The 57,671-nt window shown below is 68.5% G+C and carries 27 protein-coding genes (1 of these 27 running past the window's edge); 23 read left to right on the top strand and 4 right to left on the bottom strand.

Annotated elements, in window-relative coordinates; translation table 11 throughout:
* Positions 1 to 672, top strand: the 3' portion of a protein-coding gene (locus ACFQS9_RS03655) for a chymotrypsin family serine protease (RefSeq protein WP_378401689.1). Its footprint begins 87 nt before the window's first position; only the last 672 of its 759 coding nucleotides appear in the window; its start codon lies off the left edge, out of view; it ends in the stop codon at positions 670 to 672.
* Positions 673 to 885: 213 nt separating this feature from the next.
* Positions 886 to 10,068: a non-ribosomal peptide synthetase gene (locus ACFQS9_RS03650; RefSeq protein ID WP_378401687.1), complete on the top strand. Its 9,183-nt coding sequence runs from the start codon at positions 886 to 888 to the stop codon at positions 10,066 to 10,068.
* Here the strand turns inward: ACFQS9_RS03650 and ACFQS9_RS03645 are convergent.
* The 3 genes from ACFQS9_RS03645 to ACFQS9_RS03635 all read right to left on the bottom strand — a co-directional run bounded on the left by ACFQS9_RS03645 (position 10,065) and on the right by ACFQS9_RS03635 (position 13,758).
* On the bottom strand, positions 10,065 to 11,804 hold the full coding sequence (locus ACFQS9_RS03645) for an HNH endonuclease signature motif containing protein (protein WP_378401685.1): 1,740 nt from the start codon (positions 11,802 to 11,804) through the stop codon (positions 10,065 to 10,067). The two genes, ACFQS9_RS03650 and ACFQS9_RS03645, sit on opposite strands and share 4 nt — an antisense overlap.
* A gap of 80 nt (positions 11,805 to 11,884) precedes the next feature.
* Entirely contained in the window at positions 11,885 to 12,574 is a 690-nt protein-coding gene (locus ACFQS9_RS03640; RefSeq protein ID WP_378401683.1) for a GntR family transcriptional regulator, read from the bottom strand.
* A gap of 38 nt (positions 12,575 to 12,612) precedes the next feature.
* A complete protein-coding gene (locus tag ACFQS9_RS03635) occupies positions 12,613 to 13,758 on the bottom strand; it encodes an acyl-CoA dehydrogenase family protein (RefSeq protein ID WP_378401681.1) in 1,146 nt (381 codons plus the stop codon).
* Positions 13,759 to 13,934: 176 nt separating this feature from the next.
* Between ACFQS9_RS03635 and ACFQS9_RS03630 the strand changes: the two genes are divergently transcribed.
* The 4 genes from ACFQS9_RS03630 to ACFQS9_RS03615 all read left to right on the top strand — a co-directional run bounded on the left by ACFQS9_RS03630 (position 13,935) and on the right by ACFQS9_RS03615 (position 19,388).
* Entirely contained in the window at positions 13,935 to 15,458 is a 1,524-nt protein-coding gene (locus ACFQS9_RS03630; protein ID WP_378401679.1) for an aldehyde dehydrogenase family protein, read from the top strand.
* Between the two features lie 9 nt (positions 15,459 to 15,467).
* Positions 15,468 to 16,364, top strand: coding sequence for an oxygenase MpaB family protein (locus tag ACFQS9_RS03625; RefSeq protein WP_378401677.1), 897 nt, complete (start codon positions 15,468 to 15,470; stop codon positions 16,362 to 16,364).
* 98 nt (positions 16,365 to 16,462) lie between these two features.
* Complete coding sequence (locus ACFQS9_RS03620; protein WP_378401675.1) at positions 16,463 to 17,941, top strand: wax ester/triacylglycerol synthase domain-containing protein; 1,479 nt, start codon at positions 16,463 to 16,465, stop codon at positions 17,939 to 17,941.
* Positions 17,871 to 19,388: a wax ester/triacylglycerol synthase domain-containing protein gene (locus ACFQS9_RS03615; RefSeq protein ID WP_378401673.1), complete on the top strand. Its 1,518-nt coding sequence runs from the start codon at positions 17,871 to 17,873 to the stop codon at positions 19,386 to 19,388. Before ACFQS9_RS03620 ends, ACFQS9_RS03615 begins: the two co-directional genes overlap by 71 nt.
* Before the next feature lie 23 nt (positions 19,389 to 19,411).
* Here the strand turns inward: ACFQS9_RS03615 and ACFQS9_RS03610 are convergent, their stop codons facing one another.
* On the bottom strand, positions 19,412 to 20,650 hold the full coding sequence (locus ACFQS9_RS03610; RefSeq protein ID WP_378401671.1) for a TetR/AcrR family transcriptional regulator: 1,239 nt from the start codon (positions 20,648 to 20,650) through the stop codon (positions 19,412 to 19,414).
* 273 nt (positions 20,651 to 20,923) lie between these two features.
* Here ACFQS9_RS03610 and ACFQS9_RS03605 point away from each other — a divergent pair, with 273 nt between their 5' ends.
* The 17 genes from ACFQS9_RS03605 to ACFQS9_RS03525 all read left to right on the top strand — a co-directional run.
* On the top strand, positions 20,924 to 22,153 hold the full coding sequence (locus tag ACFQS9_RS03605; protein ID WP_378401696.1) for an acetyl-CoA C-acetyltransferase: 1,230 nt from the start codon (positions 20,924 to 20,926) through the stop codon (positions 22,151 to 22,153).
* 202 nt (positions 22,154 to 22,355) lie between these two features.
* Positions 22,356 to 24,524, top strand: coding sequence for a 3-hydroxyacyl-CoA dehydrogenase NAD-binding domain-containing protein (locus ACFQS9_RS03600; RefSeq protein WP_378401669.1), 2,169 nt, complete (start codon positions 22,356 to 22,358; stop codon positions 24,522 to 24,524).
* Position 24,525: 1 nt separating this feature from the next.
* Positions 24,526 to 25,527 (top strand): NAD(P)H-dependent flavin oxidoreductase, encoded by a 1,002-nt coding sequence (locus ACFQS9_RS03595; RefSeq protein WP_378401667.1) that lies wholly within the window; start codon positions 24,526 to 24,528, stop codon positions 25,525 to 25,527.
* Complete coding sequence (locus ACFQS9_RS03590; protein ID WP_378401665.1) at positions 25,524 to 26,321, top strand: enoyl-CoA hydratase; 798 nt, start codon at positions 25,524 to 25,526, stop codon at positions 26,319 to 26,321. The genes ACFQS9_RS03595 and ACFQS9_RS03590 overlap by 4 nt, the downstream gene beginning before the upstream one ends.
* Before the next feature lie 192 nt (positions 26,322 to 26,513).
* Positions 26,514 to 28,100, top strand: coding sequence for a fatty-acid--CoA ligase FadD5 (fadD5, locus tag ACFQS9_RS03585; RefSeq protein ID WP_378401662.1), 1,587 nt, complete (start codon positions 26,514 to 26,516; stop codon positions 28,098 to 28,100).
* A 321-nt stretch (positions 28,101 to 28,421) separates the two neighbouring features.
* Entirely contained in the window at positions 28,422 to 29,231 is an 810-nt protein-coding gene (locus ACFQS9_RS03580; RefSeq protein ID WP_378401660.1) for an MlaE family ABC transporter permease, read from the top strand.
* Complete coding sequence (locus ACFQS9_RS03575) at positions 29,231 to 30,091, top strand: MlaE family ABC transporter permease (RefSeq protein ID WP_378401658.1); 861 nt, start codon at positions 29,231 to 29,233, stop codon at positions 30,089 to 30,091. The genes ACFQS9_RS03580 and ACFQS9_RS03575 overlap by 1 nt, the downstream gene beginning before the upstream one ends.
* A gap of 1 nt (position 30,092) precedes the next feature.
* Positions 30,093 to 31,325 carry an MCE family protein gene (locus ACFQS9_RS03570; RefSeq protein WP_378401657.1) on the top strand — a complete coding sequence of 411 codons (1,233 nt, stop codon included), beginning with the start codon at positions 30,093 to 30,095 and terminating at the stop codon, positions 31,323 to 31,325.
* Entirely contained in the window at positions 31,322 to 32,386 is a 1,065-nt protein-coding gene (locus ACFQS9_RS03565; RefSeq protein ID WP_378401655.1) for an MCE family protein, read from the top strand. Before ACFQS9_RS03570 ends, ACFQS9_RS03565 begins: the two co-directional genes overlap by 4 nt.
* Entirely contained in the window at positions 32,386 to 33,432 is a 1,047-nt protein-coding gene (locus ACFQS9_RS03560; RefSeq protein WP_378401694.1) for an MCE family protein, read from the top strand. Before ACFQS9_RS03565 ends, ACFQS9_RS03560 begins: the two co-directional genes overlap by 1 nt.
* The gene (locus ACFQS9_RS03555) at positions 33,429 to 34,562 is read left to right on the top strand and encodes an MCE family protein (protein WP_378401653.1); all 1,134 of its coding nucleotides are present in this window, start codon (positions 33,429 to 33,431) and stop codon (positions 34,560 to 34,562) included. Before ACFQS9_RS03560 ends, ACFQS9_RS03555 begins: the two co-directional genes overlap by 4 nt.
* Entirely contained in the window at positions 34,562 to 35,644 is a 1,083-nt protein-coding gene (locus ACFQS9_RS03550) for an MlaD family protein (RefSeq protein WP_378401651.1), read from the top strand. The genes ACFQS9_RS03555 and ACFQS9_RS03550 overlap by 1 nt, the downstream gene beginning before the upstream one ends.
* On the top strand, positions 35,641 to 36,852 hold the full coding sequence (locus tag ACFQS9_RS03545; protein WP_378401649.1) for an MlaD family protein: 1,212 nt from the start codon (positions 35,641 to 35,643) through the stop codon (positions 36,850 to 36,852). Before ACFQS9_RS03550 ends, ACFQS9_RS03545 begins: the two co-directional genes overlap by 4 nt.
* The gene (locus ACFQS9_RS03540; RefSeq protein ID WP_378401647.1) at positions 36,849 to 37,418 is read left to right on the top strand and encodes a mce associated protein mas1a; all 570 of its coding nucleotides are present in this window, start codon (positions 36,849 to 36,851) and stop codon (positions 37,416 to 37,418) included. The genes ACFQS9_RS03545 and ACFQS9_RS03540 overlap by 4 nt, the downstream gene beginning before the upstream one ends.
* A 25-nt stretch (positions 37,419 to 37,443) precedes the next feature.
* Entirely contained in the window at positions 37,444 to 38,349 is a 906-nt protein-coding gene (locus tag ACFQS9_RS03535) for an oxygenase MpaB family protein (protein ID WP_378401645.1), read from the top strand.
* Positions 38,350 to 38,811: 462 nt separating this feature from the next.
* Complete coding sequence (locus ACFQS9_RS03530) at positions 38,812 to 48,339, top strand: amino acid adenylation domain-containing protein (protein WP_378401643.1); 9,528 nt, start codon at positions 38,812 to 38,814, stop codon at positions 48,337 to 48,339.
* 191 nt (positions 48,340 to 48,530) lie between these two features.
* On the top strand, positions 48,531 to 57,671 hold a 9,141-nt coding region (locus ACFQS9_RS03525), incomplete at its 3' end, for an amino acid adenylation domain-containing protein (protein ID WP_378401641.1).

Raw genomic sequence — 57,671 nt, 5'->3', positions numbered from 1 at the left:
CCTGTCGCGACCAAGGACGTGACGAATGGCATGGCCCTCAGCTTCGATGGGGAGGGGATCTATAACTGCACACTCGGGCCGGTCGGCTTCGACTCCGCCGGGCGGAAGGTCGGCATCACGGCCGGACACTGCAACCTGGACCCAAACAACAATCCGATGGCCCCGGTAGGCGAGGAGGTCCCGAACGGGGTCTACCCCGTCTGGGACGCGAACGACTATGCCTTCGGGCCGATCGGGTACACCCGTTTTGTCTCCGAGGATCTGCCTCACAACGACTACATGGTGATCGAGTTCGTCCCGAACACGTCGCTCAAGAGCCAGGGCCCGAATCTGCGGGTCGATTCCATCTACAAGAATTCGAGCGGCAACCCCTCGATGCCGCCCTCCCTCTTCAACAGCATCTGCAAGGACGGCAGGACGACGGGCTTGACCTGTGGGCTCATCACGGCGCATGAGGGCGGCCTGCTCGCGACCGTGGCCCTTCAGAAGCCAGGCGACTCGGGCGGAGCGGCGGTGCTGTCTCCCAAAACCGGCACCAAGTGGGTCGGGATCGTCACGAGGACGGGTTACATTCCCTTCGCGAACCACATCTACACATCTTCCGCGGTCATCCTCAACGACCTGAACCCGCGCGGCATCGCCGGCAGCGGCTTCACCCCGGTCAACAACTAGCGCGGGGCGCGTCCCCGGTTCGACTTCGACCCCAGTCGCCCGCCCTCAACCGGTGCGGGCGGCTGGGGTTTCGTGCATTCCCCGATACGTGACCCGAACACGGAGCGGCCAGGTCACGTATCTTGTCACTCTGAATCGCACTATTGCGATGGTCAGGTCGAATGGTGCCGGGGGGATCGGCGTGGCTTTGGCTCGATAGCTTCGGAGTACGTTGTGTCGGATTTCCCCCGGTCGATCGCCGCCCTGGCGAAGGCGCGCCCGGACGCTGTCGTCGTGCGTGTCGACGGCATATCGGTGACGTATCGGGAACTCGACGAACGCCTGCAGTTGCTGGCAGGGGCGTTGGCGGATCGAGGCATGGACGCCGATGCCATCGTCGCCGTGGTGCTCACGGGCCTGGTACCGACGATCGTGGGAGCCGAGGGCGGGATCGGCGCGGTTCTCGACCGGATCAGGGCCGACGCGCCTGCCGTCCGGTCCGAGCCCGGCGACCCCCTTGCCCAGACCGACCGGACGTTGGTCGAGGTGTTCGACGCGCAGGTCGCGCGGACACCCGACGCGGCCGCTCTCGAGTTCGACGGCGTCGCGTGGACGTACGCGGAGTTCGACGGCCGGGTGAACCGGCTCGCTCGAGCCCTCATCGCGCGTGGTGTGGGACCGGAGACAACGGTTGGCCTGGGGATTCGCCGGTCCCTGGAGATGATGGTGGCGATGTACGCCATCGTCAAGGCCGGTGGCGCCTACGTTCCGATCGACCCCGATCATCCGGACGAACGGGTCGCGGATGTGCTCGCGACCGCGGCCCCGGTCTGCGTGCTGACCCGGTCCGGGGAGGAGATGACGTGGCCGGCCGGCACCGTCGTGATCGACCTGGACTCGACCGACACCGCCGAGTATCCCGCGGAGCCGATCACGGACACCGACCGGGTTCGGCCGCTGCGGCCGGCGAATCCCGCGTATGTGATCTTCACCTCGGGCTCCACCGGGCGGCCAAAGGGCGTGACCGTTCCCCATTCCGCGGTGGTCGGGCTGATCGATCGCAGGCAGGCGCTGTATGAGCTCGGGGGAGACGACCGGGTGCTGCAGAAGACCCCCGTCACCTTCGACGCCTCGGTGCGTGAGCTGTGGTGGACGCTGGCGTCGGGAGCCAAGCTCGTCCTGGCGGATCACGATGGACACCGGGATCCGCGCTATCTGGCCGAGGCCATCGACCGGCACAGCATCACCGTGATGCACTTCGTCCCCTCGATGCTCCAGGTGTTCGTGTCCTCGCTCAAGCCCGGTGAAGCCACCTCCCTGCGCGAGGTGTTCAGCGGTGGTGAGGAGATGTCGCCGAGGCTGCTGGCGGAGGTACGCCGCGCCCTGACGGCCCGGGTGAACAACGAGTACGGACCGACCGAGTTCACGGTGTCCGGCACCAGGCACGAGACCACCGCTGCGGACGAGGACGCCGGCCGGGTGCCCGTCGGTCGGGCCTACGACGGGCTGCAGGCGTACGTCCTGGACCGCCGCCTCCGGGACGTACCGGCCGGAATCGCGGGCGAGCTGTACCTTGCTGGTCCCCAGCTCGCTCGCGGCTATCTCGGGCGCACCGACCTCACCGCGGCGCGATTCGTGGCGAACCCCCGTGGTCTACCCGGCGAGCTGATGTACCGCACGGGGGACGAGATGCGCCTGCGGGCGGATGGCAGCCTGGAGTACCTGGGGCGCACGGACTTCCAGGTGAAGATTCGTGGTTTCCGCATCGAACTCGGTGAGATCGAGTCGGCGATGCTCGCGCACCCGTCGGTCGCGCAGGCGGTCGCGGTGGTCAGGGAAGACGTACCCGGAAATCAGCAGTTGGTCGGCTACGTGGTCACCCCGGCGGATGGCACCGTCGACGGCGACGAGGTCCGCGCCTTCCTCGGCCGTTCGTTGCCCGAGTACATGGTGCCGATCACGGTGCTGACGCTGACCGAGCTGCCGATCACGATGCACGGCAAGCTCGATCGGAAGCAGCTGCCGCGGCCGGACTTCGAGGCCCCCGCCGGCACCTCCGGTCAGCCGTCGACACCGGCCGAGGTGGTGGTCGCGCAGATCTTCGGAGAGATCCTCGGCGTCGAACGGGTGGCGATCGGGGACTCCTTCTTCGATCACGGTGGCAACTCCCTGTCCGCCGCGCGCGTGGTGGCACGGGTCAACGCCGCACTCGGCAGCGACGTGAGCCTGCGGGAGGTGTTCGACGTGCCGACCGTCGCGGGACTCGCCGCGCTCGCGTCGACCCGCGTCGACGGCGCGCGCCGACGGCCGGAACTGATGGCCGGACCACGCCCGGACCGGATCCCGTTGTCCCTGACCCAGGCTCGGATGTGGTTCATCAACCAGTTCGACACCTCCTCGCCGGCATACAACCTGCCCCTCGGGATCCGGCTGGTGGGTGAGCTGAACCACGAGGCGATGAGGGCCTCGGTCGCGAGCGTGCTGGGCAGGCACGAGTCACTGCGCACGGTCTTTCCGGACGACGGTGAGGGGCCCCGGCAGGTGGTGATCCCGGTCGAGGGGGTCGATGCCGACCTGCGCCCGATTCGCGTCGTGGACGAGGTGGGTCTGGGTGCTGAACTCGCCGTGGAGGCGGCCAGGGGGTTCGACGTGACGGTCGAGGCACCGGTCCGGGTGCGACTGTTCGAACTGGCCGGAGTGGAGCCCGCGGAGCGGCCCGGGTCCCGGGCGGCCGAGCACGTGCTCCTGTTCCTGCTGCACCACATCGCGGCCGACGGCGCCTCGATGGCGCCGCTCGCACGCGAGGTGGTCGCCGCCTACACGGGTGCGGCGGGGGACGGCCCACACACCCCGGATCCGCTCCCGGTCCAGTACGCCGACTATTCGCTCTGGCAACGCGAGTTGCTCGGCAGCGAAGATGACCCGGAATCCCTTCTCTCCCGCCAGGTTCGGTACTGGGTCGACGAGCTGTCCGGCATCCCCGACCTGCTGCCGTTGCCCACCGATCGCCCGCGTCCCGCCGCCGCTTCCCTCGACGGCGGGCGGGTCGGGTTCGAGATCGGGCCGGACCTGCACCGGCGACTGTTGTCGCTGTCGCGTGAACACGAGGCGACCCTGTTCACCACCGTGCACGCGGCCTTCGCCTTGCTGCTGTCCAAGGTGTCGGGTACCGACGACATCGTCGTCGGTACCCCCACGGCCGGCCGCGGCGAGCACGCGCTCGACGACCTGGTGGGGATGTTCGTCAACACGCTCGCCCTCCGGACCGTGCTCGACCAGTCGGTGTCGTTCGCCGAGTTGCTCCGCAGGACAAGGGAATCGGACATCGGTGCGCTCGCACACGCGGAGGTTCCGTTCGAACGGCTGGTGGAGATCCTCGCGCCCGAACGGTCGACCGCGCACTCACCGATCTTCCAGGTCGTGCTCGCGTTGGAGAACACCGAGCAGGCGGTCCTGGAGTTGCCCGGGTTGGTGGTGTCCGGGGTCGACCCGGGCCTCACCCACGCGAAATTCGATCTGCAACTGTCGTTGGGGGAGCGGGCAGGCCAGTCGGGGATCGCGGGCATGTTCGTCTATGCCACGGACCTGTTCGACGCGTCGAGCGTGCGCACCCTCGCCGCACGGTTCGTCCGGCTGCTGGAGGCGGTGGCGCAGGATCCCTCGGTCCCGATCGGTGACGTCGAGATCATGGAAGCGCGCGAGCGCGAGGCGCTGTGCCCGGTGATGGGCCGCGATCCGGAGCCCCCGGTCACTCTCGCCGAGCTGTTGGCTCGGGCGGTCGTGGCACCGACGGCGCCCGCCCTCGAGTTCGGCGCACGCACCGTGACCTACGGTGAGCTCGAAACCCGGTCGAACGCCCTGGCGCGGTTGCTGATCGCGCGCGGTGCGGGGCCCGAGTCGTTCGTCGCCACCGCGCTGCCGCGCTCGATCGAGTCGATGCTGGCGCTGTGGGCGGTGGCGAAGACCGGCGCCGCCGTCGTACCGATGGATCCGGCCTATCCGTCGGATCGCCTCGGGCACATGCTCGCCGATTCGGGCACCGTCGTCGGCCTCACCGTTGCTGCGCACGTGGCAGACCTGCCGGAGGCGGACTGGGTGGTGCTCGACGACGACGCCGTCAGGTCGGAATGGGCGCGGTACGGGACGGCACCGGTCACCGATCGGGACAGACTGGCGGCGACGCACACCGCCCAACCGGCGTACATGATCTACACCTCCGGCTCCACCGGTACCCCGAAGGGTGTGGTGGTCATGCATCAGGGCATCGCGAGCTTCGCCGTCGAACAGCGGCAGCGCTATTCGGTGACGGCCTCGTCACGGGTGCTGCACTCCTCGTCGCCCAGTTTCGACGCCTCCCTGCTCGAGATCTTGATGGCGACGGCCGCGGGCGCGGCGCTGGTGATCGTGCCACCCGGTGTGTACGGAGGCGGTGAGCTCGCGGACATCATCGACCGTCAGCGGGTCAGTCACGCCTTCATCACCCCGTCCGCCGCGGCCGCGCTCGCCCCCGAAGGGCTCGAGTCGCTGCGTGTGGTTGTGATGGGCGGTGAGGCGCTGACCGCGGACCTGGTGACCCGCTGGGGTGCGCACGTCGACCTGCACAACGCGTACGGTCCGACCGAGATGACAGTGATGGTGTCGGCCAGCGCCGCGCTCGAGCCCGGCGGGCGGGTGACGATAGGCGGACCGACCCGGGGTGTGCGCGCCATGGTGCTCGATCGGCGGCTTCGTCCGGTGCCGGTCGGGGTGGTCGGCGAGCTGTATGTCGCGGGTGCGGCGATGGCGCGGGGCTATCACGGCCGATCGGGGTTGACGGCGGATCGTTTTGTGGCGAACCACTTCTCGTCATTGGGTGAGCGGATGTACCGGACGGGCGACATGGTGCGGTGGGTCGACCGCGCGGCGCCCGGCCACGACAGCGATCTGGTCCTCGAGTACGTGGGCCGGGGTGACTTCCAGGTGAAGATCCGTGGCTTCCGGATCGAGCTCGGTGAGATCGACGCGGCGTTGACCGCGCATCCGTCGGTGGAGTTCGCGGTGACGGTCGGCCGGTCGGCCCCGTCGGGCGCGACCGTGCTGGCCTCGTACGTGGTGGCCGCGGCGGGGGAGTCGGTGGACGTCGCCGCGCTGACCGCATGTGCCGCGAGGTCGCTGCCCGCGCACATGGTGCCGTCGGCGGTGACGGTGCTGGACGCGGTTCCGTTGACGGTGAACGGGAAGCTCGACCGCGGCGCGCTGCCGACGCCGGAGTTCGGGTCGACCGTGTTCCGCGCGCCGTCGACGCCGGTCGAGGAGATCGTCGCCGCGACGATCTCCGAGGTGCTGGGCGTTCCGCGGGTCGGGGCGGATGACAACTTCTTCGACCTCGGCGGCAACTCGCTGATCGCGACCCGGGTGGCGGCGCGCATCGGCGCCGCGCTGGGTGTCGCGGTTCCGGTTCGGCTGATGTTCGAGTCCCCGACGGTGGCCGCGCTCGCGGTGCAGGTGGAGCGCGACTCGGGAGCGGCGCGCACGGTGTTGGCGGCACGCGAGCGGCCCCATCGACTCCCGTTGTCCGCCGCCCAGCAGCGGATGTGGTTCCTGAACCGGTTCGATCCCGGGTCGGCGGTGAACAACATCCCGATCTTCGTGCGTCTGTCGGGTGCGCTCGATGTCTCGGCGCTGCGCGCCGCGGTGCGCGACGTGTTCGAGCGGCACGAGTCGTTGCGCACGATGTATCCGGAGTCGGACGAGGGTGCGTCGCAGGTGATCGTCCCCGCGGGGAGGGTGCTGCCGGACCTGATCCCGGTCGAGGTGTCGACGGACGAACTGCCTGGCCGGGTGGCCGAGTTCGCCTCGGCGGGATTCGACGTGGCGGCGGAGGTGCCGGTGCGGGTGGCGCTGTTCGAGGTGCAGCCGGCCGAGCACGTGTTGGCGTTGGTGGTCCACCACATCAGTGCGGACGGCTACTCGATGGGGCCGTTGACCCGGGATGTGATGGCGGCCTATGCGGCTCGAGCCAGGGGCGAGGTGCCGATGTGGTCACCGCTCGCGGTGCAATACGCCGACTTCGCGTTGTGGCAGCGCGAGGTTCTCGGGGACGAGTCGGACGAGTCCGCGTTGGTCGCCCGGCAGATCCGCTACTGGCGCGCAACGCTGTCGGGGCTGCCCGCGCAACTGGAGCTGCCGTCGGATCGGGTGCGACCCGCGCACCTGTCCTACGCGGGGGCCCGCGTGGACGTCCCCGTCGGTGCGCACACCGGTGAGACGCTCTCCGACTGGGCCGCCGAGCACAACGCGTCGCTGTTCATGGCGGTGCATGCGGGACTCGCGGTGTTGTTGAGCAGGCTGAGCGGCAGTTCGGACATCGCCGTCGGCACGCCGGTCGCCGGTCGCGGGGAGGCGGAGCTGGACGATCTGATCGGCATGTTCGTCAACACCCTGGTGTTGCGGACCGCCGTCGACGGGGCGGAATCGTCGACGGAGCTGCTGGCACGAGTGCGCGAAGCGGATCTCGGCGCGTTCGGTCACGCGGAGGTGCCGTTCGAGCGCGTGGTCGAGGTGCTCAACCCGGAACGCTCGATGTCACGGCATCCCCTCTTCCAGGTGATGCTGTCCTATCAGAATCTCGAGCAGCCGGAACTCGATCTCCCGGGACTGCACGTCTCGGGGATGGACGCGCCGTTCCTTGCCGCGAAATTCGATCTGCACGTGACGGTGTCCGAACGGCCGGACGGGGGTGGGCTCTCGGTCTCCTTCGTGTACGCAACGGACCTGTTCGACCGTTCGACGGTGGAGGGTTTCGCACACCGGTACTCCCGGATTCTCGATGCGATGGCGGCCGACCCGGGGCGCGCGGTCGGCGATATCGACCTCGTCGACGAGGCGGGCCTCGAGATGATCCTGGGCCGGTGGAATGCCACCGCGCACCCGGTGCCGCCGCGGACGTTGGTCGATCTGTTCGACGCGCAGGTGGCGCGGACGCCGAACGCTGTCGCGCTGGTTCACGGCACTCGGTCGCTCACCTACGCGGATTTCGACGCTCGGGTGAACCGGCTTGCGCGGTACCTGATCTCGGTGGGAGTCGGACCGGAGTCGCTGGTGGCACTGGCGATGCGCCGATCGATCGACCTGCTGATCGGTGTGTATGCGGTGATCAAGTCCGGCGCGGGGTACGTGCCGGTCGATCCGGACCAACCGCAGGCGCGGGTGGCTCACATACTGCGGTCCGCGGCTCCGGTGTGTGTGCTGAGCACCTCCCGTGACGGGTTCACGGCGGCAGGGATCGAGGGCGTCGACATCGACACGATCGAGTTGGCGCAGTTCTCGGACGCCCCGGTGACGGATGCCGAACGGGTGGCCCCGATCGCCTCGTCGAGCACGGCATACGTGATCTTCACGTCGGGTTCGACGGGTGTGCCGAAGGGGGTGGTGGTCAGCCATGCGGCGATCGTGAATCGGTTGTTGTGGATGCAGGCCGAGTACGACCTGACAGCAGACGATGTGGTGTTGCAGAAGACGCCGGTGACGTTCGACGTGTCGGTGTGGGAGTTGTTCTGGCCCTTGCAGGTCGGTGCGCGCCTGGTGATCGCCGAGCCCGATGGGCATCGTGATCCGGCATATCTGGTGCGGGTGATCGCCGAGGAATCCGTGACGACGGCGCATTTCGTGCCGTCGATGTTGGCGGTGTTCGTGGCGGAGCGGGAGGTGGCCTCGGCGACCTCGCTGCGGCGGGTGTTCGCGTCGGGTGAGGCGTTGCCCGCGCAGACCGGGTCATCGTTGCGGGCGATGCTGCCGCAGGTTCGCCTGCACAATCTGTACGGCCCGACGGAGGCCGCGGTGGACGTGACGTTCCACGAGGTGACCGCGGCGGACGCGGCGTCGGTGCCGATCGGTGTCCCGGTGTGGAACACCCAGGTGTTCGTGCTTGATGCCCGGTTGCGTCCGGTGCCGGTGGGTGTCCCGGGTGAGCTGTACCTCGCAGGCGCGCAGCTTGCCCGCGGGTATGTCGGTCGGGGTGGGTTGTCGGCGGAGCGGTTCGTGGCGAATCCGTTCGGGGTCGAGGGTCAGCGGATGTACCGGACGGGCGACCGGGTCATGTGGCGGCCGGATGGTGAGCTGGATTACCTGGGCCGTAACGATTTTCAGGTGAAGCTGCGCGGGATCCGGATCGAGCTCGGCGACGTGGAGTGCGCGCTGCTCGAGCTCGACGCGGTCGCGCAGGCGGTCGCGGTGGTCCGGGAGGACCCGGCGCAGCAGCTGGTGGCGTATGTGGTGGCAGATCCCGGGTTCGATGCACGCAAGGCTCGGACGTCGCTGGGCCTGGTGTTGCCGCAGTACATGATCCCCACCGCGTTCGTGATGCTGGATGCGCTGCCGCTGAACGCGTCGGGCAAGCTCGACCGCTCGGCGTTGCCTGCGCCGGGGCCGGCGACGCGGGTGCACCGCGAACCGGTGTCCGCGACGGAGATCGTCGTCGCCGACGTGCTGTGCGGAGCGCTCGGTCTCGACCGGGTCGGGTGCGACGACAGCTTCTTCGAGCTCGGCGGCAACTCCCTGATCGCGACCGGTGTGGTCGCGCGGCTGTCCGAGCGGCTGGGTACCGAGGTTCCGGTGCAGTGGATGTTCTCCGACCCGACACCGGCGGGTCTCGCCGCCCGGATCGACGCCGGCACGAGCGTGGGCGCCGACGTCGATGGGGCGTTCGACGTGCTCCTGCCGATCCGGGCCGGGGGACTGGAGCCAGCCCTGTTCTGTGTGCACCCGATCGGCGGACTGTCGTGGGCGTTCGCCGGGTTGTCCCGGCATCTGGATTCGGATCGCGGCATCTACGGGTTGCAGTCGCCCGCCCTCGGGCAGTCCGGGTGGTCGCCGGGATCGATTGCCGAATGGGCCGACAGGTACGTGCGGGAGATCCGTTCGGTTCAGCCGGAGGGTCCCTACCACCTGCTCGGGTGGTCGCTCGGCGGCGTGATCGCGCAGGCGATGGCCGTCCAGTTGCAGGCCGAGGGTGACAGCGTTGCGCTGCTGGCGATGATGGACAGCTTCGCCGACCAGGGGGCCGCGCCGGCACGGGCGGTCCGCGAGGAGCCGACCCCGGACGAACTGCTCACCGGGCTGTTCCCGGACGGGATGAGGGTGGACGAGCGCGTGCAGGCAGTCGAGTCCGCGTTGGAGTCCCTGGCGCTGCTCGCCGCGCACCGGCCGAAGTCCTTCGCGGGAGACATCGTGTACTTCACCGCGGTGCAGGAGGACAGGAGCGGAACGCTGGGGGCCGCGACCTGGCGGTCCGTGGTGGACGGCGCGATCCACAATCACCCGGTGGAATCGACGCACTGGGGGATGGCCTCGCCCGAGGCGTTGGCCGTGATCGCCCAGGTCCTCGACGACTGGTGGGCAGGGGCCGGAGCAGTTCCGGAAAGTTTGGAATGTCGCTAGTGAAATGTCGCCCGCGTGAGTGTCGCACTCGAGCCGGTGGACCACATTCGGTCGCTGCCTCGTCGGCGGGTGGGCAGCGTGAGGGCGTGTTGTCCGATCGTGTTGTAGATGTGCATGATTGCGCCGGCGAGCATGTCGTGATGCCAGAGTCCTGCGGTCTTGAGTTGGTGGTGGAGCAGGCAGAGGCACTGCAGGTTCGTGAGGATGGTCCAGCCGCCGAGGGCGGGGTTGGCTTTGAGGAAGGCGACGATGTGGTCGATCTGGCAGTCGGCTGCGGGCACATTGCACCCAGGGTGGCGGCAGGTGCCATCGCGCAGCCGAACGGCGGCGGCGAGTAGTTCGCTGGGTCGGTAGGTCAGGGCGCCCGGTGGCGGCTGCGTGAATCCGCCGTGACCGTCCGGGAATGCGGCAACGAGGCCTGCAGGGTCGTTCAGGATGGTGCAGGACAGGCCGTCGATGGCGTCGGCCGGCGAGACGGTCCCGGGTTGTGGGAGTTTGCGGACCGGTAGGGCAATTGCGCCCGCGGGCAGGATTGGGCTCTTGAATGCGAGCAGGCCGGATTCAGGGGTCGGCTCGGGTGGCGTGTCGGGCTTGGTTTGGGCGGCACGGCGCGGATCTGGCGGGTCGGTTGGATCTGGCGGATCAGGTTCGCGCACTTCGGGTTCCGACCTGTTGCGGTTCTGCCAGTGGTCCGATTCTGCATCGACAGATTCCGACTCGGACGCCGCGCCCGATTCCTCGGCGGATTCGGTTGCGCCGTCGGTGCCGCCCGTACGATCGGTATCGTCGCCGTACTCGTGTTGCAGGCGTTCGAGTGTCTGTGTGGCGCAGTCGATGATCGCCTGCCAGGTGGCGTTCCCGGCGATGGTGCGGACCTGCCCGGCATCGAGGTATCCGTAGCCCTCTAGATAGCCGGGATTGTCGGCCAGACCGAGCAGCGTCTCCAGCCCGCACATGATGTTCAGATGCATCTGTGCGTCTGCAGGTTTGGGATTGCGGGTGGACACACAGGCCTGTTCGCCGCACTCACAAGCCAGGTTCCGCTGGCCCGCGATCAGGGCCGCGAACGCATCGGCGCACCGCACGTCGAGGCTCCGCGGATCAGCCAGACATACTGTCTTGGCGACCTTCACGATGAGGCCGGTGACCGCCGTCAACTGTGTCGCAGTTAACGTCACCGACAGCACTCCCATCCCGTGAGGCAGTCGGCGTGAGCGAACCTTGCGTTTGGCTTCCGCCTGCTCCCGGGCGCGCTCAGCCCAGGCGGCGTCATCCTCGATCAGCAACCGGTCGATCTCGATTCCGAGTGGGGTTGGTGCGAGTCGGCGCGCGGCGGCGAGGATGCCGGCATCCAGGCGCAGCACTGCGCCGGCGGTGGCCTTGCGGGTGTGGTCGTCGATCACCCGAATCTTCGACAGCGTCACTTCCCCGGCGGCGAAGGCATCCCGGATCTCCGGCATCCGTTCGAGGGTGAACCCGAGCCGCATCAGCGACGCGACCGATCTGAAGGTGCTCGACAACGCCAACGCGACCTCCGCGATCGCGGATCGCTCCGCCTGTTCGGTGTCGAACCCGGCGTCGGGAGCACGATGGTCGAAGGTGTCGCGGGAGTTGGTGTAGTCCATGATCTGCCCGATCAACCGGGCGGCCGCCGCATTCTCGACGCGCGAGGTCTCGATGATCGCGTCGAGCAGGGAACGTTCGCGATCGATCACCGCCGATACCGCTGCCGTCATCATCCCCACCCCACGAATTCGCTCGTATGTTCGAGTCTACTCGGGAACGCGACGCGCGCAAGGGTTTCTGGCTCCGGCGTTCAGTCCCAGATCCCCACCTCCTCGAGGTGTTTGATCAGCCGCTGCGCCCCGTCGATGAAGTGAGCTCGGGATTCTCGGCCCGCCTCGTCCGCCTTCCCCGCGGCCATTGCGGCAATGAGCCGCTCGTGGCTCTCGACGGCGGCGTCGCCCCACCCGTGGTCGGCGGAGTAGAAGTGCACCGGTGTGTACCGGGTGGCATTGAGGAGGAACCAGGAGAGTTTTGCGGCACCTGCCAACCTGTTCAGGATCCGATGGAAACCGAACTCCAGGTCCTCGATCCGTGCTGCATCCGAATCCTCTACCGCACGTGCGAGTTTCGTGTTGATCGTGCGGAGTTCGTCGAGCGCCTCCGGGCCGATGGCGGCGGTGGCCCTGCGCGTCAGCTCCTCGGCGATCTGTCCCTGCAGCCAGAACAGGTCGTTGATGTCGCCGCGAGTGAGGGCGGCGACAACGTACCCGCGGTGCGGAACCAGTTCCACGAGGCCCTCGCTGCGCAGCGTCAGCAGGGCCTCGCGGACGGGGGTGACGCTGACCCCGAGTTCCGCTGCGGTCTCGTCCAGGCGGATGAACTCGCCCGGCCGCGCCCCTCCCGACATGATGAGGTTGCGCACGTGCACTGCGACATCGTCGGAGAGCTGCGGTCTGCGGCGTAGTGCGCGACCTGCCTGGGCGCGGGCGGACGAGGTCATGGATTCTCCTTAGGACGGCACTGAAGCATAAACGCCGATCAGAGGCCGTATGTCTTGCCGATGATGTCGCGCTGGATCTCGCTGGTCCCGCCGAAGATGGTCGACACCAGCGCCCCGCGGACGTGCTTCTCCATGTCGAACTCGGTGGCGTAGCCGTACCCGCCCATCATCTGCATGCCCTCGAGCGCAACCCGCTTGGCGGTCTCGGTGGCCTTGAGCTTGGCCATCGACGCCTCCCGGGCGAGCATCTTGTCGGGGTTGGCGTCCGCCTCGCGGGCCACGCTGTAGACCAGCAGCTTGGTGCACTCGATCTCGGTCGCCAGGTCGGCCATCCGGTGCCGCAGCGACTGGAAGCTGCCGATCGGCCGGCCGAACTGCTTGCGCTGGGTGATGAACGCGAGGGTGTCGTCGAAGGCCCGCTCCGCGGTGCCCAGGATCATCGCCGCGAGGATCAGGCGTTCGAAATTGAGTCCGGTCATCAGCTGGCGCCAGCCGTTGCCGACCTCGCCGATCACCGCGTCCTCCGGCAGCACACAATCGGTGAAGTAGAGGTCGTTGGTCTCCTTCTGGCCACCCATCAGCTCGATCGGGCTGATCTTCAGGCCGTCCGTGCGAGCCGGCACGTGGAACATGGTCAGGCCCTCGTGCTTGTTCTCGCCGCGGCTCGTGCGCGCGACGAGCAGGATGTTCTCCGAGATGTGGGCATTGGAGCACCACGTCTTCTGGCCGTTGACCAGCCAGCCGTCCGAGGTCTTCTCGGCCTTCGTGCTCAGATTGCCGACATCGGAGCCGGCCTCGGGCTCGGACATCGAGATCGACTGGGACGCACCGCGGACGATGCCGCGCAGCACGTCGTCCTTCTGCTCCGGGGTGCCGAACTTGGCGTACGCACCGCCGGTGATGAGCGTCGGCCCGATCGCACCGATCGGCAGCATCCCGCGGTGGGTCTGCTCGAGCAGGATGCACATGTCGACCATGGTCGCGTCGGAGCCGCCGTATTCCTCGGGGATGGTCAGTCCGAGCCAGCCCAGCTCGGCCATCTTCTCGTACACGCCCTGGTTGTGGTTGTGCGCGCCGTGATCGGTCAACTGGTCGCGCTTCTCGCGGGTACCGGCCTCGCGCTTGCAGAAGTCGGTGACGGCCTTGGCGAACGCCTGCTGTTCGGTGGTGAATTCAACGCTCATCTTCGTGGGCTCCCGCTGGTCGTTGTGTGGCGCACGGATGGCACCGGGGATCGGTGTCGATGTGGTCTTGTCGGCGAGCCTGACGCCGCCTAATGTGATGTCCACGACACTACATCACATCAAATATATTTGATGTGACGCGTTTTCGAAACGATCGGCGACGAAGGGATCTGTCCATGCCACAGCAGACGGCCAAGAAGCGCGAGCTCACCGAGGAGGAAAGGTCTCCCGCGCGGTCGTTGGAGTCGCTCGATCCGCGCACCGACGAGGTCATCGCCGAGTACCCGGTCGCGGACGCGGACGAGGTCGCCGAGGTCGTCGAGCGGGCGGGTGCCGCCGCGCGATGGTGGGAATCGCTGGGCTTCGACGGGCGCAAGAGGTGGTTGCTGGACTGGAAGAAGGCGATCGCCTCGGACGCGGAGGCACTGGCCGCCGTGATCTCCCGCGAGACCGGGAAGCCGCCGGGCGACGCCCTGCTCGAGGTGATGCTCACCGTCGAGCACCTGGACTGGGCCGCTCGTCATGCCGCCAAGGTGCTCGGCAAGAAGAAGGTGCCCGCCGGCCTGGTGAGCGCCAATCAGGAGGCGACCGTCCGCTACCAGCCGCTCGGTGTGGTGGGGGTGATCGGCCCGTGGAACTACCCGCTGTACACGCCGATGGGCTCGATCTCGTACGCGCTGGCCGCGGGCAACGCGGTGGTCTTCAAGCCGAGCGAGCTGACGCCGGGCGTCGCGGTGTGGATCGCCGACAAGTGGCAGGCGCTGGTCCCCAACCAGCCTGTGCTGCAGGTGATCACGGGTGACGGCGGCACCGGGGCCGCGCTCTGCCGAGCCGGTGTCGACAAGGTTGCGTTCACCGGTTCCACGCCGACCGCGAAGAAGGTGATGGCCCTGTGCGCGGAGACCCTGACGCCGATGGTCGCGGAGTGTGGCGGTAAGGACGCGATGCTGGTGGATGCGGATGCGGACCTGGAGGAGGCGTCGAACTTCGCCGTGTTCGGTGCGATGGGCAACGCGGGCCAGACCTGCGTCGGTGTGGAGCGGATCTATGTGGCGGACAAGGTGTTCGACACCTTCGTGCAGAAAGTCACCGAGAAGGCGAAGCGCCTGCGCCCCGGTGGCGCGCCGGACTCCTCGTACGGGCCGATGACGATGGCGCGGCAGTCGGACGTGGTGCGCGGGCAGATAGACGACGCTCTCGCCAGGGGCGGGCGGGCGGTGCTCGGCGGTCCCGAGTCCGTTCGCGGGCCGTTCGTCGAACCGGTCGTCCTCGTCGAGGTTCCGGAGGACAGCATCGCCGTCCGCGAGGAGACGTTCGGGCCCACGGTCGTGATCAACAGGGTCGCGGACCTCGACGAGGGGATCGCCGCGGCCAACGCCTCGACGTACGGCCTCGGCGCGTCGATCTTCACCCGTGACCGGAAGCGGGCGGTGGCCGCGGCAGAGCGACTGCGTGCCGGCGTCGTGACGATCAACTCGGTGCTGGGTTTCGCGGGTGTGGCCGCGCTCCCGTTCGGCGGGGTGGGGGAATCGGGCTTCGGCCGGATCCACGGCGCCGACGGGCTGCGCGAGTTCAGTCGGGCGAAATCGGTGGCCAGGCAGAAGTACAAGGCGCCGTTGAACCTGTTGTCGATGGAACGCAAGCCCAGGGACATGAAGATCGCCGCATGGCTGCTCAAGACGCGGCACGGCCGGGGCTGAGGGGGCACCATGTTCCTGATGAACGAGACCCCGTCCGCACCTCGCGGCAGGTACGGCTGGCTCCGCCGGATCGAGCACCTCGATCCGGTATCGGACAACCACGAGATCCACCGGATCACCGCAGGCTACGAGTTCCCGTGGGACTACCAGCGGGCGCTCGAGTTCGCGCTGTTCCGCACCTACTGCGTGCCCACCATCTCGGCGCTGCTGAGCAAGACCGGGGAGTTCGAGAAGCGGCCGCAGAAGCGCTACGACGACACGGCACTGCTGATGGCCGAACTCGTCGAGCACGGCTACGACTCGCCCCGGGGCACGGAGTCGCTGCGGATGGTCAACCGGATGCACGCCAAGTACGAGATCGACAACTCGGACATGCTGTACGTCCTGAGCACCTTCGCCTTCGATCCGCTGGACTGGATCGACCGCTACGGCTGGCGCCCACTGCACCCGAAGGAGCGCCTCGCCTCCTTCCACTTCTACCGCGAGGTCGGGCTGCGGATGGGTATCAAGGACATCCCCGAGGACTTCCAGGAGTTCTACCGATTCAAGATCGAGTACGAGGCCGAGCGGTTCCGGTACAGCGAGGACAACCACCGGATCGGCGTGTACACCCGGGACCTGTTCTGCTCGTGGTTCCCCCGCCCGGTTCGGCCCGCCGTTCGGCAGGGCGTGTACGCGATGCTGGATCAGCAGATGCGCTCCGCCTTCGGGTTCCCGGCGGCACCGGCCTGGATGACCGCCGTCGCGCAGCGCGCCCTGGTGGCCCGGTCCAGGGTGGTCCGTCTGCTGCCGCCGCGCAGACGGTCGAAGGCCGCCAGGGACCCCCGCAACCGGACATATCCCGGATATCCGATGGGCTATCGGCCGAGTGACCTGGGGGTGGACCAGGACCACGGCAGGCACTGACCGCGCTCGCGGCTGTCCCACGCCGTGGGAGTCCCGTTGCGCACGCTTTACCGTCTAACGGTACCGTCTCGCCGGCAGGGGTCGACGAAACGGAGAGTGTGTTGCTGCAGGTCGATCCGCGGGACGCCGTGTTCCTCTACGTCGAGCGCCCCGAGGCCTGGCAGACATTTCTGTCCGCGTGCGCGTTCGTCCCCGACGGTGCGCAGGCCGGACCCGCTGGTCGAGCGGAGATCATCCGGTGGATAGCCGACCGTGCCCGTGGCATCGAGGTGCTGCGGCAGCGGCTGGTCCGTGTCCCGTTCGACCTCGATCATCCGTACTGGGTCGAGGATCCGGACCACCGTGTGGAGGACCACCTCTACTTCCACGAGGGTTCGGGCTGGGACGAACTGCGGGAGTGGATGGCGGTGCTCGTGCAGCGGCCGATGGACCGGTCCAGGCCGCTGTGGGAACTGCATGTCGTGGGCGGGGTCCGCGGCATCCCGGGGGTCGAGCAACCGGCCACGGTCGTGGTGATCAAACTCCATCACTCGATGGCGGACGGCGAACTGAGCACCATCATCTCCCGGGCGCTGTTCGGCGCGGGCGAGCTCCCGGACGTTCGTCACGACGTCCCCGCCGTGCCGCGGCCGATGCCGACCCCGGTCGGTCTGTTCTTGACCGGTGTCCGGGCCTGCCCACGCAAGGTCGGCGAACTCGTCGGCGGCCTTCGCGAGTTCCGGGCCACGCGTCGCCGACTCCTGGCGGAACGCGACCAGGGCACGCACACGCTGCCCGTCGCCACCCGGCCGCGGACCGTCCTCAACGGGCCGCTGGGCCCCGACCGCGTGTTCGATGCTGCGTTTCTCCCGCTCGATGACGTGCTTGCCGTGAAGGCCGCGCTCGGCGACATCACGGTCAACGACATCGTGCTGGCGGTGGTCGCGGGTGCGCAGCGGGCATACCTCGGCGCCCTGCCGGAGGGTTCGTTGGCGGCCGCGGTTCCGATGTCCATCCGCCGCACTTGCCCGTCCGAGTCGAGGAATCAGTTCCTGACGATGGCGGTGGACCTGCACACCGGAACGAAAGATCCGATCGAGCGGGTGCGCGCCATCCGCCGCTCGGCCCTCGAGGAGCGGGACCGGTTGAGCAATCCGGCCGAGGCCGACGCGGCCCACTGCGATGTCGTCGGTGTCATCCCCGGATGGGCGATTCGGGCCGCGTTGCGGTTGGGCTATGGCAGGCCCAAGCGGGGCTCGGAGACGGTGCACCTCGTCAACACCTTGGTCACCAGCGTGCGCTACGGCGCCGTGGACCTGCGCCTGTGTGATGCGACCGCGGTGGCGGGATTCGGTCTCGCGCCACTCGTGGGCTGGGGTGGGGTGGCCCACGCCGTCGGTTCGGTCGGGGGCTCGCTCACGATCAACGTCACGGCAGATCCGCTGCAGTTGAACGATATCCACCGGTACACACAGCTCCTGGGGGAATCCTTCGAGGAGCTCAAGGCAGCTGTCCATTTCGTATTCGATGCAGTGGATGCCGGAGCCGTATGCTCGGGTGGGGGTGTGGCGCGGGCGGAGGGTCTGGCGCTCATGTGAGCGAGCTGCACCGACTACCGGGGGGAGTCGCATGCAGCAGCTGGATCCGAGGGACTCGGTGTTCCTCTATGTCGAGAACGAGGTGTCCAAACAGATCATCGTGAGCGCGTACGTCTTTGCGCCCGATGGGAATACCGGCAGCCGGTCGGATAGGAACGAGATCGGTCGGTGGATCGCGGACCGGGTTGCCGGGATCGACCTCCTTCGACAGCGACTGGTCCATGTTCCCTTTGGCCTCGATCATCCGTACTGGGTGGATGATCCGGATTTCTCCCTGGAGAATCACCTCGTCTTCCATGAGGGTTCCGAGTGGGATGAGGTGTGTACCGTCCTGGCGGCCACCTTGGTGCAGCCGATGGATGGGGCGAGGCCGCTGTGGGAATTGCACGTGTTCACCGATGTTCGTGGAATCGAGGGTGTGGAGGGCGCAGCCACGGTTGCTGCGCTCAAGACACACCACGCGATTGCCGACGGGATGTTGAGTGCTCAACTGGGCAGACACCTTTTCGGTTCGTCTCCGGCCACCCCAGACGATCCGCATCCCGTGGCGCCCCGGGAACCGCTCCCGTCCGGATTCGAACTGCTGGTTCGGGCAGTGCGGTCCGCTCCGGGGGCCCTCAATCGACTCGTCAGTGGCCTTCCAGGCGTTCGTTCGGCGCAGAGGGAACTCGCACTGCGGTGTGAACAGGGGCAATACACGTCACCGGTGGCCGAGCGGCCGCGAACGGTGTTCAATCGACCACTTGGGCCGGACCGGGTATTCGGCCTTGCGGTTTTCCCGCTCGCAGAGTTGCGCGCGATGAAGGCCGAGTTGGGCGATGTGACCATCAACGACCTCGCGCTCGCCGTGATCGGTGGGGCGATGCGGAAATACCTAGATGAGGCGGGCGAAAGTCCAGACGGTTCGTTGGCGGCGGGAGTGCCGATGTCAACGCGCGCGGCACGGCACCAGGTGTCCAGGAACCAGTTCGTGACAATGGCAGTAGACCTGCACACCGACATCGTGAACCCGGTCGAACGGGCACGGGCGATTCATCGTTCGGCCTTGGACGAAAGAGCGCGCAAGAGCAGCCCCGAGTCGATCCGGTCCGACGAATTCGTCCAGGTCATACCCGGGTTCGCGATCCGAGCCGGACTGTGGATGCTCGGGAGGCTCCCGGCGCGGGAGAGGGCTACGGTCGGTTGGGGTAATACTCTGATCACCAATGTGCCCAAGGGTGCCGCGGACCTCAAGCTGTGTGATTCCAGCGTGGCGGTCACCTTCAGTCTGTGTGCACTCGTCGGCCCCAGCGGTCTCGGCCATTGGGTGGACAGCGTCGGCGACATCCTCACGATCAATGTCACCGCGGATCCCCGGCAGCTGCGTGACGACGACCGCTACGTCGAGCTGTTGCGCGGGGCATACGCCGAGCTCGAATCGGCAATCATGAACGGCGCCAAGGCATAGCGTCCGACAGCGAATCGGAATGGTCAGCCGTGCAGGACCGTCAGCATCAAGGTCTGCATCCGGCCGCGTGCCTTCGCGCCGGTGTCGAAATGCATCAGCCGGCCCACGTCGAGCGTCTGGCCCAGGGCCGCGTGTACCAGGAACCTGGCCTCGACGGCGGACAGCTCGGGTCGTACCGCGGTGAGCAGGTGCACCCACTCCTCGACGTGCAGGCGCTGCACGTTACGGAGGTTCGTGCGCTCCTGTTTGGGCAGGTTCCCGATCTCGGCGAAGTACACCGAGAGCACCTCGGGATGGGCGAAGGCCAGGTCGATGTAGGTGGCCGAGAGTCGACTCAGTGCCTCCTCCGGGTCGGCGGAGGCACCGAGCGCGGCCGCCGTTCCCATGGCCAGACGGTCGGCGGCCCGATGGAACGCGGCCGCGAGGAGGTCCGCCTTGCTCGGGAAATGCCGGTAGACGCTCGAGGCGTTGATCCCGGCCGCGGCGCCGATCTCCTCGATGCTCGATTCGTGGTAACCGCGATCGTTGAAGATCTTCACCGCCTCGGAGAGGAGGAGTTCACGCTTGGACGTCACCGCGAGACCGCGCTGCGTGGACGGATCGTCGATCGTGGTCGTCGCGGGCGGGGCCGCCGCCAGATCACACCGCAACATCCCCCATGCGGTGTCGAGCAGTAGCTTCTCGATCCGGCGGTTGGCCAGGGCTGCGCGGTGGGCGGTGATACTGCCGATCACGCTGAGCGCGGCGGTCGAGAGGATCACCGAATCGCGTTCTGTGACATCGGGACGCAACTCGAGCAGGGGCCGCGCGATGTTCTGGGTCACCGCGCCGAACTCGGCGCGCATCAGATCGCGATCGGACGGCCGGAGATACCGTCCCTCCCAGCGGTAGAGGCCCCCCGTCTTCCGATTCTCGACCGTGGTGCTGATCAGTGCCCGCAACACACGATCCAGCCGCGCCTCCGGTGTGGGATCCGGGTCGTCGGCGTCGCCCTCGGAGGCGCCGTCGGAAGCCGACCGCAGAGCCCCCACCGTGCCCATCGCCGCATGCACCAGCAGTGCGTACTTGTTGGGAAAGTGGCGGTACAGGGCCGGGCCGGAGATGCCGAGCGTTGCGGCGATGTCGTCGACACCGACAGCGTGATAGCCCTGCTCGCTGAAGGCCTGAGCTGCCACCAGGGCGATCTGCGCTTTGCGGTCTTTCGGCCGTCGTCGAACGGGCGCGGCGGCCGAAACCGACCGGCCGGTGGTCGTCTGGGGCATCGACGTCTCCTGACTTCGGTAGCAGCAATCTTAACCGAGAGTCCGGCGTCTCCGACCCGAAAGCGAAGGCGGGATTCCGGCACCGACGTCGATGCTTCCCCTGGACTATCGGCGCAAAGTCCGGACTAGCAACGATATTCGCTATTGACAACCGCGAATCCGTGCATGAAAGTTAACCGCAATTCTCACTGTGTGAGCGTGCTCACTGGCGCAGGCGTGACCGCGAGCCCCGATCTCGCCCGCCTGCTCGTACGCCGAACCGAAAGGGGAACCATGACCGTGTCCCGACCTACCGGAGCGCCGCTGATCTTCGACGCCGTGCGCACACCACGCGGCCGCGGCAAGGCAACCGGCTCGCTGCACTCGGTCAAGCCGATCGACCTCGTCGTCGGCCTGATCGACGAGATCCGGCGCCGCAATCCGGGGCTCGATCCCAGCGCGATCGACGACGTCGTGCTCGGCATCGTCTCGCCCCTCGGCGAACAGGGCGCGGTCCTGCCGAGAGTGGCGGCCCTGGCCGCGGGCCTGCCCGAGACCGTGGCGGGCGTGCAGGTGAACCGGTTCTGCGCGTCGGGACTCGAGTCGGTCAACCTGGCGGCCCAGAAGGTGGCTTCGGGCTGGGAGGACCTCGTCCTCGCCGGCGGGGTCGAGTCGATGTCGCGGGTGCCGATGGGGTCGGACGGCGGCGCCTGGGGAATGGACCCCGCCACCAACTATGCGACGTACATGGTCCCGCAGGGGATCGGCGCCGACCTCATCGCGACGATGGAGGGCTTCAGTCGAACCCGGGTCGACGAGTTCGCGGTCCGGTCGCAGGAACTGGCGGCGAAGGCGTGGGCGGACGGGCGGTTCGATCGCTCGGTCGTCCCGGTCAAGGATCGGAACGGACTCGTGGTGCTCGACCGCGACGAGCACATGCGCCCCGGCGCAACGGTCGAGGGCCTGGGGGCACTCAAACCCTCCTTCGCCTCGATGGGCGAGCAGGGTGGGTTCAATGCGGTGGCGCTCCAGAAGTACCACTGGGTCGAGCGGATCGAACACGTGCATCACGCGGGCAACTCGTCGGGCATCGTCGACGGCGCAACCCTGATGCTGATCGGCTCCGCGCAGGCGGGGGCCAGGGCGGGGCTGACGCCCCGCGCGCGCATCGTGGGGACCGCGGTGGTCGGATCCGAGCCGACGATCATGCTCACCGGTCCGGCGCCGGCGGCCGAGAAGGCGCTGGCCAGGGCGGGTCTCACCGCGGACGACATCGACCTGTACGAGATCAACGAGGCCTTCGCCTCCGTAGCGCTCAAGTTCGTCAAGGACATGGACATCCCGATGGACAAGGTCAACGTCAATGGTGGCGCCATCGCCATGGGTCACCCGCTCGGCGCGACCGGGGCCATCATCCTGGGCACCCTGCTCGACGAGCTCGAGCGTCGCGACAAGCGGTATGGGCTGGCGACTCTCTGCGTCGGCGCCGGAATGGGCATCGCCACCGTCATCGAACGCATCTAGTGCCCCGCGCCCGAAGTCTTCGCGCGGTTGCCGGGGCCCACGCGGCGCCTCGCTGCGTTGTCGAAGTCCCAGGTAGAACCCCGCTACCCGGGACTCCTCCGCCTTCCGATGCATCCACGTGGATCCCCGGCAACCATCAATGGACTTCGAGCACGAGGCACTAGCGCCACAGAACATCACCGATCTAGGAGTGCGAGAAGCTATGACCGACAGCACCATCCGGTACGACATCGACGGCGACGGCATCGTCACGCTGACCCTGGACGACCCGGCCCAGTCCGCGAACACGATGAACGAGGGGTTCATCGTGTCGCTCGGCGCAGTGGTCGATCGTCTGGAGGCCGAGCGTGAGTCCGTCACCGGCGTCATCCTGACCTCCGCGAAGAAGACCTTTTTCGCCGGCGGCGACCTGAACGACATCCTGAAGTCCGAGCCCGGCCAGGCCGAGGGCGTGATCGCCAACGTCAACCGGATCAAGGAGCCGATGCGGCGACTCGAGACGTTGGGCAGGCCGGTGGTCGCCGCGATCAACGGTGCGGCACTGGGTGGGGGCCTGGAGCTGGCACTGGCCTGCCATCACCGGATCGCGCTGAACGACCGCGGCGCCGCGATCGGTCTCCCGGAGGCGACGCTCGGACTGCTGCCGGGAGGCGGCGGCATCGTGCGCACCGTGCGACTGCTCGGCGTGGTGACCGCGCTGACGCAGGTCCTGCTGCAGGGGCAGCGGCACGCGCCGGAGAAGGCGCGTGCGCTCGGACTGCTGGACGAGCTCGTGGCGTCGCCCGATGAACTGCTGCCCGCCGCGAAGAAGTGGATCGCCGCCAACGCGGAGGCACATCAGCCCTGGGATGCCAAGGGGTACAAGATCCCCGGCGGAACCCCGGCGACACCCGCGCTGGCCGCGAATCTGCCCGCCTTCCCGGCGAACCTGCGCAAGCAGCTCAAGGGCGCGCCGTACCCGGCGCAGATCGCGATCATGAGCGCCGCCGTCGAGGGCGCGCAGGTGGACTTCGACACCGCGCAGACGATCGAGAACCGGTATTTCGCGGAGCTCGCGACGGGGCAGATCTCGAAGAACATGATCCGTGCGTTCTTCTTCGACATGCAGAAGGCCAACTCGCTGTTCAAGCAGTACGGCGGCGCGGAGCGCGAGCCGGTGCGCAAGGCCGTGGTCCTCGGCGCAGGGATGATGGGCGCCGCGATCGCCTACGTGTGTGCCAAGGCGGGCATGGACGTGGTGCTCAAGGACGTCACGCTCGAGGCCGCGGAGCGTGGCAAGGGTTACTCGAAGAACATCCTGGAGAAGGCGGTCTCCCGTGGGCGCAGCACCGAGGAGAAGGCGGCCGCGATCCTGAGCCGCATCCACCCATCCGACAAGCCCGAGGACGCCGAGGGCGCCGAGCTGGTCATCGAGGCGGTCTTCGAGGACCCGAACATCAAGAACAAGGTCTTCGCCGAGATCGACCAGTACGTCACGCCCGACGCGCTGCTCTGCTCGAACACCTCGACGCTGCCGATCACACTGCTCGGATCCGGTGTCTCGCGCCCCGAGGACTTCATCGGCCTGCACTTCTTCTCCCCGGTGGACAAGATGCCGCTGGTCGAGATCATCAGGGGCGAGAAGACCGGTGCCGAGGCCCTCGGCCGCGCGCTGGCCGTCGTCAAGCAGATCGGGAAGACGCCGATCGTGGTCAACGACTCCCGCGGGTTCTTCACCAGCCGCGTGATCGGGACCTTCACCAACGAGGGCATCGCCATGCTGGGCGAGGGTATCTCGCCTGCGTCGATCGAGCAGGCGACCCTGCAGGCCGGCTACCCGGCGGCGGTGCTGGCGCTGATGGATGAGCTGACCCTGACCCTGCCGCGCAAGATCCGCGAGGAGACCAAGGCGGCGACTCTCGATGCCGGCCAGCCCTGGGCACCGCACCCGGCAGACGTCGTGGTCGACCGGATGATCGACGAGTTCGGCCGCAAGGGTCGCTCGACGGGCGCCGGCTTCTACGAGTACGTCGACGGCAAGCGCGTCGGCCTGTGGCCCGGGCTGGCGGAGGCGTTCGGCGGGGACAAACAGATCCCCTTCGAGGACATGAAAGAGCGAATGCTGTTCGTCGAGGCGATCGAGACCGTCCGCTGTATCGAGGAGGGCGTCCTCGACACCGCCACCGACGCGAATGTCGGCTCGATCCTCGGTATCGGGTACCCGGGCTGGACCGGCGGCGTCGTCCGCTACATCGACCAGTATGACGGCGGTGCGGCCGGATTCGTCCGCCGCGCAGAAGAACTCGCGGATCGCTACGGACAGCGATTCGCGCCCCCGCAACTGCTGCTCGACAAGGCCGCCGCCGGCGGCACCTTCGAAGAGGTGAACTGACATGCTGACCACTCGATTCACCGAGGCGTTCGGTATCGACCACCCCATCGTGCAGGGCGGGATGATGTGGGTCGGCCGCGCCGAACTCGTTGCGGCCGTGGCCAATTCTGGTGCCCTCGGGTTCATCACGGCCCTGACCCAGCCGACCCCCGAGGACCTGACGAAGGAGATCGCACGCTGTCGGGACCTGACCGACAGGCCGTTCGGCGTCAACCTGACGATCCTGCCGTCGATCAACCCGCCGCCCTACGCGGAGTACCGCCAGGCCATCGTGGAGTCGGGCGTCACCATCGTCGAGACCGCCGGCTCCAACCCGATCGACCACCTGCCGCACTTCAAGGACGCCGGGATCAAGGTCATCCACAAGTGCACCAGCGTCCGCCACGCGCTCAAGGCGGAACAGGTCGGCGTGGATGCGGTGAGCATCGACGGATTCGAATGCGCAGGCCATCCGGGCGAGGACGACGTGCCCGGCCTGGTCCTCATCCCGGCCGCGACCCAGCGGGTGCGCATCCCGGTCCTCGCGTCGGGTGGGATCGCGGACGCGCGCGGGCTGGTCGCCGCACTCGCGCTCGGCGCGGACGGGGTGAACATGGGCACCCGGTTCATGTGCACGCAGGAGTCGCCGGTCGCGGAGGAGGTCAAGCGGCAGATCGTGGCGAACAGCGAGCTCGACACCGCGCTGATCTTCCGCACGCTCCGAAACACCGCGCGGGTGGCGGCCAACGCCGTGAGCGGCGAGGTCGTCGACATCGAATCACGTGGCGGGGCAACCTTCGACGACATCCGGGACCTGGTGGCCGGCGCCCGGGGACGCAAGGTGTTCGAGGACGGCGACCTCGACGCGGGTATCTGGACGGCGGGGCAGTGCCAGGGGCTGATCCACGACGTCCCGAGCGTCGAGGACCTGGTATCGCGGATGGTGACGGAGGCCGAACAGATCATCGCCGGCCGCCTGGCCGGGTTCGTCGACGCGAGCGAGCCGGTGGGGGCCCTCCGATGACGGCGACCCCCGAGCGCGAGGTGATCGGCGGGCTGAGGGTCGAATTCGGGGAGGGGATCCTGCGGATCACCATCGACCGGCAGGAGCGGATGAACGCGATAGACCTGGCGACGATGGATGCGCTGGGCGACCTGCTGACCGGGCGGGCGGACGATCCCTCGGTCCGGGTCGTGGTGATCTCGGGAGCGGGCGCGGCCTTCTCGACCGGCGCCGACCTCGCCGCAGCGGCGAACGGTCCTGAGGCGGACCCCCGGGTGGTGATGGAATCCGCGAACCGGGTGATCCGGGCGATCCTCACGCTTCCGATCCCCGTGATCGCCGAGGTGAACGGGGCGGCGGCCGGAGTCGGCGCGTCCATCGCCTTCGCGGCGGACTTGGCCTTCGCGACGCCGAGTGCGTACTTCCTGTTGGCCTTCGTCAACGTCGGGCTGATGCCCGACGGTGGATCGAGTCTGCTCGTCCCCGCAGCGATCGGGCGGGCCAGGGCGACCGAGATGGCGTTGCTCGGCAGGAAACTCGGAGCCACGGACGCCGCCGCCGCCGGACTGATCGCCCGGGTGCTCGCCGAGGACGACCTGTCGTCCCATGTGCGAGCGGTCGCGGCCAAGCTGGCCCGCGGTCCCCGGCGCGCGATCGAGCTGACCAAACGCTCGCTGACCGCCACCACCCTCGCCCGCATCGAGGAGGCGATCGAACGGGAAACCGAAGGCCAGATCGAACTCCTGGCGGCACCCGACTTCCGGGAAGGCGTCGCGGCGATGCTCGGTGGGCGGGTGCCCGAATTCGGAGGGTGAGCAACGGCGCGGCCGACCCGCCGTGCCTCCCGGACCGGCCGGCCCTGATTGGACAAACGTCCAGTCAGGGCCTGGTTCAGGATGCGAATCCGTGTTAACAAAAACGCCGCGCGCCGGAACGCGTATTGCCATACTGGGCGCATCCGTGAGGGTACGTCAGCCAGCCACACCGTGACAGGGAAGGAACATCAGATGTCACTCAGCGATGATCTGCTCTCGCAGCCGCTGCAGGCCCGGAGGAACCACTGGAACAATCAGGTCGCCACACACGCGGCCATGCGGCCGGATGCGGTGGCGCTCCGCTTCCAGGGAGCCACCACGACGTGGTCCGAGCTGCACCTGCGCTCGGAGTCGTTCGCGGACGCGCTCGCTCGGCGAGGTGTCGGATTCGGCGACCGGGTTCTGCTGGTGATGCTCAACCGCCCCGAATTCCTGGAGGCGGTCCTCGCCGTCAATTCACTCGGCGCCATCGCGGTTCCGGTCAACTTCCGCCTGACGCCGCCCGAGATCGCCTTCATCGCGACCGACAGCGGCGCAACCGTGGTCGTCACCGACGTACCGCTGGCGCCCCTGGTCGCCGCGGTGCGGGGTCAGGTTCCGGCCCTGTCGATCTGCGTCGTCGTGGGGCAACCGGGCGCGGGCGGGGTGCTCGGCTACGAAGAACTGCTCGACGAGGCCGGCTCGGTCCATCCGTCGATCGACCTGGTCGAGGACACCCCCGCGCTGATCATGTACACCTCCGGCACGACGGGCAGCCCCAAGGGGGCGGTCCTCTCGCATGCGAACATGCAGGCGCAGGCCCTGACCTGTATCCGGGCCCTGCGGATGTCCGGCGGCGACGACATCGGGTTCTGCGCCTCGCCGATGTTCCACATCGCCGCGCTCGGGAGCATGGCCCCGTCCCTCGTGCTCGGTGTGCCGACGGTGATCCATCCGCTGGGCGCCTTCAACCCCACGGAGCTGCTCGAGGTATGGGAAGCGGAGAGGGTCACCACGGCCTTCCTCGTGCCGGTGCAGTGGCAGGCAGTGTGCGCGGAACCCACTGTCCGTCAGCGTGATCTGGCGCTACGGGTCATCAGCTGGGGTGCCGCGCCGGCGTCCGATGTGGTGCTGCGGGCGATGGCGGACACCTTCCCCGACGCGTTCAACGTCGCCGTGTTCGGGCAGACCGAGATGTCACCGATCACGTGTGTCCTGGACGGCGAGGACGCCGCGCGCAAGCTGGGATCGGTCGGAAAGGTCATCCCGACAATCCAGGCCCGCATCGTGGACGACGAGATGAACGACGTGCCCGTCGGGGAGGTCGGCGAGATCGTCTACCGGGGTCCGACGATGATGCGCGAGTACTGGCGCAACCCGCAGGGCACGGCCGATGCGTTCGCAGGCGGATGGTTCCACTCGGGCGACCTCGTCCGTCAGGATGAGGAGGGGTTCGTCTTCGTCGTCGACCGGAAGAAGGACATGATCATCTCCGGCGGTGAGAACATCTACTGCGCCGAGGTGGAGAACGCGCTGTTCGCTCATCCGAAGGTGTTGGAGGCGGCCGTGATCGGGCGCCCCGACGGGAGGTGGGGAGAGGTCCCCGTCGCAGTCGTGGCCTTGCAGGGCGATGACCTCACCCTCGGCGAGTTGTCCGAGTTCCTCGATGATCGGCTGGCCAGGTACAAGCACCCGAAGGAACTGGTGATCGTGGACGCGCTGCCGCGCAACGCCAGCGGCAAGGTGGTCAAGGGCGAGCTGCGTAAGGACCACGGATCGGTGTCGCTGACTGCCGGCTGACACCGGCTCGGGGGCATGGGCGACGGGGAGGGTCGTCCATGCCCCCGCATGGGGGCGCCGCCGGCTCTCCTGCTCGGGCCGATAGCGGAAGAACCGCCACTCACTCGCCGTCCGATCGATGAGAACCCAGATCGCACGAAATCTGTTGACATAGCTGGATAGTACGAATCGCACACGAGGACCCTTCCCGTCGGAAGGGCTCGAATCAGCGAGAATCATCGTTCACTTAATCCTTGCGGCGGAGTGTCCGCCGTGAGAGGCTTCACACAGTCGAGGTCCGCGGACCTTCGAGCGCGAACCGGTCGAGAGGGGGCTTTGGCGATGACATATGAACTACCGGTCGCCAAGGGGCCGGTTCGTGACGTCGCAAACCAGGGCGGATACCTGATCGGGTTCGCCGTCCTCTCGATCGTCGCGCTGGCTCGTGCCGTGTTCCGGCGCCGGTTGTCGTTGCACGAGACCGTCACCCAGACGCTGTTCATCGGCCGGGTCAGCACGGGTCCCTCGCTGCTGCTCATGATCCCGATCGGTGTGTTCATCGCGGTCTCGGTCGGAGAGCTCGCGGGCCGGATCGGCGCGGGCGGGTACTCGGGTGCCGTGGTGGCGTTCATCATCGTCGGCCAGGCCGCCGCGCTCGTGTGCGCGCTGATGATGGCGGGTGTCGCGGGCTCGGCGATCTGCACCGACCTGGGTTCGCGCAAGATCCGAGAGGAGATCGATGCCATGGAGGTCATGGGCATCGATGTCGTCGAGCGGCTGGTGGCGCCCAGGCTGGTGGCCGCGGTCGTGGTCTCGCTCGCCTTGTGTTCGATGGTGACCTTCGGCGGTGTGATGGCCTGCTACCTCTATCACATCTACGTTCAACATCTTCCGGCCGGAACGTTCATGTCGACCTTCAGCCAGTACGGACGGATGTCCGACTTCGTGATGGCGCTGGTGAAGGCGGCGGTCTTCGGCCTCACCTCGACCCTGGTCGCGACCTTCAAGGGTTTGCACACCAAGGGCGGGCCGCGCGGAGTCGCGGACGCGGTCAACGAGGCGGTGGTGATCGCCTTCGCGCTGGTGTTCATCGTCAACACGGCGCTGTCCGCGCTGTACACCGTGATCGTCCCGGCTGTGGGGGCCTACTGATGGTGGGCTTTGACACGATGGTCCGTGCGCGCCGTCAGTCGACCGCGCCGGCGAGGGCCGCCTACGGCGCGCTGGTCGACATCGGCAAGCACGTGACCTTCTATTCGAGGACCGTCGCGTCGATCCCGTTCGCGCTGACGAGATACCGCAAACATGTCCTGGGCCAGATCAGCGAGGTCAGCTTCGGCACCAATTCGCTGCTCTCCGGTGGCGGCACCATCGGGATCGTGTTCGCGATGTCCCTGGCCGCCGCGATGATGCTCGGTGTCGAGACGCAACGCGGTCTCGAGCTGGTCGGGATGACGACCATGTCGGGCATGCTGTCCGCCATCGCGAACACCCGTGAGCTCGCCCCGGTCGTGGTCGCGATCGCGTTGGCGGCCAAGGTCGGAACCGGGTTCACCGCGCAGATCGGCGCGATGCGGATCTCCGACGAGATCGACGCATTGGACGCGATGGCGATTCGCTCGATCCCGTTTCTCGCCGGCACCCGGGTGCTGGCGGCCATGGTCTGTGTCCTCCCGATCTACATGGTCGGATTGCTCGCGAGCTACCTCTCGACGCGGCTGGTGATCGTGTTCTTCAATGGTGCCTCCGCGGGAACCTACGACTACTTCTTCCACCTCGCGCTGTCCCCGCAGGATCTCGTCTATTCCGCGCTCAAGGCGATCGTCTTCGCCGCGGTGGTCTCGCTTGTGCACTGCGCCTACGGCTACTACGCCTCGGGCGGTCCCGCGGGTGTCGGTCAGGCGGCAGGCCGCGCGCTGCGCACGGCGATCCTGGCGATCGGCATCCTCGACGTGCTGCTGACCTTCGCGCTGTGGGGCCTGGTCCCCGAGATCCCGGGGATGGGGGTCTGAGGTGGACCAGTTCACGGGACGCTCGCGTGCACGCCTGGCACTTCGCGGTGCGATCGCGGTCCTGGTCGGTGCCTTGGTCGCAGTGGCGATGGTGATGCGGGGGTCGGGGAATCTGCAACGCGATCCCGTCGTGGTCGTCGCCGTTCCCGCGTCGGCGGGCCTGATCACCGGCGAGGCGCCGGTGCGCTACGCCGGCGTGAACATCGGCAGGATCGCCGGAATCGACTCGGGCACGGAGTCGTCGGTGGTACGACTGCAGATCGATGCCGACGCGATCGGTCAGGTGCCGTCCTCCGTCCTGGCGCGGGTAGTGCCCCGGACCTTCTTCGGGGACATCTACATCCAGTTGCTCGACGCCCCGGACCATCCGCTGGGGTCATCCGCGCTCGAGGATGGCGACTCGATAGGGGTGGACACCGGTCCGGATGCGGTGGCGCTCTACGGGGTCTATCAGAAGATGGTCGAGGTCCTCGACCGCATGCAGCCGCAGAGGATGCAGACGGCGCTGACCGCGCTGGGCAAGGCGCTCGACGGTCGGGGGGAGACGGTCGGTCGAATCGTCGACCAGCTCGGCTCGGCGTCCCGAACGCTGACCCCCGCCGCGGAGCAGTTTCTCGCGGCCACACCGGAGTTCAGGTCGGTCATGTCGGCGCTCGACAGTGCGACGCCGGACGTGCTCGCCACGCTGACCGCGGCGACGTCGGTGTCCCAGCGGATGGTCGAACACGGGGGACAGCTGGCGGCGATGTTCGGGAGTGCGGCGGGATTCGCGTCGGTGGCGGCGTCGTTCGTCGGGGAGCGGCGCGACCAGATCATCACCGTGATGGATTCGACGGGCACGATCCTGGCGACGACCGCGGCGAACCCGACGGGCCTGGTCGACACGCTGTCGGGGGCCGAGACCTTCGGGGCGGCGGGTGCTCGCGTGTTCGCCACGGGCAAGTTCAACATCACCGCGGTGCCGACGTTTCAGGGCCCGCTGCCCTACACCGCGGCCGACTGTCCGCACTACGGCGACGAGTACGGCGCCGGTTGCGGTGGGGGCCAAGCCCAGTCCGCGCAGCCGGGAGGACAGGCCGTGGTCGACGCGGGGCGCGAGGCACCGGTGCTGAACATGCTCGAGTCCAGCCTGCGCGACAACCCTGCGGCCGCCGACTCGAACGCGGCCCCGAACCCGGCAACCGTCGTGATGCTCGGACCGATGGTGCGGGGCAGCGAGGTGACCGTCCGATGAAGATCGGCTGGGTGCCCGCGGTGAAAGCGGTCGGGTTCTGCGTGATCGGTGCGCTGTGTGCCTCGTTCGTGGTGAACACCCTGTCGGTTCCGGTGCGTGGCGACACCGACAGCTACACGCTCGAGTTCACCGATGTGGAGGGCCTGAGTCCCGGTAACCCGGTGACCATGGCGGGTGTTCGCGTCGGCCGCGTCGAGACCATCGACTTCGCCGACGCCGGCGGCGGCACCAGCAAGGCCGTGGTCCGCATCGAGGTCGAATCGGAACACTCGCTGGCGCGGGACGTCACCGCCGCGGTTCGGTACGGCGACATGTTGGGTGCCCGCTACATCGCGCTGGCCCAACCGGACGGCACCGCGATCGACGCGGTGGCGCTGGCAACCCCACACGACCGGCAGCCCGCGGTCGCCCTCGAACCGGGTGGCCTGATCCCGATCGCACAGACGACCCCGCCCGTGGACCTCACCGCGCTCATGAACGGGTTCCGGCCGCTGTTCGACGCCCTCGCGCCCGATCAGGTCAACACCCTGACCCGCGGGTTCGTGGAGACCTTCAGCGGCCAGGGGCAGACGATCGCGACCCTCCTCGCGCAGATCGGCTCCCTGAGCACCGGCCTGGTCGATCGGCAGGACGTGATCGAGCAGCTGGTCGACAACCTGGCCTCGCTGCTGGGCTCGGTCGAGGCGAGGGCCCCTCAGCTCGAGCAGTTGCTCGCGGGGCTCAGCGGGCTCAGTACCTCGGTCGCGGGAAACAGTGACCAACTGATCGCCCTGCTCGGCGACGGAAACCGGGCCGTCGCTCAGATGGCGCAGGCGATGGCGCGTTCCAACGGCGCGTTCGGGAGGTCGGTGACGGACCTGAAAGCCGTGACCGACAGCTGGGTCGCGAACACCGACGAGTTCAACGCCTTCGTGGCCCAGATGCCGGAGTTCGCGGCCACCATCAACCGGATCGGCAGCTACGGCGGGTTCGTCAATCTCTACCTCTGCAATTTCACGGTGAAGGCGGGCGACGTGGAAGCGAACCTCTTCGGTACCACGCACTCGCAGGTGTGCTCATGATGTTCCTGGTGAAGGTGATCGACGTGCTGGTCGGAACCGTGAGGTTCCTGTTCACCGGCGATCGACGACCGGGCAGCGGCACGCCGATGGTTCTGGGTGCCCTCGGGATCATCGCGCTGGTGGCGGGGCTCTTCATCGCGATCGGCGCGCCGAAGGCGTGGTATCAGATGCGGACGAGTGCCTTCGTCGCCGAACTCGACAACGCCAGCGGGTTGTCCGGCGGTGACCCGGTGTACGTGGCCGGGGTGCCCGCCGGTCGGGTGGAGGGGATCGAGCTGTCGGACGACCACGTCCGGGTCGACTTCCGGCTGGACAAGCAGCAGCCGCTCGGCAATCAGAGCACCGCGACCGTGCGACTCAAGACCGTGCTCGGCAAGCGCTACCTGGAGGTCGTGCCGGCAGGCGTGGACGACGGCGGCACCGTCATCCCCCGGTCCCGAACCACCGTTCCGTACAGCCTCGACGACGTCAGCAGGGACGCCACGGACGCGGCCGAGGGTGTCGACCTCGATTCCATGCAGGCGATGATGACCACGTTGTCGCAGATCATGCCCGCGGACTCCGATCAGCTCGGAAGGACGCTCGCCGGGCTCAGCGGCGCGTCGGCCGTGTTCGCGGAGAACGGGCAGCAGATCGACAAGCTCCTCGTCATGTCTCGATTGCTCTCTGATCTCGTTGTCCGGCAGAGTGATTCGTTGGTGACGACGATGTCGAATGCGCAGACCGTGGTACAGATCCTCGCGGTGAGAAAGCAGGCGCTGACCGAACTGGTGGACAACCTCAGCGCGGTGGTGGCGACCCTGTCCACATCGATGGCCGACCATCAGGAGGAGTTCGGACAGATGGTCACGAACCTCGTGTCGATCACCGGCACACTGAAGGCGAACGCCGACAACATCGATCAGTTGATGGACCGGCTACCGCCCGCCCTCCGTTCGGCGACCGACGCGACCGGAAACGGCGCCTGGACCGACGTCAACGCGCCCGCCGCGGTCATCCCGGACAACATGCTGTGCGCCCTCGGCGTGATGCAGGGGTGCAAATGACCACCGCACGGACGACCGCCGCGCGACGGTCGCGTGCCGCGCTCGCGCTCACGCTCGCCGTCGTGACGGTGGCGGCCGGATGGTTCGTCTTCGCTCGGACCGACGACTCGAAGGCCGTGCACGCGAACTTCAGCTATGTCAACGGGATTTACCCCGGCAGCAAGGTCACCGTGCTCGGTGTACCGGTCGGGTCGGTGACCGCGGTGGAACCGCAGGGCACCTCGGTGCGCGTGACGATGACGATGCCGTCAGACGTGGAGTTGCCCGCGGACGCGAACGCGTACGTGCTCAACCCGTCGGTGATCAGTGAGCGGCACGTCGAACTCGGGCCGACGTACGCAGGCGGACCGGTGCTCGCGGACGGCGCCGAGATCCCGGCGGAGCGCAGCCACGCCCCGATCGACTTCGACGGGTTGATGGGCAGCATCAGCACGCTGGCCGACGCCCTCGGCGGCAGCGGATCGGGCGGGACGGGCGGGACCACCGGTGACCTGTTGACCAAGGCCGCGGACAACTGGCGCGGGAACGGCGAGCAGTTCAACGCCGCCATCAAGAACCTCAGTGCGGCAACCGGAGTGGTGGGAGCCCGTGCCGAGGACATCGGTGCCCTCGTGAGCAACCTCAACACCCTGATGGCCGCGTTGGACGCCCGTCAGGTGAGCCTGGACTCGTTCGTGTCCGATCTGGGTGAGCTCGGGGACGAGTGGTCGGCACACAAGATCGACATCGCCGAGCCATTGCAGAACCTGCGCGTGGTGCTCGACCAGGTCAACACGTTCATGACCGAGCACGGCGACGATGTCGGCACGATTGCCGAGAACACTCGAGTGCTCGGTGACGTGCTGGCCGCGAACCAGTCGGGCCTCGCCGAGTTCATGGACGTGGTGCCGCTGCTGATGCAGAACCTGTCCAACTCCGTCGGACCCGACAATCGGGGCCGCATCCGGCTCAACGTCTCGACAGCGCTCACCCAGTTCGCCGTCGCGAAGCCGCTGTGCGACGCGCACCCGTTGCCCCTGTGCACCGGGGCCGGGTTCACCAATCCGATCTCGTTCCCGATCAGTGCCTCCGACCCCTTGGGCATCGTCTCGGCGGTCACCGGCGGCGCGCTGCCACAGAGGGGGAACTGATGCGCCGCCGTTCGATCGAACTCGCCTGCCTGGCTGGGGCAGGCAGCCTGCTGCTCACGGGGTGCGGGGTCGGCATCGCGGACCTACCACTCGGACGCTCGGCGGACGGTCCCGACTACGCGGTCACGCTGCAGCTCGCCACCGCGGACGGGTTGCTGCCGGGGGCCGACGTCCTCAACGGGCAGAAGGTCATCGGTCGCGTCGCGGATCTGGCGACCGACACGGTGGGGGCGAGGGTCCGGCTGAGTCTCGAACTCGCGACCGAACTGCCGGAGAACGTCGAGGCGTCGGTGGAGCTGCCGTCGGCGTTGGGAAACCCGTTCATCAGGCTCGCCGAGCCCGCGCAGCCCTCGGTGCGGCTGCTGCGGAACGGCGATGTCATCGCGGAGTCCCGCACCACGATGGGACCCCAGATCGAAAGCGCACTCGCGACCCTCGGCTCGATCGTCAGCGGAAGCGGGTTGAGTCAATTGCAGACCGTGGTCGACGAGTTGAACACGGCATTCGCGGGCAGGTCGGGCGAGGTGCGCGGGCTGATGGACACACTGACCTCGCTGATGGCGGGCGCCACCGCCAACCAGAGCGATTTCGACGCCGCCATCGACCTCGCCGCGCGGGTCTCACAGCAGTTGGTGGACCAGCAACGGGTGGTCGACGGTTACCTCGACGCGATGCCCGCCGCGGTCGAATTGCTCACGCAACAAAGAGATTCCATCGCATCGCTGCTCGCCTCGACGACCGCGCTCGCGAGCAACTCCGATGCCATTCTCGGTGCATCACCGCAGGGCATCGACGGCATGCTCGCCGATGCCGGCACGGTGATAGCGGCACTGAACAGTTTCAACGGCCGGATCGGTACGACGCTGGTCAACATGAACACCTTCCTGGGGAACCTCGGGCGATCCGTGCACGGCGACTACCTGAACTTCGACGGTGCGCTCGACATCCCGGCGGGCATCGACAAGCTGATCACCGGCGGGTCGCTGCCCGGCGGTGCGGCGACCCCGCCCGCGGGCACGCTGGCCTCGCTACTGGCCGGTGCTGTCCCGCCGATCGTGACGACGCCGGGCGGTGCCCGGTGAGGCGCCTCGTGCTGGTCCAGCTGGTGCTGTTCGCCCTCACCTCGGCGATCGTCATCCCGTTCGGCATCAACTACGTTCTCGGCCCGCAGGCTTTCGGGGATTCCCTCCGGGTGCACTCCACGATGACCGATGCGCTCGGACTCACCGAGGGCACCAGCGTCACCTACCGGGGGGTGACGGTGGGGAAGGTGGCAGGCGTCTCGCTCGTACCCGACATCCGCGGTGCCCGAGTGGAGTTCGACCTGAACCCGGGGACGCAGATCCCCCGGGACAGCATCGCCAGGGTCGGGATGGGGACCGCAGCGGGCATTCAGAACGTCGACATCTTCCCCAACACAGGGCAGGGACCGTACCTCGAGGAGGGGGACGAGCTCGCCGCACCCGCCGACCAGCAGCCGGTCCAGATGAGTCAGATGATGCTGCAGGCCTCTCGGCTGCTGGAGGACATCGACCCGCAGGCGGTCAGCGACATCGGCACGGAACTCGGCGCATCGCTCGACGGACTCGGTCCGGCCATGGCGAGCATGATCGATCACGGCGACCGGCTCTCGGCCCAGCTCGACGAGCAGGCGCCGATGCTGAAGTCCCTTCTCGAACGGACCACGACCCTGGTCGGGACGATGGCAGGACAGTCGGATTCGTTCGCCCGGGGGATGGTGGCTGCCCGTGACTTCACCGAGCAGCTCGACTCGAGCGCGCCCGTTCTGGTCTACCTGGCCGACACCTCGCCGCGAGCGCTCGACAACGCCAGGCAGTTGTTCGACCGCTACCACGACACATTCGGGGCCGTGCTCGCGAACCTGGTGACCGTCGAGCCGATCATCTCCGATCGCGACGACGCCCTCGCCGCCGGTCTGGCCGGGATCCCGCGGGGCCTGGGCAAGTTGGAATCGATAGTCACCGGCGACCGTGCGAACTTCGCCCTCGTCGCCACGCAGGGGCCGGTGTGTAGCTACGACACCGAGCGGCGGGCGGTCGGCGACGTGAGTCCGACCGAACCGGATCTGACCTACTACTGCCCACCCGGGACGAGCATCGCGCAACGTGGCGCCCGAAATGCCCCGCGGCCCAACGATCTCGGACTGCGGAATGCGACGACTCCGGGGACCCCGATCGGCCCCCCGGTGGTTGCCGACCCGGTTCTCATCCCCACCGGGGTGGAGGCCCTGGACTACTGGAAATCACTTCTGGAGGATCTCGGACGATGACAACCGACAGCATGACCGCCGCCGCGCCCCGTGCGTCCGATGCGCCCCCGTCGACGGTGGAGGGGGAGCCCGAGGCCGGGGCGCCGCGCCGCGTGATTCGACCGCGTGTGCTGGTGACGCTGCTCGTGGTGCTCGCGCTGCTGGCGACGACCGCGGCGCTCGCGATCGAGGTGCTGCGCGCCCGGCACCTCGACGCGCTGCGCGCCGAGGCCGTTGACGTCGCACGGGACTACTCGGTGGCGATGTCGTCGTTCGATTTCCAGAGCCTGGATGCGAACCGCGACACGATCATCGAGATGTCGACCCCGCAGTTCGCGGACAAGTACAACCAGATGGTCGACGCGCTCGCACAGATCGTCACGGAGGGCAAGGGCCAGGCGACCGCGATCGCGGACCATGTCGCGGTCGAGCGGGTCGACGACTCATCCGCGCTGGTGCTGGTCTTCGTGGACCAGCAGGCGAAGAACGTGGTCTCGCCGGACGGCAACTCCCAGAAGTATCGGATGGTGGTCTCCCTGGTCCGTGAGGGCGACCGATGGGTCGTCGACAACGTCGACACCAAGTAGTCACCCACCAGGACAGGGGAAAGCGATGCCCACTCACTACCCGGAGGTCTCGGCGACCGGGCCGAGTCTGACCACCGCGCAGACCCGGATCCGGATCACCTCGTCACCGCGCGCGTGGTCGCGACGACCGGCGCATGTCTCCGAGGCATTGGACTTCTGGTCGTTCGCGGGCGGCGCGGCGAACGTGGTGATGCAGCTCGGGTGGCCCGAGGTGGCCTACGGGGTGATCGAGAGCAAGGTGGAGTCCGGCAGCCTCATGCGACATCCCTGGAAGCGGGCCAGGACGACCTTTCAGTACCTCACCGTCGCGATACTGGGAACAGAGCAGGAACGCCTCGCCTATCGCGAGGCGGTGAACGTGGCTCACCGGCAGGTTCGCTCGGATGCGAACAGCCCGGTGAGATACAACGCCTTCAGCCGGGAGCTCCAGTTGTGGGTTGCGGCGTGCCTGTACATCGGGTTCGAGGACACCCACCAGCTGTTGCACGGCAGGATGTCCGAGGAGCAGGCGGAGTCGTTCTATCGGTCGTCCTTCACGCTGGGCACGACCCTGCAGGTCACCGAGGAGATGTGGCCGGCCACCCGGACGGATTTCGACAACTACTGGAATGACGCGTGCCTGCGGGTGTCGATGGACGACACGGTCCGCGCCTATCTGATGGACCTGGTGAACCTACGCATGATCGCCTGGCCGTTGCGGCTGGCCTTCGGGGATCTGTTGACGTTCCTGACCGTCGGTTTCCTGCCGCCCCTGTTCCGCGAGCAGCTCGGCGTCGAGTGGAGCGAGGATGACCGCCGGCGGTTCGAGCACCTGTTCGTATTCGTCTCGTTCGTCAACCGGTTTCTGCCCCGCTTCGTCCGGCACGGGGCCAACTACGTGCTGATGCGCGACATCCGTCGGCGGATCCGTGCGGGAAGCAAGCTGATCTAGATAGCGGGGGAGCGGGGGGACGGGATTCACCGAAGTGTGATGAACTCGAAGTTACTCGCGAGTAACAGGCGGGTGTTGGTAGGAAATAGCGCGGAACGCGTGTCGGCCGAATGGTCCCGCGCGGGCCGTGTGCGATGATTTCCGTTGCTGTATCGCACGTCATACCGAACGCACGTCGTAACTGGAGTCATGGTGATGGAGGCGGATCGCTAGCGCAAGTGGTCGGTTAACTGTGGTCGCTGACGTGGGCTTTCGCGCCAGACGTCTGGTTCCGCAGGCGGATCGGCTAACGCGGACCATCCGCGCGGCGATGTGATGGATGGACTGGACGGAAGACCATCTTCGCCACTCGGGCGGGGCCATGACGGGATACAGCGACGGAGTGTCGTCGAGATGGGGGAGCGAACGTTGGACGCCCTGGGTACGGTCGGACCTGGTGACTCTTCGGATGAAGGGGCGCAGATGAGCGCGCCGCAGGCTGCCGCACCTTTTCCGCTCTCGTCCGCACAGCGTGGCATGTGGTTCGCCCAGCAGGCCGCAGGAGACGTTCCCCTCAACATCGCCCAGTACGTCGAGGTCGACGGTGTCCTCGACATCGACATCCTGACGTCGGCCTGCCGGTTCGCCGGCATGGAGCTCGGCTCCGCGTATCTGCGACTGATCCCCGGCGACGGCCTTCCCGAGCAGGTCGTCGACCGAACGATCGACGATCGCGTCGAGTTCATCGACCTGTCCGATCACAGCGACCCGATCGCGGCCGCCCAGGAGTGGATGCGCAGCGACTACGGATCCGCGCGCGATCTGTTCGACGAGCGCCTGAACGTCTCGACGGTCCTCAAGCTGGGGGAGAACCGCAGCTACTGGTACTGCCGCTTCCATCACATCTCGATCGACGGCTTCGGCGCGATGAACATGCTCAACCGCGCCGCCGAGGTGTACACCGCATTGGTGGAGGGTCGGGAGATCACTCCCGGCAAGGCGGCGGACCTGGTCGTGATCTATGAGGACGAGCTCGCCTACCGCAGGTCCGACCGCTTCCAGCGTGACCGGGAGTACTGGATCGAACGGGTCGTCGACTTGCCCGCGGCGCCCAGTCTCGCCGGCCGTACCGCGCCCGTCGACTCGCACGCCACGGTCGCCGGTGAGCAGGTTCCGCCGTCCACCGCCGACCTGCTCGGCGCGACGGCATCCTCCAGTGTCGTCGGCGAGACCCCCGCCATCGTCGCAGCCTTCGCCGGGTTCATGGCCGCCATGACCGGAAACGCCGACGTGGTGCTGAGCCTGCCGGTCTCCGCGCGGTCGTCCGCGGTGCTGCGGCGTTCGGGCGGCATGGTCTCCAACGTCGTGCCGATCCGGCTGCGCATCGACGGTGACACCTCCGTCGAGGACCTGATCGGGAAGGCGAACCTCGAGCTGACCGGCGCGCTGCGGCGCCAGCGGTACAGGCACGAGGACATGCGACGCGACGCGGGAACCGTCGACGGCCAGCGGGGCTTCTTCGGTCCGTCGATCAACATCATGATGTTCCACCGCGAGATCAAGCTGGGCGACCTCACCGGCCGGTTCACGGTGCTCAGCACCGGACCCGTCGAGGACCTGGCCGTCAACCTCTACCCGAGCGTCGCGGGCAAGAGCGTCCAGATCGACTTCGAGGGCAACCCCAACCTCTACAGCGCGTCGGATCTCGACGGCCACCATCACCGTTTCCTGAGCTACCTCCAGCGATTCCTGTCAGCGGACAGGGCGACCCCGGTGCCGGATCTGGTTGTCAGTACGGACGACGAGATGTCGACCGTGCTGACCGCATGGAATGCGACGGACCATGTAGTCGGCGACGAGACGCTGGTGTCTTTGTTCGATGCGCAGGTGCAGGCTACGCCCGATGCGGTCGCGCTGTCTTTCGACGGTGACGTGGTCAGCTACGCGGACTTCGATTCCAGGGTGAATCGCCTTGCGCGACACTTGATCTCGATCGGTGTGGGTCCGGAATCGCTGGTGGCATTGGCGATGCGGCGATCGATCGAGCTCATGGTGGGCGTCTACGCGGTCGTCAAGGCCGGCGGTGCGTATGTGCCGCTGGATCCCGACCAGCCCCTCGAGCGGGTGGCTCACATCCTCGACACCGCCAGTCCGGTGTGCGTGCTGAGCACCGAGCACGACGAATTCGGCGGCTTGGTGCAGTGGCCCGTCCTGAACATCGACACCCTCGACCTTTCGGACCTCTCGGCCACCGCCGTCTCCGACGCCGATCGGCTGTCACCGCTGCGGTCGACGAACTCCGCTTACGTGATTTTCACATCGGGTTCGACCGGCAGGCCCAAGGGTGTCGCGGTCAGCCACATGGCGATCGCCAACCGTCTGCTGTGGATGCAGGGCGAGTACGGCCTGGACGCCTCGGATGTGGTCCTGCAGAAGACGCCGGTGACGTTCGATGTGTCGGTGTGGGAGTTGTTCTGGCCGTTGCAGGTCGGTGCCAAGCTCGTCATCGCTGCGCCAGACGGTCATCGCGACCCGGTCTATCTCGCTCGGGTGATATCGGACGAGTCTGTGACGACGGCGCACTTCGTTCCGTCGATGCTGGCGGTGTTCGTGGCAGAGCCGGGGATTGCGGGCTGTGTGACGCTTCGCCGGGTGTTCGCCTCGGGTGAGGCGTTGCCCGCGTCCGCGGCGATCCGTTTGCGGAACATGTTGCCGCAGGCCGCGCTGCACAACCTGTACGGGCCGACCGAGGCCGCCGTCGACGTCACCTTCCACGAGGTGACGCCGGCCGATGAGGTGTCGGTGCCGATCGGTGTGCCGGTCTGGAACACGCGGGTGTTCGTCCTCAACTCCCGATTGCGGCCCGTTCCGGTGGGTGTCGCGGGTGAGCTGTATCTCGCCGGTGTGCAGTTGGCCCGCGGGTACGTCGGTCGACCGGACCTGACGGCTGACCGATTCGTCGCGAATCCGATCGGGGCGCCCGGTGAGCGGATGTACCGCACCGGTGACCTCGTCGCGTGGAACGCGGAGGGCGAGCTCGAGTACATCGGTCGAACGGACTTCCAGGTGAAGCTTCGCGGTCTTCGGATCGAGCTCGGTGAGATCGAGAGCGCACTGCTCGCGCACCCGGACGTGACGCAGGCGACTGCTCTGGTACACGACAGCGACCTCGGTCAGCGGTTGATCGGCTATGCGGTGCCCGTGCCCGGATCTCACCTCGACGCCACCGAGTTGATCGCGCACATGGCCCGGCTCGTGCCGAATTACATGGTGCCCGCGACCATCATGGTGTTGGACTCGCTCCCACTCACGGCCAACGGCAAGGCCGATCGCAGGGCGCTGCCCACCCCCGAGTTCAGGGCCACGACTTCCGATTACGTCGCGCCCGCAACCGCAATGGAGAAGGCGATCGCCACCGTCTTCGGTGACGTGCTCGGCCTCGATGAGGTCAGCGTGGAGGACAGCTTCTTCGCGCTCGGCGGCGACAGCATCATGTCGATCCAGCTGGTTTCCCGGGCGAAGGAAGCCGGCGCGGTCTTCACCACCCGGGATGTCTTCGACTGCAAGACCGTCGCGGGCCTCGCCGAGTTGGTTTCCCGGCGCGAACTAAATCACGAGGTCCAGGTGGCTCTCGAGGAGCTTCCGGGTGGGGGCACGGGCGCGCTTCCGCTGCTGCCGGTCGGCCGGTGGATGCTGGAACGGGGCAGGTTCGATCGCCTGTCACAGGCGGTCCTGCTGACGCTCCCAGAGTCGATGGTCGAGGCGCACCTTCGCGCTGCCCTGCAGGAAGTGCTCGACCATCACGACGCGTTGCGCTCGCAGTTGCGCCGGGATGCGAACGCGGAGTGGGTATTCGAGGTGCGCGAGATCGGCAACGTGCGCGCCGAGGATATCCTCACCAGCGTGGCCGTGGCCGCTGCCCCCGGTACCCCCGAGTTCGACGCCGTCGTCGATGCGACGCTCGAGGCCGCCGCGGACCGGCTCGACCCGTCCGCGGGTGTCATGGTCCAGGCCGTCTGGATGCGCGCGGAATCGGGAACTGGCCGTCTGCTGCTCGTCATCCATCATCTCGCGATCGATGGCGTCTCCTGGCGGATCGTGATCCCCGACCTCGCCGTCGCGTGGACGCAGATTGCGGGCGGACATTCGGTCGCGCTCGACCCGGTCGGAACCTCCATGCGCAGGTGGGCGAACAGCCTGCTCGAGGACGCGAACACCGATCGGCGCGGTGCCGAGTTCGATTACTGGCAGAAGATTCTCGATGCACCAGATCCCGCGATCGGGTCGCGTGTGCTGGATCCGTCCATCGATACCGCCTCGACAACACGCACCGTCCGCATCGACATCTCGCCCGAGGTGACCGCGGCCGTGATGACGAGCATTCCGCGCGCCTTCCGGGGGGGCGTCAACGACGGACTCCTGGCCGCACTACTGCTGGCGGTCGTGCGGTGGCGCCGCGACCGCGGGGTCGACGAGTCCTCCCTGCTGCTGTCGCTGGAAGGGCACGGGCGTGACGACGATGTGATCGCCGGGGCCGATCTGTCCCGCACGGTCGGCTGGTTCACCAGCATCTTCCCGGTTCGCCTCGACCTCGCGGGCGCGGATCTCGACGACGCGCTCGCGGCGGGTCCGGCCGCGGGAGCGGTGGTCAAGGCCGTCAAGGAGCAGCTGCTCGCGGTTCCCGACGGCGGCCTCGGCTACGGCATGCTGCGGCACCTGGGGGAGGCGACCGGTGCCCGGCTTGCGGCCCTGCCCGAGCCGCAGCTCATATTCAACTACCTGGGACGCACGGCGTCGGTCGGCGAGCACCTCGTCGGCTCGCCCTGGACTCCGGACGGGTCGGTCGGCATCGGCGGATTCATGTCGACCACCGACGGCGCGACGCCGCTGTCGGCGGGTGTCGAGATCAATGCGGGCATCGAGGGCGAGGGGGCGTCCGCGCATCTGGCCGCAACGTTCACCTACGCTGCCGGCCTGCTGAGTGAGGACGAGACCCGCGCACTCGGGCACTGGTGGGCCTGCGCCCTTGAGTCGATCGCGACCTACGTCAGTGACCACCAGGACGGTGGCAGGACGCCGTCCGACCTGAATCTCGTTGCCCTGTCGCAGAAGCAGGTCGACCGGCTCGAGAAGCGGTACCCGAAGCTCACCGACGTGTGGCCGCTGGCACCGTTGCAGCACGGCATGTACTTCCATTCGCTGCTGTCCTCGGACGTCGACGTCTACACCGCACAGATCCTGCTCGAACTCGGCGGGGACGTCGATGCCGATCGTCTCCGGACGGCCGGCCAGGCGCTCATCGACCGGCACGAGAACTTCCGGACCGCCTTCGTGCAGGAAGAGGAGGGTGGCGAGGTCCTGCAGGTGCTGCTGCACGACGCGCAGTTGCCGTGGACCCACACCGACCTGTCGTCGATGGACGCCCAGGCTGCCGCGGTCGAGGTGGAGCGGATGCTGGAGGCGGATCGGACCACCCGATTCGATCTCGGCTCGGCGCCGCTGACCCGCTTCCACCTGATCAAGACAGCGCCCGCGAAGTGGCTGCTGACGGTCACCAACCACCACATCCTGATGGACGGCTGGTCGACCCCGTTGATCATCCGCGATCTGCTGACCCTCTACGCGGCGGCCGGTTCGTCCGACGTGCTGCCGAGGGCTCGCTCGTACCGGGACTTCCTGTCTTGGCTCGCCGCCCAGGATGCCGAGGCCACCAAGGCCAGGTGGCATCGGGTGCTCGCGGGCATCGAAGAGCCCACCCTGCTGGCGGCGCGCAGCGAGGCGGCCGCGGAGGACGCGGTGCCCGAGGAGGTGTCCGCGGCGCTGTCCGCTGATCTCGACCGGCGGCTGTCCGAGCTCGGCCGGACCCTCGAGGTCACGACGAACACGGTGCTGCAGGCAGCCTGGGGTGTCGTGCTCGGCCATCTCACCGCCCGCGACGACATAGTCTTCGGTGCCACCGTCTCGGGACGTCCGCCGGAGTTGGCCGGCGTGGAATCGATGGTCGGCCTGTTCATCAACACGGTCCCCGTCCGGATCGAGCTCGATTCCGAGGAGTCGGTCGCGGAGCTGCTCTCCCGTGTGCAGCGCGAGCAGTCCGAGACCCTCGGCCACCAGCACCTGGGGCTCAGCGAGATCCTGACGGCGCAGGGCAGGGGAAACCTGTTCGACACCCTGGTGGTGCTCGAGTCCTACCCCGTCGACAGGCAGGGTCTCACGGAGAACTCCGACATCGCGGGCATGCGTCTGCTCGATGTCGGGGTCCGTGACGGCTCGCACTACCCGCTCGCGGTCGTCGGACTCCTCGGCGAGACGCTCGAGCTGAACCTCAAGTACATGCCGGCCGTGTTCGACCGTGCGTCGGTCGAGGGCTTCCTCGGCCGCCTCGTGCGGGTACTCGAGGCCTTCGCGGCGGACCAGAATGCGCGCGTCGGCGGGATCGATCTGCTCGGTGCTGACGAGCGCGCGCGGCTGGTGCCGGTGCGCGGCGGCGGCGCGGTCGCGGGATCGACTCTGCCCGAGCTGCTCTCGGCGGCGGCCGCGGCCAGCCCGCAGTCGGTGGCGCTCGTCTCCGGCGACCGCGAACTGACCTACGCCGAGCTCGATGAGCGCTCGAACAGGATCGCTCGTGCGCTCATCGCGGCCGGTGTCGGTCCGGAAACCTTTGTCGCGCTGGCGTTGCCGCGCTCGGTCGAATCCGTGCTCGGTGTGTGGTCGGTGTCGAAGGCGGGCGGCGCCTTCCTGCCGATCGATCCCGGCTACCCCGAGGACCGGATCGCCCACATGGTGTCCGATTCGGGCGTGCGCATCGGGCTGACCGTCGCCGAGCACCGGGCCGGGCTGCCCGAGTCGATCACCTGGGTCGTGCTCGACGATCCGCAGTTCACCTCGCGCTGCGAGGGTCTGGCGGCGGGCGCCGTGGGCGACGCCGAGCGTGCGGCGCCGCTGCGGCTCGAGCACAGCGCCTACATGATCTACACCTCCGGCTCGACCGGATTGCCGAAGGGCGTCGTCGTCACCCATGCCGGACTGGCGAACTTCGCGAGCGAACAGCGGGAGCGGTACGCGGTGTCCGCGTCCTCGCGCACGCTGCACTTCTCCTCGCCGAGCTTCGACGCCTCGGTGCTCGAACTGCTGCTCGCGGTCGGGGCAGGCGCGACGATGGTGATCGCAGGGCCGGAGATCTACGGCGGCGACGAGCTCCGCGAGCTGCTGGCGACCGGGGGCGTGACCCACGCCTTCGTCACCCCCGCCGCGCTGGCGACCGTCGATCCGTCCGGACTCGACACCGTGCGCACGGTCGTCGTCGGCGGCGATGCCTGCAGCCCGGACCTGGTGGCACGATGGTCCGTCGGCCGGGCGATGTTCAATGCCTACGGCCCCTCCGAGGGCACGGTCGCGACCAACATCAGCGACCGGCTCGTCGCGGGCGAGCCCGTCACCATCGGTGGACCGATCCGCGGTGTGTCTGCCGTCGTCCTGGACGCGCGACTGCGCCCGGTCCCGGTCGGCGTCGCGGGTGAGCTGTATGTCGCGGGAGTCGCACTGGCCAGGGGGTATCACGGGCGGGCCGGCCTCAGCGCCGAGCGCTTCGTGGCCGACCCGTTCGGCGAATCCGGTGGCCGGATGTACCGCACCGGGGACGTGGTGCGGTGGGTCGAGGCGCCGGGCAGCGATGCCGGCCTGGCCATCGAGTACGTGGGCCGCAGCGACTTCCAGGTGAAGGTGCGTGGCTTCCGTATCGAGCTCGGTGAGATCGACGCCGCGCTCGGCGCCCACGAGTCGGTCGACTTCGCGGTCACCGTCGGGCGTCCTGGCCCGTCCGGCGACATCCTGCTGGCCTCGTACGTCGTCCCTGTCTCCGAGGATGCGGTCGACGCAGCCTCGTTGAAGGAGTTCCTGGGCCAGAGCCTGCCGGGACACATGGTGCCCTCGTCGATCGTGTTGCTCGACGCGCTGCCTCTGACCGTGAACGGCAAGTTGGACCGCAAGGCCCTGCCCGATCCTGAATTCGCATCGGCCGGAAGCGACTTCGTCGAAGCCGACACGCCGATCGAGGAGAGCGTGGCGGCGATCTTCGCGGAGGTACTCGGTTTGGATCGGGTGTCGGTCGGGGATTCGTTCTTTGCGCTGGGCGGCAACTCGCTGTCCGCGACGCGTGTGGTGGCCCGGGTGAACTCGGCGCTCGGATCGGCGCTCGGCGTCCGAGACCTGTTCGAGGCCGCCACGGTCTCGGAGTTGGCGGCGCGTGCGGTGAGCGCCGAGGGCAGGGCGGCCCGGCCCGCTCTGGTCGCGGCGGACCGGCCCGATCATCTGCCGCTCTCGCTGGCGCAACAGCGGATGTGGCTGATCAACCGCCTCGACCCCACCTCGCCCGCTTACAACATCGCGATCGCGGTCCGGCTGTACGGCAACCTCGACTTCGACGCGCTGGAGGCGGCCGTCGCCGACGTGCTGGCACGGCACGAATCGGTGCGGACCGTTTACCCCGAGGACGAGGGGGTTCCGCGTCAGGTGGTGCTCCCGGTGTCGTCCGTCGCGATCGACCTCGATCCGGTCGTGGTGGAAGAGGATCGGCTCACCGAGGGGCTCGTCGCATTCGCGTCGCAGGGCTTCGACGTCACCTCGGTCCCGCCGTTGCGGACCCGCCTGTTCCGGGTGGGCGAGCAGGAGTTCGTGCTCGGCCTGGTTGTGCATCACATCAGCGCGGACGGTGCCTCGATGGGCCCCCTGGCGCGGGACGTGATGCTGGCTTATGGGCAGCGCGTGACGGGTCAGGCGCCCGGCTGGGAGCCGCTCCCGGTGCAGTACGCCGATTACGCACTGTGGCAGCGGGAGGTGCTCGGGGCGGAGGATGCACCCGACTCCCTGGCCACACGTCAGCTCGACTACTGGGAGCGTGCGCTGCGCGGCATGCCGGGGCTCATCGAGCTGCCCACGGACCGACCGCGTCCGGCGCGCCAATCGATGCGCGGCGGCAAGGTCGAGTTCGAGATCGGCGCGGACCTGACCGAACGCCTGCACGGGCTCGCACGCCGCAGCGACGCGACACTGTTCATGGTCGTCCACGCGGCCCTGGCGGTCCTGTTGGCACGGTTGACCGGTGGCGAGGACATCCCGATCGCCACACCGGTCGCCGGGCGTGGCGAAGCCGCGCTCGACGACCTGGTCGGCATGTTCGTCAACACCCTGGTGTTGCGGACCTCGGTGGATCCGGGTGCCAGGTTCGCGGATGTCGTACAGCAGGCCAAGCGAGTGGACCTGGAGGCCTACGCGCATTCGGACGTGCCGTTCGACAGCGTCGTGGAACGTCTCAACCCGGAGCGCTCGCCCGCGTACTCGCCGCTCGCACAGGTGATGCTCTCGTTCGAGAACCTCGGCCGCCCCACCTTGGAGTTGCCGGACCTCACCGCGTCGGAATTCGACAGCGGCCTGGTGCCCGCGAAGCTCGACCTGCAGCTCACCGTCCTCGAGAACCGGGACGCCGAGGGCACGGTGACCACGCTGTCCGCCGCGTTCCTCTACGCGACCGATCTGTTCGACGAGCCGACGGTGGCCCGCTTCCCGGATCGGCTCCTTCGGATCCTCGAGGCTGTCACGGAGGACTCGGATGCGATCGTGGGCGATATCGACATCTGGAGCGAACAGGCTGCCGGGGTCACCGAAACGGAGGGCGGGGAGCTCGGTGTCGACGACCTGCCCGAGTTGGTCGCGCACGTCGCGGAGATCGCCGCCGGCGACGTCGCCTTGAACCACGACGGCGTCACGGTCACCTACGGGCAGTTGGACGAGCGGCTCAAGCTGCTCACCGCGTCTCTGGCGGATCGCGGCATGGCGGTCGAGGCGATTGTGACCACGGCCTTGACGAGCCTCGTGCCGACCATCTTGCTCGCCGCGGGTGGCAGCGGGGCAGGCGACGGCTTCGCGGACGTCCTCGCCCGGTTGGTCGACGATGCGGCCACGCGGGCGGGACACACCGGGGGACCTCGAATGCGAGTCGTGACCAGCAACTGATCGAGAACCTTGCCCTCTGATGTCGTGCCCCTCACGTATGGTTCACAACTTCGTGAGGGGCCGCATCCAGGTGCGCTGATGTGTGGTGCACCGAGAACTCAGTACTAGCTAGTCGGAGGAACCTGTTGTCTGCGTCGGATCTGACTCGATCGATCTCCGCTCTCGCGTCGGACCGACCGGACACGGTTGTCGTGTCCGTGGACGGTATGTCGGCGACCTATCGGGAGCTCGACGAGCGGATGCAGCTGCTGGCCGGTCCGCTGGCAGACCGGGGAATGGACGCCGACGGGATCGTGTCGGTGGTGCTGACCGGCCTCGTGCCGACGATCGTGGCCGCCGAGGGCGGGATCGGCGCGGTGCTCGACCGGATTCGCCGCGACGCGGCCGAGTTGTCGCCGGACGGGCCGGATGCGAGTGCGCCGACCCTGGTCTCGCTCTTCGACGACCAGGTGTCCCGCACTCCCGACTCGGTCGCGCTGACGTTCGACGGTGAGTCGTTGACCTACTCGGAGTTCGACGCGCGCGTGAACCGGCTCGCGCGTCGGCTGATGGCCGAGGGCGTCGGCGCCGAGTCGCTCGTCGCGCTCGCCATGCGCCGGTCCTTCGACCTCCTGATCGGCATGTACGCGGTCATCAAGGCGGGTGGCGGATACGTGCCCGTCGATCCGGACCAGCCCGCCGACCGGATCAACCACATCCTCGAAGTCGCCGCGCCGGTCTGCGTCCTCACCACCTCACGCGACGGGTTCACGGCGGAGGGACTCGTCCTCGACATCGACACCCTGGACCTCTCGGGTCTTCCCGGGACCCCCGTCACCGACGAGGACAGGTGCCGGCGTATCGACCCCTCGGGCATCGCGTACGTGATCTTCACCTCGGGGTCCACCGGCAAGCCCAAGGGCGTCGGGATCGCCCACTCCGCGATCGTGAACCGACTGCTGTGGATGCAGGCCGAGTACCGGCTCGGTCCGGACGACGTGGTGCTGCAGAAGACGCCGGCCACGTTCGACGTGTCGGTGTGGGAGTTGTTCTGGCCGCTGCAGACCGGTGCGCGCATGGTCATCGCGAAGCCCGACGGCCACCGCGACCCCCTCTACCTGTCGCGGGTCATCCTGGCCGAGTCCGTCACGACCGCGCACTTCGTGCCGTCGATGCTGGCGGTGTTCGCCGCCGAGCCGACCGTCCACACGTGTGTGGCGCTGCGGCAGATCTTCGCCTCCGGGGAGGCGCTCCCGCCCCAGACTGCCGAGGCCGTGCGAAAGGTGCTGCCGCAGGCGCGGCTGCACAACCTGTACGGCCCGACCGAGGCTGCCGTGGATGTGACCTACCACGAGGTGACGGAGGCCGACTCCGTCACGGTCCCCATCGGTGCCGCGGTGTGGAACACCGGGCTGCACGTCCTCGATCAACGACTGCACCAGGTCCCGATCGGGGTGGCGGGAGAGCTGTACCTCGCGGGCGTGCAGCTCGCGCGCGGGTACGTCGGGCGGGCGGAACTGACCGCGGAGCGGTTCGTCGCGAACCCGTTCGAGCCGTCCGGCGAACGGATGTATCGCACCGGTGACCTGGTGCGCCGCGCCCCCAACGGCGAGCTGGAGTACATCGGCCGCAACGACTTTCAGGTCAAGCTGCGGGGCCTGCGCATCGAGCTCGGCGAGATCGAGACCGCCATGCTGGCGCATCCGGCGGTGTCCCAGGCGGTGGTGCTCGTCTGGGATGGCGCCGACGCCGAGCAGCACCTCGTCGCGTACCTGGTGGGGACCGCCGGTGTCGCGCCCGATGTCGAGTCGATCAGTGAGTCGCTTCGACTGTCGCTGCCGGAGTACATGATCCCCGAAGCGATGGTGGTGCTCGACGAGCTGCCGGTCACCGCGCACGGCAAGCTCGATCGACGGGCACTGCCGGAGCCGTCGCTGGACACCCATCGCGCCGAGTACCGGGAGCCGTCGACCCCGGCGGAGGTAACGGTCGCGGCGGTGTTCGCGGAGATTCTCGGGGCCGAGCGGGTGGGTGCCGACGACTCGTTCTTCGACCTCGGCGGCAACTCCCTGTCGGCCGCGCGGGTGGTCGCGCGGGTGAACGCGGCGCTCGGCTCGGACGTGAGCCTGCGCGAGGTGTTCGACGCGCCGACCGTGGCCGGCCTCGCCCAGCTGGCGGCCGGGAGCGCCGGCACCGGGCGGGCCCGACCCGAGCTGGTCGCCGCCGTGCGCCCGGAGCGGCTGCCGTTGTCGCTGGCGCAGTCCCGGATGTGGTTCATCAACCAGTTCGACACCGCCTCGCCCGCCTACAATCTGCCGCTCGGCATCCGGCTGACCGGTGCGCTGGACACCCAGGCCCTGGCGGCGGCGGTGACGAGTGTGCTCGAGCGGCACGAGTCGCTGCGCACCGTGTTCCCGGACGACGGGCAGGGCCCGCACCAGGTGGTGCTGCCCGTCGATCGACTCGACCTCGATCTGAACCCGGTCCGGGTCCGTGACGAGGCCGAGCTCGTGTCCCACCTCGGCGGACTCGCCACGCAGGGATTCGATGTGACCGTCGAGATCCCGGTTCGTCCCACGCTTTTCGAGTTGAGTGCGACCGAGCACGTGTTGCTGTTCCTGGTCCATCACATCGCGGCGGACGGCGCGTCGATGGCACCGCTGGCGCGCGATGTCGTGGCCGCGTACGCCGCCTTCGCTCAGGGTGGGAGTCCCGATCGCGCGCCACTCGAGGTGCAGTACGCGGACTTCGCGATCTGGCAGCGCGAACTGCTCGGCGAGGAGGACGATCCCGACTCGCTGCTCGCCCGCCAGGTCGGCTACTGGGTGAACGAGCTCGACGGCATCCCGGACCTGCTGACCCTGCCGACGGATCGGCCGCGGCCCGCGGTGCAGTCGATGCGCGGCGACAGGTTCGGGTTCGAGATCGACGCCGGCCTGCACGAGCGGCTGCGCGCGCTGGCTCAGCAGCACGAGGCCACCCTGTTCACCGCCACGCACGCGGCGTTCGCCCTGCTGCTGGCCAAGCTGTCCGGCACCGACGACATCGTGGTCGGCACGCCGGTGGCCGGGCGCGGTGAGGCCGCGCTCGACGACCTGGTGGGCATGTTCGTCAACACCCTCGCGCTGCGGACCGTCGTGGACCCCGCCGTCTCGTTCGCCGAGCTGCTCGCCGCCACCCGGGAATCGGACCTCGGCGCCCTCGTGCACGCGGACGTGCCGTTCGAGCGACTGGTGGAGATCCTGGCGCCGGAGCGCTCGACCGCGCATTCGCCGATCTTCCAGGTCGTGATGTCGCTCGAGAACAACGAGCCCGCGGTGGTGGAGCTGCCCGGATTGACGGTGAGCCCGGTCGACAGCGGCGTCACGTTCGCCAAGTTCGACCTCCAGCTCGTGCTCGGCGAGAAGCCCGACGGCCCGGGGATGACCGGCGAGTTCGTCTTCGCCACCGACCTGTTCGACGTCGAGACCGTCCGGACCATGTCCGAGCGCTTCGTCCGGCTGTTGGATGCCCTCACCGCGGACCCGACCGCGCCTGTCGGTGACCTGGAGATCGTCGGCGCCACGGAGCGGGCCGCGCTCGCCCCGGTCGCCGGCCCGGCGGGCGAGGAGCCCGTCGCGCTGCCGGACCTGCTGGCCGCGGCGGCCGCCGATCGCGACGCGATCGCCCTGATGTTCGGCGACGTCGCGCTGACCTACGGCGAGCTCGACGACCGCTCCAACGCATTGGCCCGGGTGCTGATCGACCAGGGCGTGGGACCGGAGTCGTTTGTCGCGCTGGCTCTCTCGCGGTCGATCGAATCCCAGGTCGCGTTGTGGGCGGTGGCCAAGTCCGGTGCTGCCTTCGTGCCGATGGACCCGGCGTACCCGATCGACCGGCTCGAGCACATGGTGAAGGACTCGGGCGCGCTCCTGGGTCTGACCGTCGCCGACAACGTGGCCGGGCTGCCGGCCGCCACCTGGCTGGTCCTCGACGACCCCGCCTTCGCCGGCGAGTGGGCGGGGCGGTCCGTCGAGGCGGTCACCGACGCGGACCGCGTCGCCCCGGTCGATGTGGCTCAGGCCGCGTACGTGATCTACACCTCCGGCTCGACAGGGATGCCCAAGGGTGTCGTGGTGCCGCACGCCGGCCTGGCGAACTTCGCGGTGGAGGAACGCGCCCGCTACGGGGTGAGCCCCGGGGACCGCGTGCTGCACTCGTCCTCCCCGAGCTTTGATGCCTCGATCCTCGAGCTGCTGATGGCGGTGGGCGCGGGCGCCACCCTGGTGATCGTTCCGCCCACCGTGTACGGCGGCAGCGAGCTCGCCGAGATCATCGTCGGCGCGGGGGTGACCCATGCCTTCATGACGCCGTCCGCGGCCGCCGCGCTGCCCGTCACGGGGCTGGATCCGCTGCGCGTGCTGGTGCTCGGCGGCGAGGCGATGACTGCGGACCTGGTTGCGCGCTGGGCTTCCCGGGTGCGGCTCTACAACGCCTACGGGCCCACCGAGGCGACCGTCATGGTCGCCTCCGGAGATCCGATCGCCCCCGGCGACGCGATCACCATCGGCGGCCCGATCCGGGGCGTGGACGCCCTGGTGCTCGACGCGCGGTTGCGGCCGGTTCCCGTCGGTGTCGCCGGCGAGCTCTACGTCGCCGGCACGCAGGTCGCCCGCGGCTATCACGCCCGCGCGGCGCTCACGGCCGACCGGTTCGTCGCCGATCCGTTCGGTCCGGCGGGGAAGCGGATGTACCGCACCGGTGACGTGGTGCGGTGGGTCGACCGGTCGGCTGCCGGCGATCTGTCCGACCTGGTGATCGAGTACGTGGGCCGCAGTGACTTCCAGGTGAAGGTTCGCGGCTTCCGTATCGAGCTCGGCGAGATCGATGCGGCGCTGTCGGCACACGGTTCGCTCGACTTCGCGACGACCATCGGTCGCACCGGGCCTTCGGGCGCAACGGTGTTGGTGTCCTACGTGATGGGCGCCGGCGACGTGAATGCGGATGCCCTCAAGGAGTTCGTGGGACGGTCGCTGCCCGCGCACATGGTCCCGTCGGCGATCGTCGTGCTCGATGAGATCCCGATGACGGTGGGCGGCAAGCTCGACCGGAAGGCACTGCCGGAACCGGACTTCGGCTCGTCGGCGGAATCGTATGTGGCGCCGGCGAACGCGATGGAGGAGCTGCTCGCGGGCCTGTTCGCCGAGGTGCTGGGCGTGGCCAGGGTGTCGGTCGTGGATTCGTTCTTCGCGCTCGGCGGCGACAGCATCGTCTCGATCCAGCTGGTGGCACGCGCGAAGGCCGCTGGCGTGGTGATCAAGGCGCGGGACGTGTTCGAGCGCAAGACCGTCGCCGGCCTCGCCGAGGTGGCCACGATGGCCGCCGACGGTGCCGGACCGGTGGTACTGGAGGAGCTGCCGGGTGGTGGCGTCGGTGAGATGCCGCTGCTGCCGGTGGCCCGCTGGGCGCACGAGCGCGGCGCGGCCTCCCGGTTCTCGCAGGCCGTGCTGCTCACGGCGCCCAAGGGGATCGATCGCGCCGCCCTCGCCGGCACGGTGCAGGCGGTGCTCGACCAGCACGACATGCTGCGCGCAGAGCTGGTGTCGGGTACCGACCTGCTGCGCACCGGCGCGGCCGGCACAGTGGTGGCCGATCCGCTGATCACCCGGGTGGAGTTCGACGGCGAAAGCCTTCCCGGCACACCCGGATTCGAGCGGCTCGCGGCGGCGTCGCTGGACGCGGCCGCGGACCGTCTGGACCCCGTCGCCGGGGTGATGGTCCAGGTCGTCTGGTTCGACCCGGCGCCCGGGGCGGGGGAGATCAACGGGCGCATCCTCGTCGTGTTGCACCACCTCGTGGTGGACGGTGTGTCCTGGCGCCTGCTGGTGCCCGCGTTCGCCGCCGCCTGGGGACAGCTCGGGGCGGGTGTCGAACCGACGGCGGAGCCGGCCGCGACCTCGGCCCGCCGCTGGGCCCACGCGCTGGCCGAGGAGGCACTCACCGACCGGCGGATCGCCGAGCTCGGGCATTGGCGCGCGGTGACCGCGGAAATCGAGGCGCCGCTGGGTGCCCGGCCGCTCGATCCGGCCGTGGACACCATGGACACGGTCGAGTCGATCACGGCGGAACTGCCCGCCGACACGACCGAGGCGCTGCTGACCGCCGTGCCCGCGAAGTTCCGCGGCGGCGCACAGGACGGACTGCTGGCCGCGCTCGCGCTGGCCGTGGCACAGTGGCGTCGCGCTCGCGGCCAGGAGGGCACCAGCGCGGGGATCACCCTCGAGGGCCACGGGCGTGAGGAGCAGGTGATCCCGGGCGCGGACCTCTCGCGCACGGTCGGCTGGTTCACCAGCGTGTACCCGGTTCGTCTGGACCTGGCCGGAGTCGACCTCGACGACGCCTTCGCGGCCGGACCGGGCGCCGGCGCCGCGGTCAAGGCCGTCAAGGAGCAGCTGCTCGCGGTGCCGGACAACGGCATCGGCTACGGCCTGCTGCGGTACCTCAACCCGACGACCGCTCCGGAGCTGGGCTCGGCCGCGGAGCCGCAGATCACCTTCAACTACCTCGGCCGGTTCGGCACCGACGAGATGTCAGACGAGATCCGTTCGCTCGGCTGGATCCCCGTCACCGACGGCGGATCCCTTGGCGGTGCAACAGATCCCGCGATGGCGGCCGCGTCCGCGCTCGACGTCAACGCGTCGGTGCTCGCCGGCGGCGGGCTGTCGATGACGCTGAGCTATCCGCGAGGAGTGCTGACCAGGGGAGAGGTCTCGGAACTGGCGGAGCTGTGGCGGGAGGCGCTGACCACGATCGCGCGGCACGCCCGCTCCGAGGAATCGGGCGGGCTCACCCCGTCCGACGTCCCGCTGGTCGATCTCACCCAGGCCCAGATCGACGGGTTCGAGCGGCGCTACCGCGGTCTCGAGGACATCTGGTCGCTGTCTCCGCTCCAGCACGGGCTGCTCTTCCACGCGTTGCTCGCCGAGGGCGTGCCCGGCGTCCTGGACGTCTACACCGCGCAGTTCTCGCTGAACTTCGCCGGGACCTTCGACGCGGGCCGGCTCGGCCGGGCCGCGGATCGGCTGCTGGTGCGGTACCCGAACCTGCGGGCCGGCTTCGTGGTGGACGAGGCGTCGGGCTCGCTGCAGGTGGTGACCGCGCCGAGCGCCGTCCCCGTGACGGTGCACGAGGTGGGTGCGCTGGACGAGTCGGCCCGCGACGTCGAACGGCGCCGCATCCTCGACGCGGATCAGGCCGCGGGCTTCGACATGGCGGCGCCGCCGCTGCTGCGCCTGACCGTGCTGCGGGCCGGTGACGAGAGCTGGCAGCTGCTGGTGACCAACCACCACGTGATCCTCGACGGCTGGTCGACGCCGCTGGTGATCCGCGAGCTGCTCACCCTCTACGCCCTCGACGGTGACGACTCCCCGTTGCCGCGGCCGCGGTCCTACCGCGACTACCTCGACTGGCTGTCCCGGCAGGATCGGGACGAGTCGCTGCGGGTCTGGGGCGAGGCACTGGCCGGCATCGACGGGCCCACCCTGCTGGCCCCCGAGGTGGCGGGGGCCGCACACGCCGCCGCACCCGGCAAGGTCGAGCTCGCCCTCTCCGCCGAGCAGACCGCGCGGGCACAGGTCCTCGCCGGCGAGCTGGGCGTCACGCTCAACACCCTCGTGCAGAGCGCCTGGGCCCTGGTGCTCGGAATGCTCAGCGGACGCGGCACCGTCGTGTTCGGCGCCACCGTCTCCGGCAGGCCTGCCGCGCTGGCCGGGATCGAGGAGATGGCCGGCCTGTTCATCAACACCATCCCGGTGGCGGTGCGCCTCGACCCGGCCGAGAGCGTGCGCGGGCTGCTCACCCGCGTGCAGGCCGAGCAGGCCGACCTGCTCGACCACCACTACATGGGGCTCACCGACATCCACAAGGTGGCCGGTGACGCGGCGCAGTTCGACACCGCGGTGATCTTCGAGTCCTACCCGCTCGACACCTCCGGGGTGGGCGGCGACATCGACATCGCCGGATCACGGCTGCTGGGCGTGGATTCCACCGCCGCCAGCCACTTCCCGCTCTCGGTGATCGCGGCGACCAGCGCGGACCGGCTGCACGTCGCGGTCGAGTTCCAGCACGAGGCCTTCGACGAGGCCACGGCGACGGCGCACCTGAACCGCCTGCTGGATCTGCTCGACCGAATGGTGACGGCACCCGATGCCGAACTCGCGCAGGTGCCGCTGGTCTCGGACGCGGAGCGGGCGCTGCTCGACTCGTACAACCGCACCGAGCTCGCCCGCACCTCCGAGACCCTGCTCGAACGCATCGACGCGCGCGTCGCACAGGATCCGGGTGCCCCGGCGGTGGTCGAGGGGGGTGTGACGGTCAGCCGTGGTGAACTGGATCGGCGCGCGAACCTGCTGGCGCACGAACTGATCGCGCTGGGCGTCGGGATCGACGACGTGGTGGCACTGGTGCTGCCGCGGTCGGTGGACTGGGTGGTCGGCATGCTGGCCGCGTGGAAGGTCGGCGCGGCCTACCTGCCGGTCGACACGAAGGCGCCGTCGGACCGGATCGCAGCCATCCTCGGGGACTGCGACGTGGCGGCCGTGGTGACGGCGCGGGCGTGGACCGACGAGATCGGGTACACCGGGCCGGTGGTCCGGCTCGACGACCCGGCCACGCGGGCGCGGGTGTCCGAGCGCTCCGAGTCCGCCCCGCCGAACCGCTGGACCGAACCCGGCGCTGGTGACCGCCTGGCCTACGTGATCACCACCTCCGGTTCCACCGGTCGGCCGAAGCCGACGCTGGTGCCGATGGCGGGCGTCCTCAACACCGCCGAGTGGTATCGCGGCGAGATCCTGCTCGCGCCGGGTGACGGTGCGCTGGTGGCGAATTCGCCGGTGTTCGACCAGACGCAGAAGAACGTGTGGGTGACGTTGTCCGATGGTGGCGTGCTGCACCTGGCGGCGGACCCCTTCGACCCGGTCGAGATCCTCGAGATCATCGGTGGCGGCTCGGTGGTCAACGCGAACATGGCGCCGAGCGCCTTCGCCACGTTGCTCGACGCGGACACGGACCAGTCGGTGTTGCCGCGGCTGCGGTCGTTGCACCTGGGTGGTGAGTCGTTCAACCCGGCTCGGCTCGCGCATCTCGAGGCGGCAGGCACCCGGTTGCACAACAACTACGGGCCGACCGAGGCCACCGACATGATCACCGATCACCGGTTGCGGTCGGTGCTGACCGGCTACCCGGACGGCCGGGTCCCGATCGGGCCCGCGCTGCCGAACTACGAGCTGTACGTGCTCGACCAGCACCTGCGCCTGGTGCCCCCGGGTGTCGCGGGTGAGCTGTACATCGGTGGTGTCGGTGTGTCCCGCGGCTAC

The sequence above is a fragment of the Rhodococcus daqingensis genome (genome assembly GCF_042665615.1).
GTDB classification, from domain to species: Bacteria; Actinomycetota; Actinomycetes; order Mycobacteriales; family Mycobacteriaceae; genus Rhodococcus_G; species Rhodococcus_G daqingensis.
This window is presented reverse-complemented; position numbering and strand designations above follow the sequence as displayed.

What these genes read in the sequence shown, in the direction of transcription:
- ACFQS9_RS03645 (WP_378401685.1), bottom strand. Translation starts at nt 11,804, where the DNA reads ATGACGGCAGCGGTATCGGCGGTGATCGATCGCGAACGTTCCCTGCTC.
- ACFQS9_RS03640 (WP_378401683.1), bottom strand. Translation starts at nt 12,574, where the DNA reads ATGACCTCGTCCGCCCGCGCCCAGGCAGGTCGCGCACTACGCCGCAGA.
- ACFQS9_RS03635 (WP_378401681.1), bottom strand. Translation starts at nt 13,758, where the DNA reads ATGAGCGTTGAATTCACCACCGAACAGCAGGCGTTCGCCAAGGCCGTC.
- ACFQS9_RS03630 (WP_378401679.1), top strand. Translation starts at nt 13,935, where the DNA reads ATGCCACAGCAGACGGCCAAGAAGCGCGAGCTCACCGAGGAGGAAAGG.
- ACFQS9_RS03625 (WP_378401677.1), top strand. Translation starts at nt 15,468, where the DNA reads ATGTTCCTGATGAACGAGACCCCGTCCGCACCTCGCGGCAGGTACGGC.
- ACFQS9_RS03615 (WP_378401673.1), top strand. Translation starts at nt 17,871, where the DNA reads ATGCAGTGGATGCCGGAGCCGTATGCTCGGGTGGGGGTGTGGCGCGGG.
- ACFQS9_RS03610 (WP_378401671.1), bottom strand. Translation starts at nt 20,650, where the DNA reads ATGCCCCAGACGACCACCGGCCGGTCGGTTTCGGCCGCCGCGCCCGTT.
- ACFQS9_RS03605 (WP_378401696.1), top strand. Translation starts at nt 20,924, where the DNA reads ATGACCGTGTCCCGACCTACCGGAGCGCCGCTGATCTTCGACGCCGTG.
- ACFQS9_RS03600 (WP_378401669.1), top strand. Translation starts at nt 22,356, where the DNA reads ATGACCGACAGCACCATCCGGTACGACATCGACGGCGACGGCATCGTC.
- ACFQS9_RS03595 (WP_378401667.1), top strand. Translation starts at nt 24,526, where the DNA reads ATGCTGACCACTCGATTCACCGAGGCGTTCGGTATCGACCACCCCATC.
- ACFQS9_RS03590 (WP_378401665.1), top strand. Translation starts at nt 25,524, where the DNA reads ATGACGGCGACCCCCGAGCGCGAGGTGATCGGCGGGCTGAGGGTCGAA.
- fadD5 (WP_378401662.1), top strand. Translation starts at nt 26,514, where the DNA reads ATGTCACTCAGCGATGATCTGCTCTCGCAGCCGCTGCAGGCCCGGAGG.
- ACFQS9_RS03580 (WP_378401660.1), top strand. Translation starts at nt 28,422, where the DNA reads ATGACATATGAACTACCGGTCGCCAAGGGGCCGGTTCGTGACGTCGCA.
- ACFQS9_RS03575 (WP_378401658.1), top strand. Translation starts at nt 29,231, where the DNA reads ATGGTGGGCTTTGACACGATGGTCCGTGCGCGCCGTCAGTCGACCGCG.
- ACFQS9_RS03565 (WP_378401655.1), top strand. Translation starts at nt 31,322, where the DNA reads ATGAAGATCGGCTGGGTGCCCGCGGTGAAAGCGGTCGGGTTCTGCGTG.
- ACFQS9_RS03560 (WP_378401694.1), top strand. Translation starts at nt 32,386, where the DNA reads ATGTTCCTGGTGAAGGTGATCGACGTGCTGGTCGGAACCGTGAGGTTC.
- ACFQS9_RS03555 (WP_378401653.1), top strand. Translation starts at nt 33,429, where the DNA reads ATGACCACCGCACGGACGACCGCCGCGCGACGGTCGCGTGCCGCGCTC.
- ACFQS9_RS03550 (WP_378401651.1), top strand. Translation starts at nt 34,562, where the DNA reads ATGCGCCGCCGTTCGATCGAACTCGCCTGCCTGGCTGGGGCAGGCAGC.
- ACFQS9_RS03540 (WP_378401647.1), top strand. Translation starts at nt 36,849, where the DNA reads ATGACAACCGACAGCATGACCGCCGCCGCGCCCCGTGCGTCCGATGCG.
- ACFQS9_RS03535 (WP_378401645.1), top strand. Translation starts at nt 37,444, where the DNA reads ATGCCCACTCACTACCCGGAGGTCTCGGCGACCGGGCCGAGTCTGACC.
- ACFQS9_RS03530 (WP_378401643.1), top strand. Translation starts at nt 38,812, where the DNA reads ATGAGCGCGCCGCAGGCTGCCGCACCTTTTCCGCTCTCGTCCGCACAG.